Source organism: Streptomyces sp. NPDC001880 (assembly GCF_053594575.1).
Genome location: NZ_JBSFET010000020.1, coordinates 56,706 through 99,783, shown reverse-complemented (window position 1 = coordinate 99,783; position 43,078 = coordinate 56,706). Strand labels below are relative to the sequence as shown.

Annotated in this window: 32 protein-coding genes and 2 pseudogenes (1 of these 34 running past the window's edge); 10 read left to right on the top strand and 24 right to left on the bottom strand. The window is 69.6% G+C overall.

Annotated features, from left to right (window positions below; translation table 11 throughout):
• Nucleotides 1-371 (bottom strand): annotated as a pseudogene (locus tag ACWCQ6_RS14905) (ABC transporter ATP-binding protein); the annotation flags it as partial.
• A 230-nt stretch (nt 372-601) separates the two neighbouring features.
• Between ACWCQ6_RS14905 and ACWCQ6_RS14900 the strand changes: the two are divergent.
• The 3 genes from ACWCQ6_RS14900 (at nt 602) to ACWCQ6_RS14890 (ending at nt 3,505) form a co-directional block, all read left to right on the top strand.
• Nucleotides 602-1,090, top strand: coding sequence for an NUDIX hydrolase (locus ACWCQ6_RS14900; RefSeq protein ID WP_451089126.1), 489 nt, complete (start codon nt 602-604; stop codon nt 1,088-1,090).
• Nucleotides 1,091-1,717: 627 nt separating this feature from the next.
• Nucleotides 1,718-2,932 carry a beta-ketoacyl-[acyl-carrier-protein] synthase family protein gene (locus tag ACWCQ6_RS14895; RefSeq protein WP_451089124.1) on the top strand — a complete coding sequence of 405 codons (1,215 nt, stop codon included), beginning with the start codon at nt 1,718-1,720 and terminating at the stop codon, nt 2,930-2,932.
• Nucleotides 2,933-3,079: 147 nt separating this feature from the next.
• Nucleotides 3,080-3,505 (top strand): ankyrin repeat domain-containing protein, encoded by a 426-nt coding sequence (locus ACWCQ6_RS14890; protein WP_451089122.1) that lies wholly within the window; start codon nt 3,080-3,082, stop codon nt 3,503-3,505.
• 27 nt (nt 3,506-3,532) lie between these two features.
• Here the strand turns inward: ACWCQ6_RS14890 and ACWCQ6_RS14885 are convergent, their stop codons facing one another.
• The 3 genes from ACWCQ6_RS14885 to ACWCQ6_RS14875 all read right to left on the bottom strand — a co-directional run bounded on the left by ACWCQ6_RS14885 (nt 3,533) and on the right by ACWCQ6_RS14875 (nt 5,400).
• A complete protein-coding gene (locus tag ACWCQ6_RS14885) occupies nt 3,533-4,054 on the bottom strand; it encodes a GNAT family N-acetyltransferase (protein WP_451089120.1) in 522 nt (173 codons plus the stop codon).
• A gap of 109 nt (nt 4,055-4,163) precedes the next feature.
• Nucleotides 4,164-5,063, bottom strand: coding sequence for a GNAT family N-acetyltransferase (locus tag ACWCQ6_RS14880; RefSeq protein ID WP_451089128.1), 900 nt, complete (start codon nt 5,061-5,063; stop codon nt 4,164-4,166).
• 151 nt (nt 5,064-5,214) lie between these two features.
• Entirely contained in the window at nt 5,215-5,400 is a 186-nt protein-coding gene (locus ACWCQ6_RS14875; protein WP_451089118.1) for a hypothetical protein, read from the bottom strand.
• A 221-nt stretch (nt 5,401-5,621) separates the two neighbouring features.
• Between ACWCQ6_RS14875 and ACWCQ6_RS14870 the strand changes: the two genes are divergently transcribed.
• Nucleotides 5,622-6,227 carry an acyl-CoA-like ligand-binding transcription factor gene (locus tag ACWCQ6_RS14870; protein WP_451089116.1) on the top strand — a complete coding sequence of 202 codons (606 nt, stop codon included), beginning with the start codon at nt 5,622-5,624 and terminating at the stop codon, nt 6,225-6,227.
• Nucleotides 6,228-6,318: 91 nt separating this feature from the next.
• Complete coding sequence (locus ACWCQ6_RS14865; protein WP_451089114.1) at nt 6,319-7,926, top strand: MDR family MFS transporter; 1,608 nt, start codon at nt 6,319-6,321, stop codon at nt 7,924-7,926.
• Between the two features lie 120 nt (nt 7,927-8,046).
• On the opposite strand, the gene ACWCQ6_RS14860 is transcribed toward ACWCQ6_RS14865, so the two are convergent.
• Both ACWCQ6_RS14860 and ACWCQ6_RS14855 read right to left on the bottom strand, forming a co-directional pair.
• Complete coding sequence (locus ACWCQ6_RS14860) at nt 8,047-8,823, bottom strand: hypothetical protein (protein WP_451089112.1); 777 nt, start codon at nt 8,821-8,823, stop codon at nt 8,047-8,049.
• A 488-nt stretch (nt 8,824-9,311) separates the two neighbouring features.
• Nucleotides 9,312-9,404 (bottom strand): annotated as a pseudogene (locus ACWCQ6_RS14855) (bifunctional 5,10-methylene-tetrahydrofolate dehydrogenase/5,10-methylene-tetrahydrofolate cyclohydrolase); the annotation flags it as partial.
• A gap of 329 nt (nt 9,405-9,733) precedes the next feature.
• Between ACWCQ6_RS14855 and ACWCQ6_RS14850 the strand changes: the two are divergent.
• Nucleotides 9,734-10,234 carry a DUF1203 domain-containing protein gene (locus tag ACWCQ6_RS14850; protein WP_451089110.1) on the top strand — a complete coding sequence of 167 codons (501 nt, stop codon included), beginning with the start codon at nt 9,734-9,736 and terminating at the stop codon, nt 10,232-10,234.
• Between the two features lie 359 nt (nt 10,235-10,593).
• Here the strand turns inward: ACWCQ6_RS14850 and ACWCQ6_RS14845 are convergent, their stop codons facing one another.
• The 10 genes from ACWCQ6_RS14845 to ACWCQ6_RS14800 form a co-directional block, all read right to left on the bottom strand.
• Nucleotides 10,594-12,912: an ATP-binding protein gene (locus ACWCQ6_RS14845; protein WP_451089109.1), complete on the bottom strand. Its 2,319-nt coding sequence runs from the start codon at nt 12,910-12,912 to the stop codon at nt 10,594-10,596.
• 745 nt (nt 12,913-13,657) lie between these two features.
• Complete coding sequence (locus tag ACWCQ6_RS14840; protein ID WP_451089107.1) at nt 13,658-14,434, bottom strand: VOC family protein; 777 nt, start codon at nt 14,432-14,434, stop codon at nt 13,658-13,660.
• A gap of 423 nt (nt 14,435-14,857) precedes the next feature.
• Nucleotides 14,858-15,667, bottom strand: coding sequence for an aminoglycoside N(3)-acetyltransferase (locus ACWCQ6_RS14835; RefSeq protein ID WP_451089105.1), 810 nt, complete (start codon nt 15,665-15,667; stop codon nt 14,858-14,860).
• A 774-nt stretch (nt 15,668-16,441) separates the two neighbouring features.
• Nucleotides 16,442-19,243 (bottom strand): hypothetical protein, encoded by a 2,802-nt coding sequence (locus tag ACWCQ6_RS14830; protein WP_451089103.1) that lies wholly within the window; start codon nt 19,241-19,243, stop codon nt 16,442-16,444.
• Nucleotides 19,240-20,352, bottom strand: a complete 1,113-nt coding sequence (locus ACWCQ6_RS14825) for an ATP-binding protein (protein WP_451089101.1) — start codon at nt 20,350-20,352, stop codon at nt 19,240-19,242. The genes ACWCQ6_RS14830 and ACWCQ6_RS14825 overlap by 4 nt, the downstream gene beginning before the upstream one ends.
• 35 nt (nt 20,353-20,387) lie before the next feature.
• Nucleotides 20,388-21,884, bottom strand: a complete 1,497-nt coding sequence (locus ACWCQ6_RS14820; RefSeq protein ID WP_451089099.1) for a VWA domain-containing protein — start codon at nt 21,882-21,884, stop codon at nt 20,388-20,390.
• Nucleotides 21,881-23,269: a hypothetical protein gene (locus tag ACWCQ6_RS14815; protein ID WP_451089097.1), complete on the bottom strand. Its 1,389-nt coding sequence runs from the start codon at nt 23,267-23,269 to the stop codon at nt 21,881-21,883. Before ACWCQ6_RS14815 ends, ACWCQ6_RS14820 begins: the two co-directional genes overlap by 4 nt.
• The gene (locus tag ACWCQ6_RS14810; RefSeq protein WP_451089095.1) at nt 23,269-23,772 is read right to left on the bottom strand and encodes a hypothetical protein; all 504 of its coding nucleotides are present in this window, start codon (nt 23,770-23,772) and stop codon (nt 23,269-23,271) included. The genes ACWCQ6_RS14815 and ACWCQ6_RS14810 overlap by 1 nt, the downstream gene beginning before the upstream one ends.
• A 700-nt stretch (nt 23,773-24,472) precedes the next feature.
• On the bottom strand, nt 24,473-24,748 hold the full coding sequence (locus ACWCQ6_RS14805) for a hypothetical protein (RefSeq protein ID WP_451089093.1): 276 nt from the start codon (nt 24,746-24,748) through the stop codon (nt 24,473-24,475).
• Nucleotides 24,749-24,932: 184 nt separating this feature from the next.
• Nucleotides 24,933-27,455, bottom strand: a complete 2,523-nt coding sequence (locus tag ACWCQ6_RS14800; RefSeq protein WP_451089091.1) for an ATP-dependent Clp protease ATP-binding subunit — start codon at nt 27,453-27,455, stop codon at nt 24,933-24,935.
• Between the two features lie 1,033 nt (nt 27,456-28,488).
• Here ACWCQ6_RS14800 and ACWCQ6_RS14795 point away from each other — a divergent pair.
• On the top strand, nt 28,489-29,202 hold the full coding sequence (locus tag ACWCQ6_RS14795; protein ID WP_451089089.1) for a hypothetical protein: 714 nt from the start codon (nt 28,489-28,491) through the stop codon (nt 29,200-29,202).
• A gap of 231 nt (nt 29,203-29,433) precedes the next feature.
• Here ACWCQ6_RS14795 and ACWCQ6_RS14790 read toward each other — a convergent pair whose 3' ends face one another.
• Together ACWCQ6_RS14790 and ACWCQ6_RS14785 are read right to left on the bottom strand one after the other, a co-directional pair.
• On the bottom strand, nt 29,434-29,949 hold the full coding sequence (locus ACWCQ6_RS14790; RefSeq protein WP_451089087.1) for a DinB family protein: 516 nt from the start codon (nt 29,947-29,949) through the stop codon (nt 29,434-29,436).
• A gap of 172 nt (nt 29,950-30,121) precedes the next feature.
• Nucleotides 30,122-30,859, bottom strand: coding sequence for a tyrosine-protein phosphatase (locus tag ACWCQ6_RS14785; protein ID WP_451089085.1), 738 nt, complete (start codon nt 30,857-30,859; stop codon nt 30,122-30,124).
• Nucleotides 30,860-30,974: 115 nt separating this feature from the next.
• On the opposite strand from ACWCQ6_RS14785, the gene ACWCQ6_RS14780 reads away from it, so the two are divergent.
• A complete protein-coding gene (locus tag ACWCQ6_RS14780; protein ID WP_451089082.1) occupies nt 30,975-31,649 on the top strand; it encodes a YoaK family protein in 675 nt (224 codons plus the stop codon).
• A gap of 190 nt (nt 31,650-31,839) precedes the next feature.
• Here the strand turns inward: ACWCQ6_RS14780 and rpmG are convergent, their stop codons facing one another.
• Nucleotides 31,840-32,004 carry a 50S ribosomal protein L33 gene (gene rpmG, locus ACWCQ6_RS14775; protein ID WP_451089080.1) on the bottom strand — a complete coding sequence of 55 codons (165 nt, stop codon included), beginning with the start codon at nt 32,002-32,004 and terminating at the stop codon, nt 31,840-31,842.
• 373 nt (nt 32,005-32,377) lie between these two features.
• Here rpmG and ACWCQ6_RS14770 point away from each other — a divergent pair, with 373 nt between their 5' ends.
• Nucleotides 32,378-33,844 carry a PP2C family protein-serine/threonine phosphatase gene (locus tag ACWCQ6_RS14770; RefSeq protein WP_451089078.1) on the top strand — a complete coding sequence of 489 codons (1,467 nt, stop codon included), beginning with the start codon at nt 32,378-32,380 and terminating at the stop codon, nt 33,842-33,844.
• A 141-nt stretch (nt 33,845-33,985) separates the two neighbouring features.
• On the opposite strand, the gene ACWCQ6_RS14765 is transcribed toward ACWCQ6_RS14770, so the two are convergent.
• Nucleotides 33,986-35,485: a DNA-binding protein NsdB gene (locus ACWCQ6_RS14765; protein WP_451089076.1), complete on the bottom strand. Its 1,500-nt coding sequence runs from the start codon at nt 35,483-35,485 to the stop codon at nt 33,986-33,988.
• Nucleotides 35,486-35,716: 231 nt separating this feature from the next.
• Between ACWCQ6_RS14765 and ACWCQ6_RS14760 the strand changes: the two genes are divergently transcribed.
• A complete protein-coding gene (locus ACWCQ6_RS14760) occupies nt 35,717-36,853 on the top strand; it encodes an aminoglycoside phosphotransferase family protein (protein WP_451089074.1) in 1,137 nt (378 codons plus the stop codon).
• 70 nt (nt 36,854-36,923) lie between these two features.
• Here ACWCQ6_RS14760 and ACWCQ6_RS14755 read toward each other — a convergent pair whose 3' ends face one another.
• The 4 genes from ACWCQ6_RS14755 to ACWCQ6_RS14740 all read right to left on the bottom strand — a co-directional run.
• Nucleotides 36,924-40,019, bottom strand: coding sequence for a ThuA domain-containing protein (locus tag ACWCQ6_RS14755; RefSeq protein ID WP_451089072.1), 3,096 nt, complete (start codon nt 40,017-40,019; stop codon nt 36,924-36,926).
• A gap of 235 nt (nt 40,020-40,254) precedes the next feature.
• Nucleotides 40,255-41,127, bottom strand: coding sequence for a sugar phosphate isomerase/epimerase family protein (locus ACWCQ6_RS14750; protein ID WP_451089070.1), 873 nt, complete (start codon nt 41,125-41,127; stop codon nt 40,255-40,257).
• Nucleotides 41,124-42,338, bottom strand: coding sequence for a substrate-binding domain-containing protein (locus ACWCQ6_RS14745; RefSeq protein WP_451089068.1), 1,215 nt, complete (start codon nt 42,336-42,338; stop codon nt 41,124-41,126). The genes ACWCQ6_RS14750 and ACWCQ6_RS14745 overlap by 4 nt, the downstream gene beginning before the upstream one ends.
• A protein-coding gene (locus ACWCQ6_RS14740; RefSeq protein ID WP_451089066.1) for an ABC transporter permease crosses the window boundary here: on the bottom strand, nt 42,335-43,078 show its 3' portion. Its footprint extends 264 nt past the window's final position; only the last 744 of its 1,008 coding nucleotides appear in the window; the start codon falls outside the window, past its right edge; it ends in the stop codon at nt 42,335-42,337. Before ACWCQ6_RS14740 ends, ACWCQ6_RS14745 begins: the two co-directional genes overlap by 4 nt.

The window sequence follows — 43,078 nt, the reverse complement described above, 5'->3', positions numbered from 1 at the left end:
GCCGCCGCTCGCGCGAGGGCGGCCGCGACAGCCACGAGGAGAAGCGCAGGCAGGGCCTCACGCAGCCGTTCGGCCACGGCGCCGGACCCGAGGATGGGCTTCATCGCCCGCGCCGTCGCCGTGAGGAGGACGGCTGCGGACAGGCCCGTCAGCAGTTGGCACCCGACCAGCAGCCGCACCGCCCGGCGGTCGGTCCGCCACGACAGCCGGGCGATCCGGTGCAGGACCTTCGGGATCTGTCCGCACATCTTCCGGAAGGAGACCTCGGCGAGCGGGTTGACCGCGTACTGCCCGCTGTAGCTGAACTCCGCCGGAGGCGGTGGTGTCGGTTCCGCCGTGAGCTGCTGTTTCTCTGTTTCGGTCGAGGTCAACTGAGCTCCCTGGAAGGTTGTTCGGGCATGTCATGGAGCTCAACGACCGGGCAGACCTTTCGAACACATGTGTTTGAGACGCGATGGAATCCGCATGGCAGAGCGAGAAACGGAGCATGCGGGATGCACCGACCGTTGTCGCGCGCGGAGGCCAGTCGGAGCGATCTTGGCCGAAACGCCGCTGACTCCCCCGCCCTTTCCTCGGACGACCAGGGTGCTTTGATGCCTCCGTGCATCTGCGTCATTCGGTCCGCGCGGTCGTCCTCGACGAGGACGACCGCATCCTGCTCTGCCGGTTCACCATTCCGGGACCGGAGAAAACGGTGGTGTGGGCGACCGTCGGCGGCGGGATCGAGCAGGGCGAGACACCTCTTGCCGCACTCCGCCGCGAACTGCGGGAAGAGGTGGGCCTCGTGGTCACCACCGATCCGCCACATGTATGGCACCAGGAGGTGGTGGCGCCAGGGTGCGCGGCGGGCTACGACGGTGTCGTCAACGACTACTTTCTCGTACGCACTACCGGATTCAGGCCTCGCGGAACGCTGTCCGACCGGGAGCTCGCCGCCGAGAACATCAGCGGGCTGAGATGGTGGCACCTGCCGGAAGTCGCCGGTTACGACGGCCCCGATCTCTTCTCCCCGCGCGACCTGGCGACGCCTCTGACGGCATTGATCACCTCTGGCGTTCCCGCCGGACGACCTGTGAGGCTGGGCCTCTGAGCAGAAGGTCCGTTCACGTGTGCCCCGGCCCGGCCCGGACACGGATCCGCAGCGCGGTTCAGAACCCGAGCCAGGCCCCTTGCACACCCTGCTGCCCCCTCCCGGCCGGGTGCAGTCGCACACTCCCCGACCGAAGAGCCGCCGCAGCCGGTGCCACTCCGCGTCGGTCCGGACGACGCCGCAGGAGACGCGTTGTGCCTCCGTCGTCCGGGTTGCACCCTTCCCGCAGCCCGTCGGCTCCGCCCGGACGATCTCGCAGACGGGTGTCCCCGGCGGGTGCGTCGTCCGGACAGGCGTCGCGGACCTGCAGGCCCTTTGCAATATCCGCACTCGCCTCACCCAGGGCGAACCGATCCGCAGCTTGGAGCCGTACCCCTCGCGGAACTCCTGCCGCTCGGCGGGCAACCCACTCCTTGTGGCTACCTCATGCCCCGGTGACACCCAGCAGGTGACCAGCCGTCAGCTTCTGCGACATCACGACACCAACCTCATTCATTGTCCGAACATGACAATCACTCGCTCTCGATTCAGTCACCCATTACACTCACTTCCCTTCTGAACACTGGCATGATCCTCACGAGAGTAAGTCAGGGACTATGTAGCATTTACACAATTCAGGAGGCTCGTGTGACCCGTAACGGTCGTGTGCTGGTGACGGGCGTCGGTGCGATGACGCCACTGGGAGCCGATGCGCCGTCGTCGTGGTCGGGGCTGCTGGACGGTAAGTCGGGGGTGCGTTTCCTGGAAGAGGAATGGGCCGCGGACCTGCCCGTACACGTTGCGGCCGGGCTCACGGTGGACCCTGCCTCCCTCCTCCCGAGGGCCGAGGCCAGGAAGCTGGACCGCGGTGAGCAGGTCGCCACTCTCAGTGCGCGCGAAGCCTGGCAGGACGCCGGTGCTCCGCAGGTCGATCCGGAACGATTCGCCGTCGTCATCGGTACGGGGACCGGTGGTGTCCTCACCACGCTGGGGCAGGACGACGTCTTCGAACGCGCCGGGATTCGCAGGCTGTCACCGTTCACGGTCCCCATGCTGATGCCCAACGGGCCGGCTGCTTGGGTGAGCATGGACCTGGGCGCGAAGGGAGGCGCCAGGACTCCGGTGAGTGCCTGTGCGTCCGGGGCGGAGGCCCTCGCGCTGGGGCAGGATCTGATCCGCAGCGGGCGGGCGGACGTGGTCGTCGCAGGTGGGGTGGAGGCATGCCTGCACCCCTTCACCATCGCGGCATTCGCCCAGATGAAGGCCCTGTCGACACAGTCCGTGGACCCGGAGACCGTGTCCCGCCCGTTCGACGTCAATCGGTCCGGGTTCGTCATGGGCGAGGGCGCGGGAATGATGGTGCTCGAACGCGCCGAATTCGCCCGGGCCCGCGGAGCACGCGCCTACGGCAAGCTGGCCGGCAGTGCCGTGAGTTCGAGCGCGAACCACATCACGGCCTCCGACGCGGAGGGCCAGGCCTTCGCCATGGAACTGGCTCTGCGCGACGCCGGCCTGGCCCCGGCGGACATTGGCGTCGTGCACGCCCACGCCACCTCGACCGAGTCCGGTGACCTGGCGGAAGCCGAGGCGATCGGCCGGGTGATCGGCAGCCACGCCGCGGTGACGGCGACGAAGTCGATGACAGGTCACATGATGGGCGCGTCCGGAACGGTTGGTGCCATGGCCGCTCTGTTCGCGCTCAGGGACGGCACCGTGCCGGCCACGCGCAACCTCGACGAAATCGACCCGCGCGTGGAACTGGACGTGGTGCGCGGTGAACGGCGCACCGGTCAGTGGTCCGCTGCGCTGGCCAACTCGTTCGGGTTCGGCGGACACAACGTCAGTCTCGTCCTCACCAAGTGACGACGAGACCTTGACCGCCACGCCGGGCGACATGGGACTCTCGGACCCGGCTGCCGCCCGCTCGTGATGTCGTGTCGTTGCTCAGACCGGCCTGACCACCGGGCCGGTCACGACATCACGGGTTCAACCTCAGTAGTCTGAGCGATTGTGAACAGACGGCGGCGTAAGAAACTGTCAACGCGTCTCGTTGAAGCGGCCACATTCGGCGACTGCACTCGGATCAACGCTCTGCTGAGAGCCGGGGCCTGCCCGGAGGCCGGCAATACCGAGGGCACGACACCTCTGTACGCCGCATCAGTCCACGGAGCCGCCGACAACGTCCGCTGCCTGCTGACAGCCGGAGCCTCTCCCAACACCGAAAGCGGACACGGCGCGGAAGGAACTCCCCTGTGCGCGGCCGCGTGCTGGGGCCATACCGAAACGGTGCGTGCGCTCCTCGCCCACGGCGCCGATCCCGATCTCCGCGAGGATCACGGCATGGGCCGTTCACCGCTTCAATGGGCGATGTCCGGGCCCCACCCCGAGACGATCGCCGTGCTTCTCGCGGCAGGCGCCCATCGCAACCACAGCTGAGGAACCTGATTTCCTGCTCGGCGGTGGCTAATGGATCTTGATCCAGTAGCGTCGTGCGGCGCCGCACTCGGTGTCTCCGACACCTTCCAGGACGCCCCCATGACGCTCGATCGTCTGCGCCGAGGCGACGTTGTCGATCGCGCAAACAAGCAGTACCCGGTCCAACCCGAGCCCCCGGGCCTCGTCGAGCATCCGGCCCAGCGCCCAGGTGGCCAGTCCGCGCCGACGCGCGGAGGGCCGGATGCCGTAGCCGATGTGGCCGATCTCCCACACGATGTCGAGCCCGTACCTCAGAGCGATCCCACCGAGCACCCTGTCGTCCTCGACGATCCATCGGTGCACGCAGCTCATCCTGCGGGCCCGCAGCGGCCTCGCCGGATTCGACTCGGCGGCAAGCCGTGCCACCCAGGCCGCGAACCCCGCCGGCGAATCGACCTCGTCGGTGGATGTCAGTCCGAACCCGTCCTCGTGCACACCGGGCCCCCACTCCTCATGTGCTTCGCGCCAGGCGGAGTACAGGCGGACCGTCGGTGCGATCAGTTCAGGCACACGACGACGGTACCTGTGCGGACGGTCAAGATCTACATCCGGAACCGGCCGCCGAGACCTCCGCGATGCCGCGCGCTACGCACTCGGAGAACGGATGCCCGCGCCAGTCTCACGGGCCGGCACGTCCAGCCGACACCGGTGCCTCCACCAGCAGTCGCCCGGAAAGCGGTCGGTATCCCAGCGATCGGTTCACCGCTGTCATGGGCCGGTTCTCCTGGTTGACGGTCGAAGTGACGGCGCGGACTTCAGGGAAGCGATCGTGGAGTTGGATGGCTTGTTCGGCCTTGATCCATCGAGCCAGTCCTTGTCCTCGATGTCCGGGCAGGACAGCGGTGTCGTGCTGGTCGGCCACGGGGCCACCGCCCGCCGGGACGGTGGCCACCGTAGCGGCGACGACCTCGCCGGAGGCTGAGTGCACGGCAGCGCTCACCATCAGTTGCTCACCGCCTGCGGTCATCGCCGCCTCCCACGCGCGTACCGCAGCGGTGTCCCACGTCCGGGACGGCATCTGCAGCGCGGCGCCCGGGGCATCCAGCACATGGCCCATGACCCGCCCGAAAAGGGCGGCCAGTTGCTCGGGTGCCGGTCCGATCCAGCGCACCGGCCGGTAGGCGGAAGGCAGGCACGCCACCAGTTCCCGGCAGCGTGCCAGGACCCGCTCCTCGTCGAGCCGCTGTTCTTGAAGCTCCAGGCTCAGCACAACGCGTAGACCGGGAACGGTGCGGGCGAAGGACTCACCGGTGGCACCGGCCAGCACCGTGCTCTGCAGCCGGTCCATCCCGGCCTCACCAGCGGCCCGCACGGCTTCGAGAAGCAGCGCGGTGCCGATGCCGTTGCTGCGGGTCGGCGGCGCGACGAACAAGCGGAGGAAACCAGTACCTGGTTGGTGCGACTGCGGCCGCAGCTCCGCGACTCCACTGACCGCGTCGCCGGATTCGCCGCGAGCGGCCCAGCGCATCGCCGGTGGCTCCTCAGCCAGGAGCCGCTCGGCCAGAGCCGATCGCGGCACCGAGCTTCCGGACGACTCCCTGTAACCGTCGCTGAACACCGCACACCAGGCAGCGAGATCAGCTGCGGCCGCGTACCGCGGCAGGAAAGGTTCCACTGTCACTGTGATCACCACAGCACTGTGACAGGGCGCACGTCCAGTCGCAGAGGACTTACGGAAGCACACCGGCCGACACCTTCTTCTCCGAGGCCTTCGCCTCCGTTCCGCTCACGGCGGTCTGCGCCGGTCCCGAGGTCACCGTGACCGAGGCGCCGCGCTCCTGGGAGGGTGCGGTGCGGGCGCTGCGGTTCGCGGGGACCTCGCGCTCGGACGTGGGCCTGGCTCCGGTGGTGGACAAGCCCGTGAGACCCCGGGGGCCGCTCGGCGGACGGTGGGCCGCTGCCGGCACAGGACCTCACCGGGCGGTCACCGAATCTCTCTGCGTGGAGGGGACGGCGTACCCGGCCTCGGCGCACGAGACGCCCTGAGCGGCTCACCGGGTCATAGCGGGCGGCGGGGGTGGTCCCCCGCCGCCCGCAGAATTTTGCAGTACGCGCAAACTTGCATAGCATGCACTTCATGAGTGCCGCCGATGTTCCCCTCGGGCTGCGTGAACGCAAGAAGCGCGCGACGCGTGACGCCCTGGCCGACGCGGCGCTGCGCATGGCCGCGGACCGCGGCATCGAGAACGTGACCGTGGAAGCGGTCACCGACGCGGTCGGCGTATCCGTGCGCACGTTCTTCAACTACTTCCCGTGCCTTGAGGACGCGATCACCCGTCCCGCCCAGGACAACGCCGAGCGGACCCGTCGGGCGGTGCTCAACGCGCCGGACGAACTCACGGCGCTCATCGCCCTGCGCGAGGCGATCGGCCAGGAGCTCGCCCACATCGAGGAGGACCACGAACGCTGGGAGCTCCAGATGATAGTGCTCAGGAGGAGTCCCTCGCTGCTGTCCGGCTTCCTGGCCGCCCGGGGCGCGGACGAGCGCGCGCTGATCGCCGCCGTGGCCGAACGACTGGGCCAGGATCCCGAATCCGATCTCCATCCCAGGCTTCTCGCACACGTGGCGACCGCCGCCGTACGCGCCGCCGTCGAGCTCTGGGTGGCCTCCGGCCGTACTCGTACGTTCCAGAGCATCTACCACGAGGCGTTCGCCTCACTGGCCGCCGGTCTGAACGACTGAAGCGCATCCCCGGGCCTCCACCGGGGGCTTGCGGCCGATCACCCCGACCATCCGATCAACCGAAAATCCAGAGAATGAGGAACGCCGGCCGATGAGCGCTGCCGTCACACCCGAAACCGGTACCGCCGGTGCGCCCGAGGGGGCCGCACCAGCCATGACGCGTCGTCACATACTCCAGGCCATGTCGGGCCTGATGGCCGGCATGTTCGTGGCCATCCTGGCGTCCACCGTGGTCTCCAACGCACTTCCCAGGATCATCGCCGATCTGCACGGCAGCCAGTCCTCGTACACCTGGGTGGTCACCGCCGAGCTGCTGGCGATGACGGCGACCGTTCCGATCTGGGGCAAGCTGTCCGACCTGTACGACAAGAAGCTGCTCATCCAGCTGTCCCTCTCGATGTTCATCGTCGGCTCGCTCGTCGCCGGCTTCTCGCACAGCGTCAGCCTGCTCATCGTGAGCCGTGTGGTGCAGGGCATCGGCGCGGGCGGCCTCACGGCGCTCGCCCAGGTCGTGATGGCGGCGATCATTCCGCCGCGTGAACTCGGCCGCTACTCCGGCATCTTCGGCGCCGTGTTCGCCGTCGGCACCGTCGCGGGACCGCTCATCGGCGGCGTGCTCGTGGACACCTCCTGGCTGGGGTGGCGCTGGTGCTTCTTCATCGGTGTGCCGTTCGCGCTGCTCGCGATCGTGTTGCTCCAGCTGACCCTGAAGCTGCCCACGGTCCGCCGGGAGGTGAAGATCGACTACCTCGGCGCCCTCCTGATCATGAGCGGGGTCAGCTCACTGCTGCTGTGGGTGACCCTCGCGGGCAACCGCTTCGACTGGGCTTCGTGGCAGACCGCCGCACTGGTCACCGCCGGTGTGGTCCTGCTGGCCGCCGCGGTGCTGGTCGAGTCCAAGGTCCAGGAACCGATCATCCCGCTGGACATCTTCCGCAACCGCACCGTAGCGCTGACGACCGTGGCGAGCCTCCTGGTCGGCGTGGCCATGTTCGGCGGCACGGTGTTCCTGTCCCAGTACTTCCAGATCTCGCTCGGCAAGACGCCGACCGTCGCGGGCCTGATGAGCCTGCCGATGATCCTCGGTCTGATGATCTCCACGACGGTCGCCGGGCAGATCATCTCCGCCCGGGGCAAGTGGAAGGGCTTCCTGATCTCGGGCGGCATCATCATGACCGCGGGCATGTGTCTGCTGTCCACGATCAGCGCGGACTCCTCGTTCGGGCTGCTCAGCGTCTACATGGCGGTGCTCGGCGTGGGCGTCGGCATGCTGATGCAGAACCTGGTGCTGGCAGCTCAGAACGACGTACCCGCGTCGGAACTCGGCGCGGCGACCTCGGTGCTGTCGTTCTTCCGCAGCCTCGGTGGGGCGATCGGCACGAGCGCGCTCGGCGCCGTGCTCAGCCACCGGGTGGCGAGCGAGATGGCGAAGGGCTTCGGCGGAGCGGCGGACAACGGAGGCACCGGCCACAGCGTCCCCGATCTGTCCACCCTTCCCGAACCGGCCCGGCAGGTGGTCGAGCACGCGTACGGGGTCGCGACCGCGGATGTCTTCCTGATCGGAGCCCCCTTCGCGCTGCTCGCCCTGGTCGCGGTGCTGTTCATCAAGGAGAAGCCGCTCAAGACGCAGAGCGGCATGGAACGGCTCGCTGAGGAGAACGCGGCCTCGGCGAAGACTCCGGCCACTCCGGCGCGCTGAGCCCAGAAAGTACGACGAGGAGAACGCAGGCCGCCGTGACCGGCCGGACTCCGCGGACGCGCAGGGTGAGGCGTACGCGTGAGGACGTGCCGCGCACGGCGGCCCAACTCTTTCTCCGGTTCAGCCGGCGGAAGAAGTCGGCCAGGCGCCCGACTGTGCCCCGCGCTTGGTTTTCCTCCCGGCGGAGCGGTTGCTGATGAGCGTCTGCCGGATCTGCGCGGCGGTCGCTCGCGCATGCTCCGAGGTGGAGATCGCGTCGGCGGTGGCGGGTACGAAGCGGTTGGCCGGCTGCCGGCAGTACGGGCAGGGCGCACCGTCGGCGAGGAGGTAGCCGTCCTCGCACGCCCGGTTCGAGCAGGCTCCGGGGCTCACCAGGGCCTCGGCGATCTCCTGGGGTGCCCAGCGGCGACGGTTCTCCTCGTCGCGTTCGTGGATCGCGTGGGACCAGCGGTGGCTCCAGCGCCTTTCGATACGGTCGAGGAGTTGGGCAGCAGTCCGGTGCGTGAGCTCCTCGAACAGGATGTCGGGCAGGGTGCGCGGGACCCGGTGCCCGAGGGCCTGGAGCAGTGGCTGGGGAAAACCCTGCATGATGAAGCGCATCGGGTCGTTGCCCGGGCTCTGCTTCCACTGCTGGCAGCGACAGACGCCTCCGTCGGGAAGCGGGTTGTGGCAGCGGGTGCACAGTCCGCGGCAGTCCGCACAGATCCCGTCGTTGAGCCCGTCCAGGTGGGGCGCCGGCGCCCTGCCGCATTCACGGCAGCAGGCCGCACATAGGCCGCAGAGCCGCTCACTGCCCTGCTGGGTCGTCCAGTTCCGCTGCTGGCAGCGGCAGCACAGACTGGTGTTGCAGTAGTCGCTGTGCTCGCCGTTGTGCCGGCCGAGGGGAGCGAAGGACACGATGCTTCCTCTTTTCGGGCTGGGGCATACGACGAAGCGGGGGCGGCAGCTCCTCCCCCGCGCGGTGAGACTCCGTACAGCCTAGTGCCGCGGCAGACAACGTTCGCCCCGCCGCGACGCCCGGCACGCACTCTCGCCGCACCGGACGAAAGCCCAAGTACAGCCAGTACGAGGGCTTCCGGCCGGCACGTCGAGAGCACGCACCGGACGCCGCTCCTTGACGGGCAAACGTTGCCTGCCGCGGCACTGGTGAATCGGTGCCGGACCGGACGGCACGAGCAGTCGGCACCGGCAAAACCCGCAGGCCTCCCGCCCTCATCCGCTCTTCCCGATGAACCGGCCAATTCACGGGCGAGGCCTTCACGCTCGCCCGGGCCGCCCACGACACGGCCCGGTCCACGCCGCCGCCCGCGCCTCCGCCGCCATCGTCCGAGATGCCCTGGGATCCGGCTGAGCGATGCCGGCCGGGCGGCGGGGCCGGTCGGAGCCTACGGCCGGCTCGTACCGAGCCGACGCGCTGCTGCCTCAACCGTCTGAGCGAGGAGCACAGCGATGGTCATGGGCCCCACACCGCCGGGAACGATGAAGCCCGGCGAGACTCGGCAGCGGCCGAGGGCTGGAGCTCGGCAACGAGGACCTGTCCGTGAGCGTGGTGATCCACGACCCCGACCGGCTCACCACGCTCTTGGCCGTCCGGCCGCAGGACGGGTCCAGGACCACCGACTCCGGCTCGATCGAATCCGGCAGGTCTGGCCGTGCGCGGTCGTCGAGACCTCTCCAACGGTCTGCGAGTGGAGCCCAGCCCGCAGGACCTGAGCGCTTGCGGCAGACCACAGCGGGGACCAGCGCCTTCCAGAGCGATGTCCGATTTCCGCCAGCTCGGGAACGGGCACCCGCCGATGCTGGAGCCATGACGACGACCTACCAGGTGCGGGCCATCGACCCGGCCGTGCTGAAACAACTGCGGGAACAGGACGACGCCGGTCGCCCCCGGGCACCCAGAACCGATCCGGAGGGCGGTGCCCCGCTGCGCTGCTGTCTACGGCACAGCGAACAAGGCGAGCGGATCGTCCTCGTCTCGTACGCGCCGTTGCGTCGCTGGGCGGTGGAGACAGGTGCCGAGCCGGGCCCGTACGACGAGTGCGGTCCGGTGTTCGTTCACGCCGAGGAATGCGGCGGGCCGGCTTCCGCCTCCGGCTATCCGATCGAACTGCACGGTGCCCGGCGGGTACTGCGCGCCTACAGCGCCCAGGGGCACATCCTCGGTGGGCGACTGATCGAGGTCCCCAAGGAGCGGGCCACCGAGGTGGACCACGCACTGCGCGAGGTCTTCACCGATCCGGCAGTCGCCCTGGTGCACGTCCGCGCAGTGGAGTTCGGCTGTTTCATGGTCGAGATCCGCCGACAGTAGGGAGGCGCAGAGCCGGGAAGAGAGCTGTGTCCTGGCTACGAACGCAGCCGGAATCATGCGCCTGCACCGCCGACAGCGCGGGCACATGGTTCCGGCGCGGCTGGGGGTGGGAGCACTCGGGCCTGCGACAGCCGTATCCACCCGTGCTGCACAGACACTCCACGTCCCAGCGGCACGCACAGCCTGCCGCACGACATGGCCCCCCGACGGGCGTTGAATCGCAGGTCGGTACACGTATCTGTGCGGCCGGCCCCTGTCACCCGCTCGGCGTCGGCATACGTACCGGCGGCCGGACGGGCATACGTACGACGGCCGTATCGAGACGTCTTGTGCTCTCCGGGCGGTCCCCGAGCGGGGATTCACTCGCAGCGGCGCGGCTGCGGCGAGCCCGTGGCCCAGGCTTTCAGGACCGATGAGATCTCCGTCGGCGAATCGATGTCGAGCTTGGTGAGGATGCGCTCGACGTGTCTGTCCGCGGTCCGCTTGGAGATCACGAGGTGCTCGGCGACCTCCCGGTTGGACAGTCCTTGCGCGACCAGCGTGGCGACCTCGCGTTCCCGCGGGGTGAGCGCCTCGGTGACCACGGGCTCCTGCCGGCTGCGGGGCAGGCGCTGCACCCCCGGTGGTGTGTCGGTGTCCGCCCGCACCGCCGCCAGGATCTCGGTCCCCGACAACCGTGCCCCCACACCGTGCCAGCGTTCGTACTCCGTGTTTCCCAGCGCCTCCCGTACGGCGCCGCGGGTCGCCTCTTGTTGTTCCAGCACGGACGTCAGCATGGCCACCGGGTCGCCGCTCAGCCGACGCGCGCCTTCCGCATATCCCAGCAACCACGCCGCCCTTGCGTGGCGTTCCTGCTGTGCGGCATGCCAGGCCAGGCCCAGGCAGCAGAGCGCCGCGACCAGCACGTCACCGATCTCGCTCATGGCGTCCAGAGCCTGTCGCAGTGCGTCGGCACCCTCATCGTGACGTCCGGCGAGCCAGAGTATGAGTCCCTGTGCCATGAGCGTGGATCCATAGAACTGACGGTCACCCGTGCCGTTGAGATGGGCCAGCCCCAACTCGCACAGTTCCAGGGCCCCGCCGGTGTCCCCGAGCACCGCCCGCAGCAGCGCGCCTTCGTAGTGGACCATGCTGATGCCCAGCAAGTCGCCCACGGCGACGATCCGGCGGCGCCCTTGCTCCAGTTCGGCCAGTCCCTCGTCGATCTCACCGCACAGCGCCCGCATCGCTCCGATGTACGGTTCCGTGAACAGCGCCACGCGCTGTTCGTCACAGTTCAGCGCCGACTCCCGCGCCCGCTGGAAGAAGGTCGGCGCCTCCGCGAGATCGGCGGTCCAGGTCGCGAACACTCCGGTCATGAACAGGCCCCAGGCCCGCTCCGCGCAGTCCTCGGGCACCAGACGGAGGCCCTTGTCGATCCAGTACCGCCCCTCCGAGAGGGTGCCGGTCGCCCTCCAGTGGGGGGCGAGCTGCACGGCGAGGCGCAGCCCTTCCGGTGCGCTGCCGGCAGCCGTGAAGGCGTACTTCATCGCGGCCCGGATGTCGGCGATCCGACTGCGCACCGCTTGGTGCAGTTCGGCCTGGGCGGGGGATATCAGCTGGTCCCACAGGCTCCGGGCCGTGTCGCAATGGTGTTCGAAGTGCCGTCCGCGCACGGAGGCCGCGCTGCTGTCCTCGTCCAGGCGCTCGGCACCGTATTCACGGATCGTGTCCAGGAGCCGGTAGCTCGCCCCGTCCTCGCCGACGCGCTGCACGACCGACTTGTCCACCAGACCGAACAGCGCCTCCAGGACCGCGTCGGACGGGAGTCCGCCTCCTCCGCCCACCTGTTCCGCGGCCGACAGCTCGAAGGGGCCGGCGAAGACGGACAGCCGCGCCCACAGCAGCCGCTCCGCCGGGGTGCAGAGCTCGTAGGACCAGCCGATGGTCGTACGCAGTGTCTGATGCCGGGCGCAGGTGGCACGCTGCCCGCCGGTGAACACCTCGAACCTGCGGTCCAGCCGGGCCACCAACTCCCCCAGCGGCGCGACCCGCAGACGCACGGCGGCCAGTTCGAGCGCGAGCGGAATCCTGTCGAGCCGTTCGATCAGTGCAAGCGTCTGCGCCCGGTTGTCCTCGGTGACGGTCCAGCCCGGCAGTACACGGGCAGCTCTCTGCGTGAACAACTCCAGTGCGTCGTCCACTCCGAGCGGGACGATCGGCATCGTCTGTTCGTCGACCAGATCGAGCGGCTGCCGACTGGTGGCCAGGACGCACACCTCGGCGGCCTCGCGCAAGAGGACGTCGCAGAGTACGGCGCACGCGTCGACCATGTGCTCGCAGGTGTCGAGCACGATGAGCAGTTGCTGCCCCTGAAGGTGTGCGACGACCGCGTCCAGCGGTTCCACCCCGGCGTGTTCCGGAGCCCCCAGTACGGTGGCCAGGGTCGCGGGGACCAGTTCGGGGTCGGACAGGGCCGACAACTCGGCCAGCCACACCCCGTCCGGAAACAGGTCCCGCAGGCCCTCCGCCGCGCGCAGCGCGGTGCGGCTCTTGCCGACGCCGCCGGGGCCCACCAGGGTGACGAGCCGTGCCTCGCGGAAAGCCGCCTGGATCAGTGAGATCTCCTCGGCACGTCCGACGAAACTGGTTCGCTCGGCAGGGGGTTGCCCGCGCCGCTGCCCGAAGCCGAATCCCATGGAGCCCCCGTGATGCTCAAGTACCTCACCTCTTCGCGAGATGTCAGCACAGTGTAGATGCGCGACTTCGGAGCGTGGCCGCGATATAGGGGGATATGCAGGCGTTGTGGTGAGGGTTCGGGAAGGGTGAGGTACGCAGGAGTGCGGCGGTGGGGACGCGGACGGCGTGCCCGGTCCGCGTTCTGCGGCGTCGACCACGGGATTGGGCACGGTCGTGACCATCGCGCCGTCTGCGCGCAGCACCGACAGCGACCGGGAGCGGACGTCGCGCGAGAGCGCGTCGCCGGGGCACGGCATCTCCTGGAATCCACCGACCTGGCCGCCGGCACCGACACATCGCTGCGCCGACGTCTGCACGCCCCCATCGGCGTATCCCGTTCACCTGCCGGCGGACGTTCCGCGGGACGGCGGACGCTCGCGGCCAATGACCGGGCCATCGTGTCGTGCGGGATCCGGCCCCGTATCGCATCGCACGGGCCGACACGACACCGACCGCAGACGGTCCGGCGGAAGTGCGGGCCTGTTCGAGAAGCGGATCGGGCAGGCGGCACACTCTCTGCCCACTGCATCGGCCCGCGGACCGGAGCCGGGCGGGACTTCCACTACAAGGAAGCCTGCTGGGGCCGGTCGCCCCTCCACAGCAACACCGACGCCGGGTGGATCCTCCGGGGCCTGGAGAACTCCTGCCCGGGGGTCGGTGTGGCGGGCGTGGCCAAGAAATCCGTCCGTTGTACGGCGATCGGTGTCACGGGCCGGACACGGTGAAGAGCGCACCGTCCGGGTCGCGGACGATGAAGGCGTCCTTCGAAGGGCCGTCGCGTGCGGGAACCAATGACGATTCGCCCCCGGCGTCGACGGCGGCGGTCGCGGCCCGTGCGCTGTCCTCGACGCGGAAGTCGACGACCCACCGAGGCCGGATGCTGGGGTCCGCGGCGGTTTCGATGCCCCCGCCGCGCAGGGTGGCGACGGTGCGCCCTTCGAGTTTCACGCGTACGTGGTCCTGCGCGTAGTCGACCGTGCAACTGCCGGGTGGTTCGGCCCAGCCGAAGACCTCCGCGTAGAAGATGGCGGCCTCGAAGGCATGGCGGGTCTGGAGATCCAGCCGCGCAGGGGCGCTTCCCTCCCCCACCGACCATGCAAGGCTAGTGCCTTCCCAGAAGCCGAAGACGGCCCCCTCACGGTCGGCGGCGATCGCCGCACGGCCCACGCCCAGTTTCACGGGCCCGACGGCAAGCGTGGCACCGCGCTCCCTGATCCGGTCCGCGGTCTCGTCGGCGTCGTCCACAGCGAAGTACGGGGTCCAGACCGCGGGAGGGCTGGTGGCGGGAGAACAGGAACCGATGCCGGCGACGGGCCGGCCGTGTGCCATGGCCACGCAGAAGTTGCTGCCGAGGATACTTGCGACGAACTCCCAGCCCATGACATCGGCGTAGAAGGTCTGGGTAGCACGGAGATCACCCGACAGCAGACTGACCCAGCAGGGAGCTCCGTTTACGGGCCTGATCCTTTCGAGAGCCGGCATTCGATGCTCCTTCGGGTCTACCGCGCCGATGGATCACGGGTTCGGCTTCCACCTGCGCGCACAGTTCCTCCAGGTCGCGATGGCCGCCGCTGGTTCCGCGATCATCCGCTCCTCAGGTCGAACATCACCTCCGTTCCTCGAGGCCTGCCCACTCCGTGAAGAGCAGCACATCGAGGTAGGAACAGACCAAGCAAAAAGCTCGCCCCTGTCTCCGTGACCGAGCGTCGCACAGTGTCCGCCGGTCGTTGACGGGCGTGTGCGGCGATCAGCAGGGTCGAGTTCGTGATCCAACGGTGTACCCCGGGCCGCTCCCCCGCATCTCAGCGCCCGGGCCCTCGCGCCCGATCCCGCGCCACGACCGGCCGAAGCGCTCCTCACCAGCGATGCAAGGCTTGAGGGCGCCCGGAAACGGCATCGTTGCGATCAGGTCGTGGCCGTGTGCGGCCGGTGTTCGGGCAGCCATCCCTCGGCGTAGGCGACGGCATCCGCCAGGTCGAACAGCCGGGCGTCCGCACCGCCCACAGCGCCCCTTACCACCGGACGTTCCTTCTCGAAGGCCGCACCCAGCTCGTCAAAACGGCCCGAGGAGATCGACACATCACGTACGGTCGCCCAGGTGCGGCCCTGCGGGGTCATGACGGCGAAGGAGTTGTCCCCCCGCGGCGAGGGGATCCGGTACTCGGCCAGGTGGAACGCCGTACAGGAGTCGAAGCCCGCACCCAGAAGCAGCACCCGAGCCCCGCCCTCCTCCAGCCGGGCGAGCGGACTGTGATCGCCGAGCCGGCAGTCGAGTGCGTGGCCGTCGACGATCGCGGCTGCACGCGGGCCCACGGCCGCGAAGGACGTCTGCGGATGACAACTACGGACGGCTCCCGGCCAGTTGCGCACGGTATCCGGAGTGACACCGACGCCGAGGGTGGGAGTGATCCGTGCGTCGAAGGGCGGCATCGAGGCCCGGATGTCCGCCCACCACGCCTCGGGCACGGGCGGGTTCCGCCAGTCCGCCGGATCCGAATTGCCAGCGGAGTGGGTCGGCACCACCATCGTCCCGGCGTCGCCGAGAACGTCGAGCAGCGCCGTGACGACGACGGCGGGACCGCCGCAGACCCAGCCGAGCGAGCTGAGCGAGGAGTGCACGAGGAGCGTCTCGCCGGGGCGCAGGCCCATTGCGCGGAGGTCGGAGGCGAGCGAGTCACGGGTACACATCGGGCCGACTGAAGACTTGGTGGACATATCCAGCCGGTGTCCGTGCGCCGACGCACCCGGTCCACCGAATTTCGGCGTCCCGTACAGCTGTTGGCAGTGGTTCAGTACGGCAGGCAGTGAGTGATCAGATCGGCCGTGAGTGACGGAAAGAGCGCCTGGAACAGTTCCTCGTGCGCCGAGGGGCATCGGGCCGGATCCGGGTCCGCCCTTCGATTCCGTGCGCGCCGAACAGAAGGCGGCCGGATGGCCGGATGCCACCGCGACGCCTTCCACGGCTCCCGGTGCCTGCATCGGGCCGCCGCCGACGGCCTCGCCGAGGCCGTCGGCGTGGACCCTGCCTGCGTCCGGATCCGTCACCACCAGCCGGTGGCCGACGGCGTCCCCTGGCGCTGGCCGCCACCATTTCGGTGGAGCGGGCCGGAAGGAAGGAGCTGTAGCAGACTCCGCTTCTCCACCCGGGCCCGCCACCCGACGGGATAGGGGTGCCCGTCACACGGCCCGGATGGTGTCAGGGGCGGCACGAGCGCGGTGTCGACGTACCGCGTCACGGTTGGCGCACCGCTGGGAACAACGGAAGCACCTACGGATACTGGAAAAGTATTCGGGCTTTCCGACAACCCGACGAGGTGCCGTAGCCGTCGTCGCACGCCGCCAGGGATTACCGGACAGCCCGTGGATGTGCGGCGAGGAGGTGCACTGAGCCGGCACAGGGCAGTCGGCGCTCTGCAGCCGACTGCCCTTGGGCGTCGCAAACCGGTGCCACCGTCGGCGAAAACGTTGCGTGGGCCTCGATGCCCCAGGTCACGCCCCGGCCAACAGCGCCTCCAGTGCGACCGCTGTCTCCGGATGACGACCGGTCAGTGCCACGCCTGCCGGGCCGGAATCCGCCGTCTCCCACTCCCCCTCGCAACCCAGCAGTCTCGCCACCGCATCGCACGTCGCGGGGTGCGCGGCGAGCAGCGTGCAACCGTGGCCGCCTTCCGCGCGGTGTGCCGAATCCACCGCCTCCGGCTCCGGCTGTGCCCGCCACGGCGGCAGCCACGCGTCCAGCGCCGCGAGCCGGCCGGGAAAGGTCCGCCCGGCCTCACGGATCAGCAGGGGGGCCAGCTCCGAGCCGCCCGATCGCAGAGTGGTGATCAAGGTCGGCAGCCACGGCAGGAGCACCGGGTCCGGCAGCCGTGCGAACGCGTTCGACACCGCCTCCACCACGAAGTCGGTGAGTCCCGGGACGGGATCCAGCGCTTGCACGAAGCCGCTGAGGTAGCGCGGATAGGCGGGTACCGCCAAGGGGTTGCCCAGCAGTTCGTCGCACCTCGCGCGAAGGTCCCCACGGGAGAGATGCCCGAGCTGCACCTGGGCCGCCCACAGCAGAGCCGTCTTCGACGACTCCTCCGGATGCGACTGGACCACCGCCAGTTCCAGCTGGGTCCGGTCGCATCCCAGCGAGAGTGCGAGGCTCTCCATGCTGAACAGGAAGCCCAGCATGGCCGCCACTTGGCGGACGGTGGCGTCCTCGTCGGTGAACGCCGTCGGCAGCAGGGTGCAGTAGTGGGCGTACCCGGCTTTGACGAAGGACTCGACCCAGGGCGGCAGCACCGGCTCGTTGGTGCGGTAGTACGCCAGCAGCCGCCGCACTCGGCGCAGTACCTCGGGGGCGCCGTCGACGCTGCGTTCGGCCGACAGTACCTCCAGGGCGTGTGTGCCGAGCTCGTCCGCGAGGCGGCGGCTGCGCAGGTACAGCGTCGCGTCCTCGACGGTTTCCAGGACGGTCGCCGCGGTCGCGCGGCGGTCGTACGCCGTACGGCGCAGGCGCTGCTCCAGCACCTGCTCGATGCTGACGCCCTCGTAGCCGAGCTCGATGAGCGCGCGCTGGTGGGTGCCGAGCGCGAGGTCCCACGACTCCTGGATCGGCCGCTCCCCCAGCTTCCGTTCGCCCATGATCGGGCGTGCGGCGCCTTGCGGCATCAGGTGGCGCAGCATCCACAACACGTCGGAGCAGCGCTCCAGTTCCGGCTGGGAGGCGATGTCCAGCAGCGCTCGCTTGACGCCGCTCTGCTGGAGCTTCAGGCCGAGCGGCGCGAGCCGGTCGTGCACATCTCGGGCCAGGGGTGGCAGCGCTTCGTAGCCGACCTGGCCGACCCGGTCGCCGCCCATCATGATCTCCACAAGGCGCCGCACATCGCGCCGGCCCGGCACGGTGTCCTTCTCGATGCAGGTGACGGCCGCGTCCTGGAAGTCGTACGGCGTGGGCCTGGCCCGGTCGCGCATTCCGGCCAGCAGGATCGACGTCTCGAACACCGCGATGGCGTCGGCTGTGGAGGAGAGGTAGCCGTTGCGGCGCGCGGCGCGCACGATCTCCACCGACCAGCCGAGCAGTTCGGCCTCGTCCAGCCGGTCCAGGGCAGGCGGTCGCTGCAGGAAGCCGGTCAGCTTGTCCGAGGGCGGGAGATCCGGTACGGGATCCATTGCGGTCAGGGCCTTCTTGGCCCTGGCCTTCTTGGCGCCCGTCTGTCCCGCCAGACGGTACGGCTCCACGCGTGTGCGTCTGACGTTCTTCGCCCATACGGTCGCGGCGATCGACACCGAGCCTGCGGCGAGGCCGAACTGCGCCTCGATCGCCGCATGGCTGGACGGAATCAGACCGTGCTGCCAGGTGGTGGCGGTGGGCGGGCTGATTTCGAAGGTGTCGGTGCCGTGGACGCCGAACTCCGCGACACGGCTGGCCGCGTGGAACGCTCCGCAGACGTAGAGGCAGTCCGCGGGATCCGCACCGGTGGCGGCCAGGTGTTCACGCATCCTGGTCCACATGTAGCGTTCGCGGTCCTCGTCCACGCGGACCCGTTGGGGGTCACCGGGTGCGAGTCGCCGGAAGAGGCTTCCGATCAGGAGCATGACCTGGCGGTAGGTGTCATGGTCGCTGTCGCCGAGCGGCAACTCGACGTACTGGTGCCACCATTCCGACCAGTGCCGCACCTTGCCGTGGCGCAGCAGGTGCTCCTCCAGTTCGGCGAAGCGCGGTCGCAGGTCGCCGATCTCCACGCCGACCGCGTCGCCGTGCAGCGCGGCTTCCTCCTCGACGGGCGGGGCGTCCGGGTCGGCCGACTCGGGCGTCGCCGTTCCTCGTGTGTCCCACTGGAAGACGTGGTCCGAGGAGCGGTCGACGAGGACCAGCTCGACGCCCGGTGTGTCCAGTGCGTAGGCGATCGCCTGGTATTCGGCGGAGGCCTCGGTGATCGGTGCGACCACCGACAGCGGGGACCACTCGGCGGGGAAGCCGTCGACATCGGTCGCGAACGACTGGACCGCCACCGGGAGCTTGCAGTTGCGCAGTTCGGTCAGCAGCGGCGCCATGTCCTCGCACAGTTCCAGATACACGACCTTGGGCTGCTTCTCCCGCAGACGGCGGGCCATGGCGATCGCCGAGGCCGGCGAGTGATGGCAGACGGGGAAGATCTCGAGCGGCTCGCGGACCGCGTGGTCCACGTCGTCGACGATGCCGAGGAGGATGCCTTCCAGGGCGTCGGGTCCGTCGGCGAACGTCGCGGCGGCCTCCTGGAGCTGGGCGCGCAGTCCCTCGAAGGTTCCCTCGTGGGCGCTGCTCATGACAGGGTGGCGATCGCGTCGCGGCCGCCCTCCAGGAACTCCGGCCAGGATCCGCCCTCTTCCTTGCTGCGCGGCTCGACGACGCCGTGCAGGTATTTGTTGAGGATGGCCAGGTCCTCGGGCTCGCGCCGGGCCAGCGACCCGACGAGCGAGGAGGCCAGTGTGCGGGCGGTCAGGGCGCGCTCGCCGAAGAAGTTGCTGTGCAGCACCGCGTCCTCGAGCACACCGATCTGTTCCGCGGTGGACAGCGCGGATTCCAGCTTCTCGTCGTCGCTGCCGGCCGCGGCGGCCGAGGCACGCAGGTCGGCGAAGCTCTGCAGCAGTACGTCGAGGAGCGTCGGCGGCACTTCGAGTTCGATCTGGTGACGGCGGAGCAGTTCCTCGGTTCGGAAACGGACGATCTCCACCTCGCTCCTCTTGTTCGTCACCACCGGGATGCGGACGAAGTTGAAACGGCGCTTGAGCGCCGAGGACAGGTCATTGACGCCTCGGTCGCGGCTGTTCGCGGTGGCGATGATCGAGAAGCCGGGCTTGGCGAAGACGATGCTGTCGCTGTCCAGTTCGGGAACCGAGATGTACTTCTCGGACAGGACCGAGATCAGTGCGTCCTGCACATCGCTGGTGGAGCGGGTGAGTTCCTCGAAGCGGCCGATGGCGCCGGACTCCATCGCGGTCATGATCGGCGAGGGGATCATCGATTCCCTCGACTGGCCCTTGGCAATGACCATCGACACGTTCCAGGAGTACTTGATGTGGTCCTCGGTGGTGCCGGCCGTGCCCTGCACCACCAGCGTGGAATTGCGGCAGATCGCGGCGGACAGCAGCTCGGCCAGCCAGCTCTTGCCCGTGCCGGGGTCACCTATGAGCAGCAGGCCACGGTCCGAGGCGAGCGTGACGATGGAGCGCTCGACGAAACTGCGGTCGCCGTACCACTTCTGCGAGATCTCCCGGTCCAGGCCGTCGGAGCGCTCGGAGCCCAGGATGAACAGGCGGACCATCTTCGGGGACAGCCGCCAGGAGAAGGGCTTGGGGTTGTCGTCGATGGACTCGAGCCACTCCAGCTCTTCGGCGTACTTGATCTCGGCGGGGGCGCGCAACAGGTCGGACATAACAGGGCCTTTCTGAGCGTATGTGCGTTGAACGTTTAAGCGAGGAAGGTCTTGAGCTCGTGGACGAGCTTGCGGATGTGGCCGGAGAGCACCGGCGCACCGAGGTCCTTGAAGCGTTCACGGAACCACGGGTTGACACTGCCGCGGCCGGAGCTGGTGACGGAGCCGACCGGGATGAACTTGGCTCCCGAGCGGTGAATGGCGGCCATGCTCTCGAACAGTGGCTCGGTCTGCCATTCGTAGAAGTCGGAGATCCACACCACGACGGTGTTGCGGGGCTCGGCGATCTTCGGCTGGGCCAGTGCCATGGCCACCGTGCCGTCGGTGCCTCCCCCGAGGTTGGTGCGCAACAGGGTCTCGAAGGGGTCGTGCACCCACGGTGTGAGGTCGAGGGCCTGCGTGTCGTACGCGATGAGGTGGACGTCCACCTTCGGCAACCCGGCGAAGATCGACGCCAGAATGGTGCAGTTCACCATCGAGTCGACCATCGAGCCCGACTGGTCCACGACGACGATCAGCCGCTGGGGTGTCGTCTTGCGCACCGTGTGCCGGTAGTAGAGGCGGTCGACGTACAGCCGCTCCTCCTCCGGGCTCCAGTTGGTGAGGTTCTTCCAGATCGTGCGGTCGAGGTCGAGGTTCCGGAAGACCCGCTTGGGCGGGACGGAGCGGTCCAGGGCGCCCACCGTGGCCTTCTCCACCTGCGTCCGCAGTACTTCGGCGATCTCGTCGACGAAGCGGCGGATGAGATCCTTGGCGTTGGTGAGGGCTACGCCCGAGAGGTTGTTCTTGTCGCGCAGCAGCTGTTCGATCAGTGACATGCTCGGGGTCAGCTGCGCGGCGAGCTTGGGGTCGGCCAGCACTTCGCGCAGGTGCATCCGCTTGACGAGGTCGGCCTCGATGCTGCCGAGTTCCGGGCCGATGGCCGGAATCAGCCGACTGAGGTCGGGGTTCGTGCCGCCCCCGCCGGTGCCGGTCGGGCTGACACCCGGCCCTGCGGCCCGTCCCCCGGCCCGGCCGCCGCGCAGCTGACCGGGCTTGCAGCCGAGCGCGCGTTCCAGCCAGCCCGCGTCGGACTGCCAGCGCGCCAGCTGTCCGGCGGTGACTGTGCCCGAGCCGGAGGCGAAGACATTGAGCAGCACCTTCGACACCAGCGCCGCCCGTCGTACCTCGGCGGCCCGGTCGCGTGTGCCGTCGGGGTCCTGGGCGGGCGCCATCAGCCCGTCGAACTCGGCGGCCAGTTCGGGGTGGCGCTGCACGATCGAGTCGACGGAGGCCTGTGGGTCCAGCAGCGCGGAGGGCAGGCCGATGTCCTCGACGACGGCGAGGCTCGCGGATTCCAGCGTGCTCTGTTCCTCCTGGTCGAAGAGCCGGGCGAGGAGCCGCCAGTACAGGACCTGACGGCGGTTCTCCTCGGGGTCCGCCTCCGGGGTCCGCGGAACCTCCGGGCTCTTCCGGATGTCCGGGTACCGCTGAATATCCGGGTTCTGTGAGGTGGTGTTCCCGGCGGTTCGTTCCGTCGTGTGCTCCGTCATTTCCGCAGCAGCCTTCCCGCACGCTCCCGCAGCACGGCCACGGCGTCCGTGGCGGCCTTCTCGGCCTTCACGCCGGCCTTGTCGGTCGTGCCCCCGGCCCATCCTCCGGCATGGATCGCGACGGCCTTCTTCCGTACGGTCGTCTCTACGGCCAGGGGCTGGACGAGATACGTCCCGGCGTCCCAGCGGAGCAGTCCGATGCATGCACCGGATGCCGCGACGGCCTCGGGGGTGAGCGGCCCTGCGGTCGGTATGCGGTCGGCGTCGACGACGAGTGGGCCTCCGGCGAGGGTGAACGTCAGTGTGTCGTCGTCCTTGTGGACGGTGTAGCCCTCCAGGAACACGGGGACGGCGATGCGCGCCGGATGCCGGTCCAGGGGGGCGGTCGCTGCGGCGGTGGCAGTGGGCAGGGCGACGCGGGCGGTGGCGAAGGCGTCGGCGGGCTCGCCCTGGCGTGCGTGCTCGTCGCTCCAGACCAGGTCCCCCTCGGCGGTGACCGGCATGTCGGTGAGGTCCATCGAGCGGCCCTCGCCGACGGCGGCCAGGAGCGACATGTGCGGGCGGAGCAGCTGCCACAGCCCCGCTCCGACGACCGTGTCCGGCTTCGGCACCGCTACCCCGGCACGCACCAGGCGGGGCGTGCCGCCGTCCGCGGGTTCGAGAACGGCGTGGACCTGGGCCTGTACGGCCGTCGCGTGTTCATGGACATCGACGCCGAGGGGCAGCAGGCGGCCGGTGGCCGTACCCGTCACGGGCACATCGGCCGCACCGGGCAGTGTCAGCAGCAGCGCGCGGGACCACAGGTCGGCCCAGCGGCGTGCCGGGATTCTCTCCAGCGACGCGCCCGGGCAGGACGCGGCCAGTTCGGCGGCGAAGCCGTCGAGCAGCGTCGCCAGGCGGCGCAGTGCAGGGTCCGGGAGCATCGCGGAGACGACCGGCGCCGCCCCGGAGACCACTTCGTGGTCGATGCCCTGCCATCCGGTGCGCGCCAGGTCGGACAGCCAGGAGCGGGCGGCGGCGAGCAGGTTCACCATTTGCTGTCCGGCAGGCGGCGGGACGGTCTCCTCGTCTCGGGACCGGCCGGTCGCCTCCTCGATGCGGGCCATCAGTGCGTCGTGGGCGGAGCCGAGGAGTGCGGTGCGGGCCGCGGCGAGGGCGACGAAGTGGTCCTCCCTCGCGGCTCCGCCAACCGTCTTCTCGGCGGCCTCGGCGGCCCTGGCGGCAAGCGGGGTCCCGGCGACCGCGTGGGCGAGTCCGGTCAACCCGGCGGTCTGGGCGGGTTGCGGACGGAGCAGGCCGGCGACGAGCGCCTGGTCGAAGGCTTCGACAGCTGCCAGGGCCTCGTCGAGTCCGGTGATGGTCTCCGTGAACAGGTCGGCGCGCATCAGACCACCGTCCTGGTCGTCGGGAACCAGTGCATCTCCGGCAACGGTGAGCTGGCCGGGGTGAGTTCCAGGTAGGCGAGGTGGCGCAGGAACCGGCTGAAGACGGGCGCGGCGGCCTTGGTGTCGCCCTGCGAAGGACGTGTGTCACTCATGCCGGCGGTGATGCTGTGCGCGCTCGGCTCTCCGTCCGCGGTCTCGACCCTCAGGTAGCGGGCGACGCGCTCGGCGCCGTACTGCAGCACCGCCTCGTTGACCAGGGCCCGTATGTGATTGCAGAACGATCCCCGAGCGCCGCCGCAGGGCCGGTTGTTGTTGGTGCTGCAGGCGAACGTGTACGTACCGGCGGCGACTGACGACACATAGACCCGTCCGATGTCCGAGCCGCTGGACACCACACCCTGCAGGCGTCCGTCGGCCAGCTCGACGAACGGGACTTTGGCCAGCTTCCGCGGTCGTGCGGGTGTTGTCACCCGTACCGTGCTCGACCTCTCCCAGTCTGACAACGCACCACTCCTATGTGCACCATGGCGACTTCCGCGCCACAACGGCAGAACACGATCGAACTTACCTGCGAGCACTGACAACGATGCTGAGACGGGGGTCCGGCGGTCGTGGCCAGGGCACTGGCTGACGCCCTGCTGGGTTGTCCTCGCGTTGTTCTGTCCGGCGCCGGAACCCGTCCTCATGGCTCCGGCCGGCTACCTCGCAGTCGCCGAGCTCGCCATCGGCGTCGCCGGATACGCAGTGGCCCGGCCTTTCTGACCGCACACGGCCCCGTGCTCGCGACCGGTGTGGAAAGCACTTCCTCCCACGGGGCCGGTTTCAACCGGACCGCCCGCTCCCCCGGGCATCAGGTCATCGAGGTCAACCGCCCCGACAAGGCCGAACGCCGCCGCCCCGGTCGGTCCGGCCCGATCGACGGCTACGCCACGCCAGCGCCGCTCCGTCCGGACGAGCCGACAGCACTCCCAGGGGCGACGAGGAGGCGTTCCGCTGCCCGAACACCACGGTGACCGTCCCCGGCACCGCTGACCTGCAGCCCCTGCGAAACGCCAGGAACATCACCCTCACCTCCGCCGCCCAGCACTTCGTAGCATCAACGCCCGGCCGGGACGAACGACGGCTCCTGCCGCTGGTCGCACCTGGATGGATGAGGCTCGGCACTTCGGTCCTGAGCCGTGCTCCTCGCGCCAACCGTTGGCGTCAGGGCGTGCCCGCCGCTCCTCGGGGGTGCACGACTTCTCCGTCGATGGGCAGCGGGCGGAGCGGGATGGCGACGAGATCGTACTGGGGACACGGCGTCGTGATGCACTGCTTCGGCGACGGCACGCAGACACGTCCGGCAGGTGCCACGACGGCGGCGCATGGGCTCGCCTGTGGCGCGACGGGGCTTTCCCCGGCGGACGCCGGGCCCGCCAGGGTGAGGGGCAGGGCGGTGAGAGCGACCACCGTGGCGGCACGCAGCAGGTTCTCGATCACAATCAGCAGAGTCAGCCGGGCTCCGGCGCGGCGTCGCCCCGCAGGCGGGTCAGTCACCCGTACGGGTTGCGATGTTCACCCTCGGGCCCCACGCCCTCCCCCTCCACATGTTCCTCATAGGAGCAGGCGGAGAAGGCGGCCTGTTCGCCCGGGCGCCGGGCGCTGTGGTCGGAGGCTGCGGGGACTATTCGGCCGCAGCCGCCTCGTTCCCGGCCTCGGCAGAGGTATCCGGGCGGCCGATCGAGCAGACCAGAGCGTTGTCCTTGACATCGGCGACGATGGTGTCGCCCGGCTCCGCCTCGCCGCTCAACAGCAGCGAAGCGATGCGATTGTCGAGTTCGGTCTGGATCGTGCGGCGCAGTGGGCGGGCTCCGAACTCCGGCTGGTGACCGTGTGCGACAAGGAGCTTCTTCGCCGCCTCGGTGACCTCCAGCTCCATGTCCTGGGCCCGCACCCGGCGTTTGCTGCCGTCCAGCATGAGGTCGACGATGCGGCCGAGGTCGTCCTTGTCGAGGCCGTGGAAGATGATCGTCTCGTCGACGCGGTTGAGGAATTCCGGCGGGAAGTGGCCCCGTAGATCGCCCATGAGGTCCTCGCGGATCTCGGAGACATCGCCCTTGTGGGCGAGGATGCGCTGGGCGCCGATGTTGGACGTCATGATGACGACGGTGTGACGGAAGTTCACCGTCCGCCCCTGTGCATCGGTCAGGCGTCCGTCGTCCAGGACCTGCAGCAGCGTGTTGAAGACGTCGGGGTGGGCCTTCTCCACCTCGTCGAAGAGGAGCACGCTGTACGGCTGGCGGCGGACTTTCTCCGTCAGCTGGCCGGCCTCCTCGTGGCCGACGTATCCGGGAGGTGCTCCGACGAGCCGCGAGACGGTGTGCTTCTCCTGGAACTCGCTCATGTCGAAGCGGGCCATGCGGTTCTCGTCGCCGAACAGCAACTCGGCCAGCGCCTTGGCGAGCTCGGTCTTTCCCACACCGGTGGGCCCGAGGAAGAGAAAGGAGCCGACGGGCCTGTTGGGGTCGCCCATTCCGGCACGGTTGCGGCGTACCGCCTGCGCGATCGCGGCGACCGCCTCGTCCTGGCCGACCACCCGGGAGTGCAGGGCGTCCTCCAGCTTGAGGAGCTTCTCCTTCTCGCCGGCGGTGAGCTGCGTGACCGGAATGCCGGTGCGGCGGGAGACGACATCAGCGATGTCGGCGGTGGTGACGTCCATGACGCCCTCACGGCGTTCCTCGATGCCTGCGAGTTCCGCCTCGGTCTCCGCGATCTGCGCCTTCAGCCCGGAGGCCTTCTCGAAGTCCTCGGACGCGACCGCTTCGTCCTTCTCCCGCTTCAGCTTGGCGAGCCTGTCCTCGCGGGAGACGGCTTCGGTGGACCTGCCGAGCGAGCGCAGCCGTACCCTGGCCCCTGCCTGGTCCATGAGGTCGATGGCCTTGTCCGGCAGGAAGCGGTCGCTGATGTAGCGGTCGGACAGCTCGGCCGCCGCCACCAGGGCGTCGTCGGCGAAGCGGACCTGGTGGTGGGCCTCGTAGGAGTCGCGCAGGCCCTCCAGGATCTGAACGGTCTCCTCGACCGTCGGCTCGGGCACCATGACGGGCTGGAAGCGGCGTTCCAGTGCGGCGTCCTTCTCGATGTGTTTGCGGTACTCGTCGATGGTCGTCGCTCCGACAACATGCAATTCGCCGCGCGCCAGTGCGGGTTTGAGCATGTTGCCGGCGTCCATCGCGCCCTCGCCGGACGCCCCGGCGCCGACCACGGTGTGCAGCTCGTCGATGAACAGGATCGTCGAGTCCGCGGCGGCGCTTACCTCTTCGATGACGTTCTTGAGCCGTTCCTCGAACTGGCCCCGGTACTGGGAGCCCGCCACCAGGCCGGAGAGGTCCAGGGCGATCACCCGTTTGTCCTTGAGCGTACGGGGGACGTCGCCGGCCACGATGCGCTGGGCGATTCCCTCCACGATCGCGGTCTTGCCGACGCCGGGCTCACCGATCAGTACCGGGTTGTTCTTGGCGCGCCGCGAGAGGACCTCCACGGTCTGCTCGATCTCCTCGGCCCGGCCGACCACGGGGTCCAGCTTGCCGGCCTTGGCTTCCTCGGTCAGATCGCGTCCGTACTGGTCGAGGGTGGGAGTGTCGCTCGTACCCGCCGCCGGGACACCGTCGGCCCGTGCCGCGGTCTCGGCCTCGCGCCGCAACTTGCCGGTGTCCGTGCCGTACGCGCCGAGCAATTTGGCCGCACCGGAGTCCCGGGCGTCCAGCAGCGCGCCGAGGATGTGCTCCGGCCCGATGTAGGAGACTCCGGCCGCCTGGGAACGCTCGTAGGCCTGGAGCAGTACGCGTTTGGCGGCAGGCGTCAGGCTCGGCTCCGCGGACGGGGTGGCGCTCTCACCCGGCAGGATCTCGGCGATGCGTCTGCCCAGCTCGTCGGGGTCCGCCCCGGCCTGTACGAGCAGTGTGCGGGCCGGGTCCACCTGGGTGGCGGCCCACAGCAGGTGCTCGGTGTCCAGGTCCCGGCTGCCGTCGCCGGTCGCGCGGGTGGTCGCCCGGCCGATCAGCTCGCGGGCCGATTCGGTCAGCAGCCGCCCGATGGGAACCCGCTGCACCTGTGGCGGTGAGGACGCCGGGGACATCCCGAAGAACCTGTTGAGCATTTCCGAGAACGGGTCCGGGCCGCCGAAGGAGCCGAAGGAAGACATGGTCATGGTCACCGTCCAGTGAATACGGGTGGGGGCGCGTGGGACGGCCAGGGTCGCCCTGCGCCGGACGCGGACGTGGGGTGCCCGGAGCCCACGGATCACCGGGCTCGCCTCGTGGCCCCCATGGGCAGGTGGTTTCACTAGACCAACGCGCACCCCGGCACGCAACGGCGCGGATGCTCACGCGTCTCCCGCGCCCAGCACGCACCACGGCGTCACTGACTTCCCGGCCCGGTGACCTACCGACCGGGACTACTCCGATCGGGTGATCTCGGCCGGTCGCCGCCCGGCCGCTCCCGGACCGCGCCGAGACCTGGCAATGAGCGACAACGAAAAGTCGGAGGACGTCATGGGCGGGCCCGGCCGCATCGTGCCTGTTGGCGGTCGTCTTCTCCGTGCTTCCCGTCCTCAAGCCGGCCCGGGTACTGTGGACGGCGCAGGCGAGGCGAGCGAGGCGCTCATCGCCATGGAGCCGTCCGACTGGCCCGACGTCCTGATCGGCATACTCCTCAACGGCACGCTGCGCTCCTCCGGTGCTCGCCGTCTCGCACCTCGTACGCGCACTTCGCCGCCGGAGGAAGCGCCCCGGTTCATACCGACACCACCACCGGCCACGTGTTGGTGCAGGCCGTCGTCGCCCCGGTGACATTCGCACTGGTGGTCGGGGCCTGCCACGGGCTGCGGTGGGGCGCGGTGGCGCTGGTCTCGTTCGTGCTGCGTCTCGGTGTGATTGTCGAGTACCGCACCGGGCAGCCCGGTACCTCTCCCGCCCGTTGCGCGGCGTACAGTTTCGGACATGCGAGGGGTGCCTCTGTCCCCCTCCCCGAGCTGCGTGTACATGGATCCCCGTTCGGCGGTCGCGTCGCAGCCGTCGTGTGTACGCCGCCCTGGCAGCCTTTTCGCTGACGCACCGTCACATCTGAATCCGTCGGTCGCGGCCTTCACCATTGGCGCGTTCTATTTCCGGATTTCTACGTGCTTGTCAGTGCCATACGCCACGCTGGACGCATACCGCCCAACACCGGCTTGGAGGCCAGTAGTGGACGCCCAGGACCTCGCGCAGCTCGCCGACAGAGAGTTCGAGCAGATGCTCACCTCGAACATCCACCCGCCCACCCGCGACGCCAGAACGTGGGCGGCGATCACCCACCCCGACAATCTGCCGCGCGCCCGGCGAATCCTCACGCATGTCCACGAACGCACCGCGAGCGTCCTGCGGCGCCGGAAGACCGAGCGCGAGGAGTTCCGCGTCCAGTGCTTCGCCCGGGGCGAGGCCGGCAAGCGTGAATGGTTCGCCACCCGGGCCGACTTCGAGTCGCTGCGCCGCCGCACGGCCAACTTTCACCAGCGCGTCCAGCGGGCCATCACCGAGCTGGGCCAGGAGCAGCGGAACGTGAACCGCGCGCAGAGCCACAACGCCGGGCAGCAGAGCCGGGAAACGCTCCGCGAGCTGGCCGTGGCCGTGCAGCGCCACCAAGCGGTCCACGCCCGCAACGGCGGCGGTGCCGAGCAGGTGGACCACGAGCTGTGGCAGCATCTCGACCGGCTGACCGTGCCCACCGGCCCCGGTCAGCATCCGACGACCCTCCGCACGATGCTCAGCATCTACTGGACCGACACGCAGCCCCTCGACGACGATCAGGGACGCCGGACACAGACCGAGCACGTCACCGCTTCCGCGTCATCCTCCGCGGCCCGTCCCGGTGTTCCGCAGGCCCGGCGCGCCCACGACCGGGAGGACCTCACGACGTAGAAGCGCCCGGCCCGGTGCCGGGGCGTTCCTGCCGACACCGGGCGGCAGGAACCACTGCCGCGTACGCCCGGGGATCCAGGACGCCCGGCAGGGCACTGCACGTGGCCAGACCATGTCCAACGACGCGTCCACGTCAATGTGTCGGCGCCGCTCGGTGCCGCCGTCCTACAGTGCCCGCGCCACCCGTCCTTCCCGCGCACAAAGCCGCGCCGGGCGCCGCTCAGCGGTGCGTCATCCGCCCGTCACACCGTCGACGCGCTCGCGCACCAGGTCGGCGTGGCCGGTGTGGCGCGCGTACTCCGAGATCATGTGCAGATGGATCGTCCGCAGTGAGTACTCCTCGCCACCGTGGACGAAGGTGTCGTCCAGCGAGGCGCCTGCGACGATCTCGTCGGCGAGCCGACTCTCCTCGACGAGGCGGGCGTAGTCCTCGGCCGCGCGGGCCGGGTCCAGGTCCTCGAAGTCCGCGTCCTTGCCCTTCTCCGGGTCGTACATCGGGTCGAACTTCTGGCCGGCGAATCGCTCCCGGAACCAGACGCGTTCGACCTTCGCCATGTGGCGGATCAGCCCGAGAAGGGTGAGGTTCGACGGCGGTACGGTCTGTTCGGCGAGCTGTTCCCCGGTCAGGCCCGCGCACTTGTGCAGCAGGGAGCTGCGGAACCATGCGAGATAGCCGGTGAGCATCTCGCGCTCGTCGGCCACGAGTGAACCGGGTGTGCGCGTCACGTCGGGTGCGGTCCATGTCATGGTGTGATCCTGCCTCGTCCGCGGTGGAACGGGACAAGGTTTTTCACAAGCCGTAGGAGGGTGAGCGGGTGCGCCGTCGGCGCGCACGACGCCCCCCGCGCCGGGCCGGACGAGGGCGGCCCGCAATCAGCCGTGGGCCGATCGGGTGCCCCGCCGGGGCACCCGGCCGGACTCACCCGGCGGATTCGAGGAGGGTGCCACGCAGCGCCTCCACCAATTCCTTCTCCGCGCCCAGGACATCGGTGGCATAGGCGTGGACGGAGCCGTGCGCCGCGGCCAGATCGGCCAGGAAGAGGCGCATGACCTCGGCGGGGGCTGTGCCGTATGCGGGCCAGACCGGTTCCTGGCCGGGGTGGTCCGCCCGCCAGTCGGCGAGGAGCCGTTCGGTGGCGAGCCCGGTAAGGGCGAAGTCGGCGACGATGTCGTCCTCGGCCACTCCGATCAAGGACAGGACGAGAGCGGCGAGCAGCCCCGTCCGGTCCTTGCCCGAGGCACAGTGGAAGACGACGGGACCGCTGTCCTCGGCGGCGATCACTTCCAGGGCGCGGCGGAGTTCGACGGCTCCGTCGTGCGCGACCTCGGCGTACCGGTCGGCCAGGAAGCGCCCGGTCTCCACCTCCGGTCCCAGTGCGGCCTGGTCGTAGGGCCGGTGCTCGATGCTGAGGTTGTGGTAGCGCAGGCCCGGTGCCTCGGGCACCCGCCCCTTCGCGGCGATCTCCCAGCCGTACCGCAGGTCGATCACCGTACCGATCCCGAGGGCCAGGAAGCGGTCCCAGTCCTCGCCGCGCAGCTTGCTCAGCGAATCGGACCGGTAGAGCCGCCCCTGTCGGACCGGCCGGCCGCTCTCCCCCCGATATCCTCCTACGTCGCGGAAGTTGTGCAGTCGCTCGAACGCTATATGTCTGTTCACGACGGAGGACTCTAGGACAGGCTCCTGGTCGACGCGGCCGGGCACGCAGGCGCCCGGCGCGCCGTGCGGGCCGCGAGTGGCTGCCGTCGGCAGGGCTTGAACCGAGAATGCAGGCGTGTCCACTCCCACGCGTCCCTCCCCTCCCGCCCGCAGCGCCGGGATCGATCCACGGGGCGAATGGTCCCTGCTGCTTCTGTCGGCCGCCTCGGGGGCGGCCGACGCGTTCGCCTTCATCTGTGTCGGCCAGGTCTTCGCCGGAGTCATGACCGGAAATCTGGTGCTGCTCGGCACCGCTGCCGTCGGCGGCGGAGAGCACGATGTGGCGCTGCGGGTGATCACCTCGCTGGTCTCCTACGGCAGCGGCGTCATGTGCGGTGCGTGGATGAACGAGCGCCTGCGGTGGTCGCTGCCGGTGATGCTGCTGGTCGAAGTGGCCCTGCTGACGACGGGGGCCGTGCTGTGGGCGCTGGACCTGATCGTTTCCGACGGGGACCGGCTGGGGCCGCTGGTGCTCACCGCCGTGGCCATGGGCATCCAGGGCCGGATCCGCGCGACGCCCACCAACTACTTCACCGGCACGCTCACGGCCCTCGTCGGCCGGGCGGCCCTGCGCTCGTGGGAGGAGGGGGACCACTGGGTGGCCGGGAGGCTGATCGCGGTCGTGGTGGGCGCGGCCGTGACCGCGCTGACCGTACGCCTGTGGCCGGACGCGGCAGCGGTGGTGGCCGTGCTGCCCGTGGTGGGCGCACTGCTGATCGAGACCGTGCGCCGACGGCCGTCCCGGGGCTGACCGCGGCAGAGACCGGGGCAGAGGAAAGCCCCGGCCGGATCGGGGGAATCCAGCCGGGGCGGCTTGCGAGTGGGCGCCGTGCGCGACATCCACGTATAGGTGAACGATAAACCACCGCTCCCCGTTCCCGGGACGCGCACCCCACACTGTGATCAATGGCACGGAACGGGGCCTCCCGGTGGCGCCCCGGTCAGCGCTCCTCGCGGAGGAGCACGCGCTGCCTCATCACGGCGTCGAACTTGCGCAGCGCCAGCCGGCCAAGGGTGTTCCGACGACCCTTGCGGGCGACATGGCTCTGCCCTGTTCCGGCCGCCGACCGGAGCGTCACCACGGGACGGGCCTCACCGCGGGCCACGGACGCCTCCACACTCTCGCACCGCCCCCTGATGGGAATGGGTTTCGTTTTCGTAATACCGGTGCAACGCGGCGGGTCACGGCCGCATTCCTGCCGCACATCACCCACATCTCACGCCTTACCCGATCGAGCCGGGCGCGCGACATGAGGACGACGCACGCGGGCGCACAACCGTCCGCACACGCCGGATAACTTGCGCCAACGTCCGCAGACAGTAAGGCTGTTCGAAGGATCGAGCAGCCTGTGGCACATGCCAGAAGCAACAGCGCATCGAGTGTTGCCAAATCCCTTACGGCCCCCCGCCGGCTGTGCGACAGTCGTCCTCGGTCCACCTTTCAGACCTGGTTGTGCCGCGCCTGTATCGGAGTACGAGATGCCGTCCCCTCTGTCCGCGGACCGCCCCGCCCCACAGTCGTCCGAACGCGAGGCCGTCGACGCGCTGATCAACCGGACCCGTCGACTCCGTGGCGATGTGGATGCCGTGCGGCGGGACACAGTGGTGCTCGACGAGGAGGACCCGCAGCTGCGCTGGCGGCGGGCGCTCTGCGAACTGGCGGTCCACCATCTCGACGATCTCGGCACACACCTGGGACAGCTCAGGGAGGGCCTGCCGCCCGGGACGGAACGTGTCGAGGACACCTCGGCCCCGGAGGCGACGCAGGACGCGGTGGAGGCAGGCGCGCAGCAGCCTTGCGACGAGCCGCAACCGGGATCGCTGATCGGCCGGGTGGGCAGCGCGGAGTGGAATCTGCTCACCGACGAGGTCAGCTGGTCCGAGGAACTGTTCCAGATCTTCGGCAGGTCCCCCGAGGCCGGACCGCTCTCACTGGACGAGCTGCCGTCCATGCTGCTGCCCGAGGACCAGCCCCTGCTCACCGCCCTGGTGACGGACTGCCTGGTGGACGGAAAACCGATAGACGGCGAGTTCCGCATCCTGCGGACCGACGGCCGGACGCGCACACTCCACATGATGGGCGAGCCCGTCCTCGACTCGGACGGCTGCACCGCCTCCATGTGGGCCGTCCTGCGCGACATCAGCGAGCTGCGACGCAACCAGCAGGCGGTGCGCCGCAGCCATGACTCGCTGCGCCGCCGGGAACACCGGGCCCGGACCGAGCACCGTCTGGCCGTCGAGCTCCAGGAAGCCGTCCTCCCCCCGTGGCGGGGCTCGCTGCGGCTTCCCTCGCAGGGCCCGGGCGCACTGGACCTCGCGGCCCACTACCTTCCATCGGATTCGAGCTCCCGCATCGGCGGTAACTGGTACGACGCGCTGGAGATGCCGGACGGCAGGACCGTCCTCACTGTCGGTGATCTGACCGGTCACGGCATCCAGGCCACCTCCGCCATGGCGATGCTGCTGGGCGCGCTCCGTGGCATGGCCGTGGCCGGCATCGAGCCGGGCGTGCTGATGGGGCACCTCAATCAGTTACTGGAAACCTCCGTCCAGCCTGCTCTCGGCAGCGCGGTGTGCTGCCGTGTAGATCCGGCCAGCGGCACCCTCGCCTGGGCGCAGGCCGGACACCCCGCTCCGCTGCTGTTCCGCGACGGGGAGGGGCGGCCGCTGCCCGCACCGGACGGGGTCCTGCTCGGCGCGGCCTCCGGGGTGGCGTACGAGCAGGACGAGGTGCACCTGCTGCCCGGCGACGTGCTGGTACTGCACACCGACGGGCTGAACCGCCACAACGACCGCGGTGCGGGCCCGGACGCGCTGCTTGCTCTGGCACCACGGTTCGTGCAGGCCCGTTCGGCACAGGAGTGCCTGCGGACCGTCGTCGCGGAGTTCGGCGACACGCAGCGACTGGACGACGTCTGCGTGCTGATCGCCCGCATCGGGGCGTAACGGCCCGGCGACACCCGTACAGAACCCCTCGGGCACGCGGAACGCCGGACACGGCGCGACAACGCAGGAGGGCAAACCCGGCTGCGGGCGCGGTGCTCGAACGGTCTGTGCTCGGCGCCCCTTCGTCGCGGCGCCCGCATCTCAGATCTGCGTGGACCGCCTGGGCTGCTTGATGATGGAGCTCTGCGGCAGGGAGAGCTTGATCTCCTCACGCAGGTCCTCGATCTTCGCGTAGCCCGCGAACTGACCCGTGAGCCGGTACATTTCGCGCAGCCGGTCCCAGGTGCGGTGCGAGGAGGTCTCTCCCATGCTCACCAGGGCGAGTCGCGCGTACCGGTCGGCCTGCTCGGGGTCGTCGGCGATGAAGCATGCCGAGGCGAGCGAGATGTAGTCGAAGATCTTGGACCGCTGGCGTCCGTTGGCCCGCAGCTCCAGCGCCCGCTTGGCGTGGCGCTGAGCCACGATCGCCACCGATGGATCGTGTTCGGCGAGCGTACGGAACGCCAGGGCCTGCATGCCGTGCAGATCCGCCTCGTCGAACATCTGCATCCAACTGGGAGGTGGTACATCGCTCTTGTCCGAGGTGAAGAGCTCCTCGGCCTTCCCGAGCGTGCGCCGCATCGCCTGGCCGCGGCCCATGGACGCCTGTGCCCAGGCCTCGATGGTGTGCAGCATCGCCTGGGTGCGCGGCAGAACCATGTCCCCGGAGCCGGACTTGGCGAGCTTCATCAGGTCCAGGGCGTCATCGGGACGGCCGAGATGGACCATCTGGCGGGCCGCCCTGGAGAGCGCCTCGCCCGCCCGGGGGCGGTCGCCGCCCTCACGCGCGGCGTGTGCAGCGATGACGAAATACTTCTGGGCGGTCGGTTCGAGGCCGATGTCGTGGGACATCCATCCGGCGAGCACCGCGAGGTTGGCCGCGACGCCCCAGAGCCGGCGCTGGAGATGGTCGGGGTGGCGGTAGGCGAGCATGCCGCCCACCTCGTTGAGCTGGCCCACCACGGCCTTGCGCTGGAGTCCGCCGCCCCGCGAGGCGTCCCAGGCGCGGAACACCTCGACGGAGCGTTCGAGCGCCTCGATCTCGTCCGACCCGATGGGCGCGGCCTCGTACCGGTCGAAACCGGCCTGGTCCGCGTACAGCGGATCGTCGATCCGTGGCACGTCGGCCGCCAGTACGGGGTCGGAGTGCAGCCAGTCGTGCATGGGGCCGGTGATGGTCGATCCTGCGGCGAGCGCGGCGCCCGCGCTCACCAAGCCGCGTCGGTTGAGCATGAGGTCCATTCCCGTGAATTCGGTGAGGACCGCTGCCGTCCGCTCGGGCGCCCACGGCAGTCCGTCGGGATTGTCCTGCGTCCCGGCCTCTCGCCGCTTTCCCACACGCCCGCGTCGGCCGAACCCGAGGTCCTCGATGGTCACGACACGACCGAGTCGCTCGGTGAACAGGGCAGCCAGCACCTTGGGCACAGGATCGCGGGGGGACTCCCCCATGTCGATCCAACGCCTCACCCGCGAGGTGTCGGTGGCCAGTTGCGGATGGCCCATGGCCGCCGCCTGCCTGTTCACCATTCTCGCGAGTTCGCCCTTGGACCAGCCGGCGAGGCCGAACAGGTCGGACAGGCGGGTGTTGGGTTCTCCGGTCACGTCAAGCCCCCAGGTTCTCGGCTGTGTTGACAGTAACCCCCTGTCAGATGCCTTGCGACTATTCGCCAGGGTTCGCCAGGGTGCGCCACGTGGTCTGCCACCTGCCGACCGGTGTCAGGTAGGAAAGCGCCACCCCGCCCGGCAGCCCTAGGTACTCCCCAGGGTGCCGAACGGCCGCCGGCCGGGGCGGTGTACGCAACTTGTCGGCGCACGAAGGGATCTGTCTCGTCCATGTACACAGCATCGTCCTCCGTGACCGCCCCGCCCCGGCCGCTCCGCCCCCTGGGGGCGGGCGGCGGGCCGTACCTCGCTCCGCACGCCGCCGCAGCGGTGCCCGGCGCGGTCCGGCAGCGACGGCCCATGGGCGGTCCGGCCGGGCCCCCGCTCAGCGGCCGGCTGGACCTGTCGGGAGCGCAGGGCGCGCAGCTGAGAATGGCGATCGCCTCGGTGCACCGGATCTGCCCCGAGTTCAACCCGGTTCAGGTGCTGCGCCGCAGCGGCCGTTCGGTGCTGCTCGTCGGCTCCACCGGCCGCGCGACCGCGGTCGCCAAGTGTTTACTGGACCACTCCCCCGCATGGTCGGAGCGGTTCCGTCACGAAATAGCTGCATATCGTGCATTCGTCCGGCACCGTCCGCCGGTGCGCGTACCGCGACTCATCGCGGCCGATCCGGAGAACTGCACACTGGTGCTCGAACGGACGCCCGGCCGGGTGGCCGCGTTGACCCGGCATCCGTCGGAGGCTCCGCCGCGTGCCGATGTACGGGCCGCGCTGGGCGCGATCAGCCGGGTCAACGCCTGGCGGCCCGCGCCGGGGCTCTTCGACGCTCCGCTCGACTACGCCTCGCGGATCGCCCGCTACCACGAGCTGGGGCTCTTCACCGACCGGGATCTGGGCGACCTGCAGAAGCTGCTGCACGGTCTTGCGCACGCGGGCGGTCTGCAGGGCATGGGGCAGTTCTGTCACGGTGACGCACTGCTCTCCAACATCCTGCTGTCGCCCACGGGTCCGGTGCTGGTGGACTGGGAGCACGCAGGCTGGTATCTGCCCGGCTACGACCTGGCGACGCTCTGGACGGTGCTCGGCGACGCACCGGCGGCGCGGCGTCAGATCAGTCAGCTGGCGCAGGCCGCCGGGCCCGCGGCGAGGGATGCGTTTCTGGTGAACCTGATGCTGGTGCTGACCCGCGAGATCCGTACGTACGAGACGGCCGTGCAGCGGGCCATGCGCGATTCGGCGTCGGGCGCCGGTCAGGACCGCCCGGGTGCGCTGTCGTCGAGCGAGGAGCAGCGGCTGCTGCTGCGCCGGCTGCACGACGACTGCGCGATGGCCCGCAGGGCCGTACGTGCCGCGGTCGGCACTCGCTGACCCTGCCAGGGGGGGTGCGCGCTGCGGGCCCGGCGCCGACACATTGGGCCCGCAGCGCGCCGATCTGCGGTCAGGGACTCACGAAGTCGACCGCGTCCACGTCGAAGGAGTTGTCCTGCGGGGACGTGAAGACGAGGTAGAGCTTGTGGGTTCCCTTCAATTCCTGGACGGGCACGGGCGGGGTCGCCTGATAGTTGTCCCAGCCGCCCGTATTGGGGACCGGGGTGGTGGCGAGGAGCGGGCCGTCGGGGGCGTCGGCGCGCAGTTCGATCGCGCCCACTCCATAGGGTGAGGACAGTTTGTAGCCAACCGTGCCGATCCCTTCGACGCTCATCGGGTCGAAGGCGACCCAGTCGCCGTCGGAGACGTCTCCGATCCGTTTGCCGTTCTCGGCTCCTTCCTGGGCGATGATCCGGGTGCCGGACTGTGCGTCGTAGTACTCCGCCTGCTTGTGCTTGGGCTGGAGCACGGCGCGGCCGTAGCCGGTCAGCGCGGAGACGCCGTCGCCGCCCTTGTCGGTGTACTTGGCGTTGAGTACGTAGGTGAGGTCCGCGCCTTCGGGGTGGCCGCCCAGGTCACCGGTGTCCACGGTGCCCTCGCAGCCAGGGATGTCTGTGGTGGGGTGCTCGTGGTCGTCGTGGCCCAGGGCCGGGTTGACGGTGACCTTGGAGCAGTCGACCGGGCCGTCCTCGGGGTCGGTGACCGTGACCTTGTACGGGATCTTGTCGCCGAACTCGATGAGTTTGCCGCTGACCGGGAATTCGATGGTCACCTTCGGTGCCGTGTTGCCCGCCGTGACGGGGATGTTGGCGTAGCCGGATTTGCCGGTGGAGTCGGTGACCTTCAGCTGGGCGGCGAAGTCGCCCTTGGCCGTGTAGGTGTGGCTGGGGTCGGCCTCGGTGGAGTCGTAGGTGCCGTCGCCGTCGAAGTCCCAGGCGTAGCTGAGGGTGTCGCCGTCCGGGTCGTTGCTGCCCTGGCTGGCGAAGTCGACCTTCAAGGGCACGGGCCCATCGGTGGCGGAGGCGGCGGCCTTGGCCACCGGAGCGCGCTGGCCCTGTGCGTAGTCGATGCGGTAGAGCCCGGAGTCGTTGTTGCCGCCACCGAAGGAGCTGCCCCATTCGAGGACGTAGAGCGAGCCGTCGGGCCCGAACGTCATGTCCATGGGCTTGTTGAACCTCTGGGTGGAGAGGAAGTCATTGATCTTCAGGAGCTTCTGGTCCTTGCCGAAGCGGACTTCCTTGACGAAGTCGCGCGACCACTCGTAGAAGAAGCTCGCGCCCTCGAAGTAGGCGGGGAACTTCGTGGTGGACGGGTTGTTCCTGTCGTAGCGGTAGACGGGGCCGCTCATCGGGGCCGAGCCACCGCTGCCGACCTCGGGGAATTCCTGGGACGCGCCGTAGCCGTACCAGATCTCCGGCTGCTGGATCGGCGGCAGCTTGGTCAGACCGGTGTTGTTGGGCGAGGGGTTGACCGGGTTGGCGCAGTCGAATTTGGGGCCGACCTCCTTGGTGTCCGGGTTGTACGGGGCGTATGCCTGGTTGTTGCCGTGGCAGAACGGCCAGCCGAAGTTGCCGGCCTTCTTGATGACGTTGTACTCGACGAGTCCTTCGGGCCCCCGGTCGGTGGTGGGCAGTCCGCGGTCGGGGCCGTAATCGGAGGCGTGGACGTAGCCGGTCTTCGGGTCGACGGTGAAGCGGAAGGGGTTGCGGAAGCCCATGGCGTAGATCTCGGGGCGGGTCTTGGCCGTTCCCGGGGCGAAGAGGTTGCCCTTGGGGATGGTGTAGCCGCCGGAGTCCTTCGGCTTGATGCGGAGGATCTTGCCGCGCAGGTCGTTGGTGCTGCCCGCGGTGCGGGCGGCGTCCAGCATCTGCTTGCCCTCGCGCCAGTCGAGCGGGGCGTATCCCTGCCAGTTCGGGTCGAGGTTGGGCGGGGTGTCGTCACCGACGCCGAGGTAGAGGGTGCGGTCGGGGCCGAACTCGACGGCGCCTCCGGTGTGTCCGGGCTCGGGGAAGGTGCGGTCGCGGTAGGCCGGGACGTCGAGGAGCTTCTTCTCGCTCGCGCGGTCGAGGGTGTTGCCCTTGACCGTGAAGCGGGAGAGCCGGTTGACGTCCTCGGTGGCGGCCGCGGGGGCGTAGTAGAGGTAGATCCAGTGGTTCTTCATGAAGTCCGGGTCGAGTTCCATGCCGACCAGGCCGTCCTCGCCGCCGGTGTAGACGTCGAGTTTCCCGGCGGTGGTGGTGGCGTGGGCCGCCGGGTCGTAGATGTTGATCTCGCCGCTGCGCTGGACGTAGAAGACCCGTCCGTCCTTGGCTACGTCGAGTTCCATCGGGTCGGCGGTGTTGTCGTCGAGAGCGACCTTCTCGTAGCCGCTCCAGACGGTGCCGCCGCAGTCACCGGGCTTGTTGCCCGCGGCCCACCTGACGCCGCCCATCACATGGGTGCGGAAGGCGGCTTCGCTGTACGAGGGGGTGTCGTGGCCCATGGCGGTCGCCCAGACCCGGCCGCCCTCGGTGTTGCGGCACCAGGAGATCGGGTGGTCGGCGCCCATGGCGGAGCCGCCGGGGTTGTACGTGGTCTCGTCGGCGGTCACCAGGACGTGGACGTCGCCGCGGGGGTTCCGGTCGAAGTTGTACCACTCCTCGGGGCGCTCCCAGCGTTCGGGGAGTCCCGAGGTGGAGGGGTGGACTCGGTCGGCGACCTTGGCGGTGCCCTGGAGGACGCCGGGTGAGTGGGCGGGCATGTGGACGCCGCCGTTGATGGCCTCGTCCCACCAGGGGAAGGTGTCCTCGATTCCCATGTCGAGGGTGTTGTGGATGGCGACGACGCCGCCACCGCCGCGTACGTAGGCCTGCATCGCCTCGCGCTGGGCGTCGGTGTCCCAGATCATGCCGGAGTTCTGCAGCATGACGACGACGTCGAAGTCCTTGAGCTTCGTTGTGTCGAAGACAGCGGGATCGGCGGTCTCGACGAGTTCGAAGCCGCCCGCGGCGGCCTCCTCCTTGAACATCTGGACGCCGGCCGGGATGGAGGCGTGTACATAGCCGACGGCTCGGGTGAAGAGCAGGGCGCGGAAGGCTGGGGCCTTGCCGGTGGTGGCTGCTGATGCGGGCAGTGCGGTCAGCGCGAGGAGCAGTGCGCCCACCAGCGCGATGAGCATGCGCCGCATGTCACGAACATGACAGCACAATCGATGACGGCTCACGAGCGGGTCCTCTCTGCGGGTTGCGGACGGGCGGGGTCTGGCAGTGGTGCCGAGGGCTGTCCCGTAATCCCTGGTGGATCGGCGTACGGCGTCGGACGCGGTACATCGCACAGCGGGGGGACGCCCGAACACGGGATGTATTCAGGCGTTCCGACAACGCGACGAGGTGCCGTGGCTGTCGTCGCGCGCCCGCCAGGGATTACGGGACAGCCCTCAGGGCTCGGCGCAGAAAGGCCAGGCCGTCGGTCGCGATGCTGTCCTGGGTGCCGGCGAGCGGCCGCCACACCGAGGCGGCGACCGCGATGGCATCGTTGTGAGCGGTGAACGACTCGATGCAGAGCGGTCCCCAGTAGCCGCTCGTGGTGAGCGCGGTGAGGAAGCCGGGCCAGTCGAGGCTGTCGGCGCCGGGGGTGCCCCGGTCGTTGGCACACACCTGGACGTGGACGATGCGGCCGGCCGCGCGGTGCACGGCGTCGGGCAGCGAGCGTTCCTCGATGTTCTGGTGGTAGATGTCGAGCGCGAGGCCGATGGTGGCCCCGGGGAGGCCGGTCAGCGCTTCGAGGGTCTGGTCGACGGTGTTGAGCAGACTCGTCTCGTACCGGTTGAGGGGTTCCACGGCCAGGCGCACCCCCGCCGCGCGGGCGTGGCCGACGACGGGGGCGAGGTTCTCCCGCAACTCCTCGTACGCGGCGGCGCGTTCGGCACGGTCCATCCGCCAGGTGCGGCCCACCGCCGCGTACATGGGTCCGGCGACGGCGGGGGCGCCGAGAGCCCCGGCGGCGTCGACGCAGCGGAACAGGTAGTCCTGGGTGACCCGGACGGTCCGCGGATCGGTGCGGACGAGGTCACGGCCGGGCGGCATGACGGCGATCACTGCGGCGGGGGCGAGACCGGAGGCGTCGAGGAGCTTGGCGACGGACGCGGGCGCCCAGTCCCGTTCGTTCTCCAGCGGGATCTCTACGCAGTCGAAGCCCCATGCGGACAGCCGGGGCAGGACGTCACCCAGTGTTTCGTACGTCACCGGCGAGTGCCAGATCCACGGATTGGCACCGAGCGGGAAGGCGACGGTCACTTCTTGCCTCCCCACTTCTCCGGGAATCCGGGCAGGTTCTCGCAGCCGCACATCGCGTAGTGCAGGGGCGGCATGCCCGGCTTGTAGTACTGGTCGAGGGTGTCCTGGGTGATGGTGGGCTGCGGGAGCTTCCACTCCTTCGGGACCTCTTCCCCCTTCAGGATCCTCAGCGCGGCGACGACCGGAGTGCGCCACTGGAAAGTGGGGTACGAGGGGGCGACGGCGGTGAGCTTCTTCTCCTGCCAGACCTGGAGGAAGTCCTGCTGGTCCTCGCCGGTGATGGGCGGTACGTCCTTACCGGCGTCCTCGAATGCCTCGACTGCGGCGACGGAGGTCGCCCCGGAGTCCATCCAGACGCCGTCGATGTCGCCGTTGCGGGTGAGGGCGTCGGTGACGATCGCCTTCGTCTTCGCCGGGTCGCCGTCGGTGAACTTCACGTCCACGACGTCGAGTCCGCTCTTGTCGAACGCGAGCTTCGCCGCCGACCAGCGGGTCTCCAGCACATCGACGCCCGGCGAGATCCGCAGGGCAAGAATCCTCCCCTTGGGCTTCACCTTCCCGACGAGGAAGTCGGCGGCGACCGCCCCGTATCCGTAGCCGCCGATCGGGTTGATGAAGGTGACGGCACAGTCGGTCTCGACGCCGCGGTCGAAGACGATCACGGGCACCGTGCCGCAGGCCTGCTCGACGGCCGGGGTGAGGGTGGCCGTGGTGTTCGGGGAGACGATCAGGGCATCGCAGTCCTGGCCTGCGAGTTCCTGGATGTCGGAGATCTGCTTGTCGTCCTTGCCCTGCGCGTCGAGCACGGTGAATTCGGTGATCTCCTTGTGGAGCGCGGCCTCGGCCCGCATGTTCTTCAGGCCGACCTGGCGCCAGGGGTTGAAGACTCCGGCGTTGGAGAAGCAGAGATGGATTCCGCCGCCGCCCTTCTTCCGGTACTGGGTGGTGTCGACGAGCTCCGGGCTGAGCATCTGCTCCCACGGTCTCCCGGCGGGGCCCTGTGGGGTGATCTCGGCGAGGCCGAGCTGGCGCTCGTACTCGGCCCGGTCGAAGAACTTCGACTGCTCGCCGGCGCCCGGGGTGCCCGTGCTGCCGCTCGCTCCGGCGGCGGGCGCGTCGGGGGGTGCGTCGCTCGTGCAGCCGGCCAGCAGCGCCGCGCCCAGCAGTGCGGCGACCGGCGCGAGGACGTGTCCGAACTTTCGCGTACTCATGAGGTTTTCGCTCCCGGGGGTTGGGGGCCGCGGCGGCGCAGCCGGGACCAGTCGGCTGCGCCGAGGGCTACGGCGGCGATGACGATGACGCCTTGCACGGTCGATTCCAGGGCTCCGGAGACGCCTTGGAGGTTGAGCAGGGTGAACAGTGCCTGGAGCGAGAACGCCCCGGCCATCGCCGCGACGACGGAGCCCCGGCCGCCGCCGAGCACCACGCCACCCAGGACGACGGCTGTGATCGCCTCGAACTCGTAGCCCCGGCCCGCCTGTGCCGAGACTCCGGAGAAGCCTCCGACGAGTACGGCCGCGAGCGCGGCCGCGCCGCCGGAGAGCACGAAGGCGATGGTCCGGGCACGCGCGACCCGGACTCCGGCCAGGGCCGCCGCACGTTCGCTGTCGCCGGTGGCGAGGAGCGTACGGCCGAAGTCGGAACGCATCAGGCGTACGGCCAGGAGGCCCGCGACGACGCAGGCGAGCACGGCCCATGGCAGCCAGCCGAACGCGGTGCCGCGTCCCAGCCTGCGGAACTCCGCGGGCAGCGCGCCGTGCGGGGAGCCTCCGGTCCAGAAGAAGACGGCGCCTTCGAGGATCAGCATCATGCCGAGCGTGGTGATGAACGACGGCACGCGCAGCAGGGTGGTGATCAGTCCGCTGACGAGACCGGCGAGGGCTCCGGCGAGCAACAGAACCGCGGTGACCAGCGGCCAGGGCGCGGCCGGGAAAGAGCCGTACAGTTCGGC

What these genes read in the sequence shown, in the direction of transcription:
- ACWCQ6_RS14745 (WP_451089068.1), bottom strand. Translation starts at nt 42,338, where the DNA reads ATGAGTACGCGAAAGTTCGGACACGTCCTCGCGCCGGTCGCCGCACTG.
- ACWCQ6_RS14770 (WP_451089078.1), top strand. Translation starts at nt 32,378, where the DNA reads ATGCCGTCCCCTCTGTCCGCGGACCGCCCCGCCCCACAGTCGTCCGAA.
- ACWCQ6_RS14850 (WP_451089110.1), top strand. Translation starts at nt 9,734, where the DNA reads ATGACGACGACCTACCAGGTGCGGGCCATCGACCCGGCCGTGCTGAAA.
- ACWCQ6_RS14835 (WP_451089105.1), bottom strand. Translation starts at nt 15,667, where the DNA reads ATGTCCACCAAGTCTTCAGTCGGCCCGATGTGTACCCGTGACTCGCTC.
- ACWCQ6_RS14830 (WP_451089103.1), bottom strand. Translation starts at nt 19,243, where the DNA reads ATGAGCAGCGCCCACGAGGGAACCTTCGAGGGACTGCGCGCCCAGCTC.
- ACWCQ6_RS14800 (WP_451089091.1), bottom strand. Translation starts at nt 27,455, where the DNA reads ATGACCATGTCTTCCTTCGGCTCCTTCGGCGGCCCGGACCCGTTCTCG.
- ACWCQ6_RS14760 (WP_451089074.1), top strand. Translation starts at nt 35,717, where the DNA reads ATGTACACAGCATCGTCCTCCGTGACCGCCCCGCCCCGGCCGCTCCGC.
- ACWCQ6_RS14820 (WP_451089099.1), bottom strand. Translation starts at nt 21,884, where the DNA reads ATGACGGAGCACACGACGGAACGAACCGCCGGGAACACCACCTCACAG.
- ACWCQ6_RS14840 (WP_451089107.1), bottom strand. Translation starts at nt 14,434, where the DNA reads ATGCCGGCTCTCGAAAGGATCAGGCCCGTAAACGGAGCTCCCTGCTGG.
- ACWCQ6_RS14815 (WP_451089097.1), bottom strand. Translation starts at nt 23,269, where the DNA reads ATGCGCGCCGACCTGTTCACGGAGACCATCACCGGACTCGACGAGGCC.
- ACWCQ6_RS14870 (WP_451089116.1), top strand. Translation starts at nt 5,622, where the DNA reads ATGAGTGCCGCCGATGTTCCCCTCGGGCTGCGTGAACGCAAGAAGCGC.
- ACWCQ6_RS14790 (WP_451089087.1), bottom strand. Translation starts at nt 29,949, where the DNA reads ATGACATGGACCGCACCCGACGTGACGCGCACACCCGGTTCACTCGTG.
- ACWCQ6_RS14825 (WP_451089101.1), bottom strand. Translation starts at nt 20,352, where the DNA reads ATGTCCGACCTGTTGCGCGCCCCCGCCGAGATCAAGTACGCCGAAGAG.
- ACWCQ6_RS14865 (WP_451089114.1), top strand. Translation starts at nt 6,319, where the DNA reads ATGAGCGCTGCCGTCACACCCGAAACCGGTACCGCCGGTGCGCCCGAG.
- ACWCQ6_RS14845 (WP_451089109.1), bottom strand. Translation starts at nt 12,912, where the DNA reads ATGGGATTCGGCTTCGGGCAGCGGCGCGGGCAACCCCCTGCCGAGCGA.
- ACWCQ6_RS14755 (WP_451089072.1), bottom strand. Translation starts at nt 40,019, where the DNA reads ATGCGGCGCATGCTCATCGCGCTGGTGGGCGCACTGCTCCTCGCGCTG.